Origin of the sequence: Xenorhabdus sp. KJ12.1 (genome assembly GCF_963876495.1) — a bacterium.
Taxonomy (GTDB): Bacteria; Pseudomonadota; Gammaproteobacteria; order Enterobacterales; family Enterobacteriaceae; genus Xenorhabdus; species Xenorhabdus stockiae.
Window position 1 is genome coordinate 1 of record NZ_CAWNQH010000056.1, and the last position, 57671, is coordinate 57671.

Sequence of the window (57671 nt, forward strand, 5' to 3'; positions counted from 1 at the left end):
GCTGTTTGACAGGTAAGCATCGCCACTTTCCTGTAACTGGTGATGGAACAGAATACCTTCCTGTAAAGGGGATAGGGGATAGATATCCTGTACATTGGCGGCACCATCGGGAACAGTGGCAACAATAATATCAATTTCTTCTTGTGACAGCGTCACCAACGGTAGCATATCCGGGGTGATAACCGTGCAACCATCGGGAATACGATTGGCGGGAACAAAAATATCGGAAGTATCCTGTTGTGCGTGTATTGTTTGCGCCATTTCCGAAAGCAATGGAGTTGCAAAAATGCTGCGTACATCCAGTGCGTATCCCCGGCAGCGCAACCGTTCAATCAGGCTGACCGCGATCAACGAATGCCCGCCCAGTTCAAAGAAATGGTCATGACGGCCGACCCGTTCCAGCCCCAGTAACTCCTGCCAGATTTGTGCCAGCGCAATTTCTACATCACCTATCGGCGCTTCATAGTCTCGGGTGATCACCGCTGACGTATCCGGTGCAGGCAGCGCCTTGCGGTCGAACTTACCGTTGGGGGTCAGCGGGAAGGCTTCCAGCATCACAAAGGCACTGGGGATCATATACTCCGCCAAATGTTGAGCCAGTTGCTGGCGTAATTCAGCCGGCATCAGTTCAATTCCAGTTTGTGAACGGAGATAAGCCACCAGCAGGTCTTCACGCTCTATCACCACAGCTTCCTCTACACCGGAACAGCGGACAAGCTGAGCTTCGATCTCACCCGGTTCAATCCGGAAACCACGTAGTTTGATCTGAAAATCGTTACGACCCAGATAGTCAATATTGCCATCCGGTCGCCAGCGCCCTAAATCCCCGGTTTTGTACATTCTGGCATCAGGAAGTGGACTGAAAGGATCGGCCACAAACCGTTCTGCCGTGAGTTCAGGCTGATTCAAGTATCCCCGGGCGACACCCGCCCCCCCAATATAAATCTCGCCAGTGACGCCAAGGGGAACAGGTTGACCATAAGCATCAAGAAGGTAGATTCGGGCATTGGTTATCGGATGACCGATACTGGGAGACGGCAGGGAATGATCTATCACACAAAAAGTCGTGTCAACGGTACATTCTGTGGGACCGTAGACATTGATAAAACGGGATGTTTTTATTTGTTGCAAGCGAGACCATAAGGTAGATGAAATAGCTTCTCCACCGACTAGAACCCGTTTAGGTTGATAATCCGTATCGATACCTAACCCCACATTCAGTAGCCATTGTAGTTGCACGGGTGTGCAATCAAACAGATCCACCGCGTGGTGCGCCAGATAACGCCAAAGTTGCTCTCCATTGGCACGAATAGTCTCAGGGATGATGACCAGTGTATGACCCGCCAACAATTGCAACCAACTTTGTACCGAAGCGTCAAATACGATACTGGCATTCAGGGCGGTGCGACACGGTGGCGTGATATCGATCACCGATTGCAGCCCGGTATACAGATTGATGACATTGCGGTGAGTCACCATAATTCCCTTGGGTTGTCCGGTCGAGCCGGAGGTATAAATGACATAGGCCAGATGCTGTGAAGTGAGCTCCTGCGTTGCAATAACCGGATTAGTTTCCGGCATATTTGCCAGAATGAATGATGGTAGATCATCAAGTTTGACAATCGGTAATGGCAGCTCCCCAGTCATTTCGCCCAGTGTTGTTTGCGTTAGTAACACCACGGGTTCGGAATCAGTCAGCATATAGTTCAGCCGCTCAGGTGGATAAGCCGGGTCAAGGGGCACATACGCGCCGCCGGCTTTGAGGATAGCCAATAATCCGACAACCATGTCCGGGCTACGATCAACACAAACAGCGACACGATCATCCGGTTTTACACCCAGTTTAATTAAATAATGGGCGAGTTGGTTGGCCCGGCGATTGAGCTCGTCATAGCTCAGCTTCTGTTCTTTAAACACTATAGAGATGGCTGTTGGAGTTTGTACCACCTGCTGTTCAAACAGTTCATGGATCAGAGCATTCTGCGGGAAGTCTGTCTGCGTGTTATTGAACTCGACCAGTAACTGCTGACGTTCAGACACCGGCAGAATAGGCAGCTCCTGCACGAGCTGCCGGGGATCAGTGCTCAGCGCATGAATCAACTCGCTGAGCGCTGTGTGCAAGTAATTAACTATTCGTTCAGCATCTATTCCGGTTACAGACTGGGCTACCAGAGAGAAATCTTCCCCTGAATCATCTACCGCGAGGGCTAGGGGATAATTTGTTCTCTCCTCTGATACCAGCAGACGCACGTCTTTCAAAACAGAATTTTCGATAGAATCTGATGAGTTGTGACGATAGTTAAACAAAACATTAAACAGAGGCATGGGAGGGGGGACGTTGCTGCAACGCTGAGCCAAAGCTAACGGAGCCTGTTCATGAGCCAGTAAGACCGCCAGATCTCCTGCGGTCGCCTGTACTACATCCAGCACACTGAGATTTTTCAGGGATATTCTGACCGGCAGGGTGTTGATAAACATCCCCATCACCTGATCAGCCCCGGTTGTACCTTGCAGCCGTCCCGACAGTACCGTGCCGAACACCACGTCATCACGCCCGCTGGTATGGGCCAACACCTGTGCGCAAGCAACATGGAACAGCACACTCGGGCTGATCCCCAGTTGGCGGGCCAGCGCGCGGAGGGTTTGCGACAAAGTTGCTTCCAGCGACAGTTGTGCTTCCGTCACATCTGTACCATCCCCCTGTACATTAAGTAAACCGAAAGGTGCTGTGGGTTCATCGATATCCCCAAGTCGCTGACGAAAATAGTCCTCATGCTCCGAAGCCGGTACGCTCAGCATTTGGGCAATAAAGTTTCGGTACGGCAGTGGCACAGGTAGAGACTCAATTTCTCCTTGTAATAATTGCTGAATCTCACCCATGATCAACTCTAGTGTGACATGGTCACTAACCAGATGATGAAAACTCAGTCCCAGTAACCATTCATGATTGTCAGGATCGTAAACAGTACTGGCAGCGAATAAGGGTGCCTGAGTGATATTTATGGGGATGACAATATGCGCCTGTAATTGTGCCGGGATGTTCTCTGGCGATGTCGGGATAAAAGGAGTCACCGGTAAGCGCGTTTGCCGCCAAACCACTTGTACTGGCTGACTCAGTTCCTGCCAACAGAAGGCGGTACGCAGGATATCATGGCGGTCTATCACCTGTTGCAGAGCCGTAAGGAAAGTCTCCAGACGCGCTTGGGTATCAAAAGCCAGCAGGGCATTCAATAAGTAAGCATCACTGTTTTCCTGTAACTGGTGGTGGAATAAAATACCTTCCTGCAAGGGCGATAGCGGATAGATATCCTGTACATTAGCAGCCCCGCCGGTTACCGTCGCAATGATGGCGTCAATTTCGGTTTGTGACAGCGTCACCAGTGGCAGCATCTCAGGCGTAATGGCTGTGCATCCATCGGGAATGCGGTTGGGTGGGATCAGAACCGGTGGAGTATCTATCCCTGTCTGTATTGCCTGCGCCATATCTGCCAGCAACGGTGTGGCAAAAACGCTGCGTACTTCCAGTAAATATCCACGGTTGCGTAATTGTTCAATCAGACTGACGGCAATCAGCGAGTGCCCGCCCAATTCAAAGAAGTGGTCATGACGACCAACGCGCTCTAATCCCAGTAACTCCTGCCAGATTTCCGATAATGTGATTTCCACATCGCCCACAGGTTCAGCATAGTCACGCGTTATCACCGCAGACAGATCCGGCGCAGGTAGTGCGTTGCGATCAAGTTTACCGTTGGGCGTCAGCGGGAAAGTATCTAAAATGACAAAGGCACTGGGTAGCATATAGTCTGCCAGATGCTGAGTGAGATACTGCCGCAGTTTGGTTGGTATCAATTCAATATCAGGCTGAGTTTGCACGTAAGCAACCAAACGCTTATCCCCGGGAATGTCTTCACGCGCGATAACGATGGATTCATTGATCCCCGGGTATTGATTCAGACGCGCCTCGATTTCATCCAGTTCAATACGGAAACCGCGTAATTTAACCTGAAAATCATTGCGACCAAGATATTCAATATTACCATCCGGCAACCAGCGACCAAGGTCACCGGTTTTATACAGCCGGGCATCCACTTCAGCAGAGAACCAATCAGGCAGGAAACGCTCCCGCGTAAGTTCAGGCCGGTTCAGATAACCCCGGGCTACACCGGCACCACCGATATAGATTTCGCCCACCACCCCAAGCGGAGTAGGTTGGCCAGAAGAGTCAAGAATATAGATTTGGGTGTTAGCAATAGGGCGTCCGATTGGAATGGTATATGCAACATTAGTAGTCGATGTTATTGCATAAGTGGTGGCTATTGTGGTGGTTTCTGTCGGACCATAAGCATTAATCAGATGGGTTGGCCGGGATTCAGATAATTGTACCTGTTGTATTTTTTTCGGATTGAGTACTTCACCGCCGACAAGCAGATAGCGCAATTGCTTGAACAGGGGAGAGAGTATTTCCAGATAAGCGTTGAACAGCCCCACCGTTAACAACATTGCCGTGACTTCACCGCTGATTAATTCGTCACGGAAACGTTCAGGGTTAAGTAATACGGCTTGTGGGATCACATGCAGGCGTCCACCGTTTAACAGGGCTGACCAGATTTCCCATGTTGAGGCATCAAACGCAATATTGGAACAGTGGGCTACGCAATCATTCGGCCCGATATCCGCATAACCCCCATTGATAGCCAGCCGATTAACATTGCGGTGCTCAATCATTACACCTTTTGGTTGCCCGGTTGAACCGGAGGTATAGATCACATAAGCCAGATGGCGTGATGTCAGTCCCAATGCTTGTGCATCCGGGTTATGGCTCGGTTGTGTGACCAATGACAGGGTTTCTAATGAGGTATCCTGAGCATCAATTACGCGTACAGGTACGATATCCGGTAACTTATCGCGCTGGGCGATCTGAGTCAGTAAGATGACCGGGGCGGCATCTTTCAGCATATAGGCTAACCGTTCTGCAGGGTAAGTCGGATCGAGGGGGACATAAGCACCACCCGCTTTCAGGATACCCAGCAGGCAGACGATCAATGCCGGGCTGCGCTCGACACAGATAGCCACCCGATCATCCGGTTGTATACCCAATCCAATCAGATAATGGGCCAGTTGGTTGGCCTGACCGTTAATTTGTTCATAACTCAGCGTTTGCCCTTCACACACGACAGCAATCGCTTCCGGCGTTTGAGCCACTTGCTGTTCAAACAGTTCATGGATGAGGGCATTCTGCGGAAAGTCGGCTTGCGTGGCATTAAAATCCACTAATAATTGTTGTTCCATTGCAGATAACATAGGCAGCGATGAAATCGTCTGATTCACATCAACAACCATTGCGGTTATCACGTTTTTAAAATAACCGGCAATACGAACCACGGTTTCCCGATCGAATAAATCAGTTGCGTATATTAGCGTTCCGATTAAGCCCGAATTTCCGGCTGTTTCAGTTAACGACAGCGTTAAATCACATTGAGCACTGTATTGCGGTTGTTCAATAATAGAAAGTTCAAGGTCGGGCAGTTTCAATTCCTGAGCCGGAGTATTGTCCAATGCCAGCATCACCTGAAAGATGGGGCTGTGACTCAGGCTACGTTCGGGCTGTAACACTTCCACCACCTGCTCAAAAGGCAGATCCTGATGAGCATAAGCCGCCAGTGTCTGTTTACGAACATGGGCCAGCAGTTCCGCTATGGTATGACATTGGCCTGATTCAATACGTAAGGCGAGCGTGTTGACGAAAAAACCAATCAGATTATCCAGTTCGGTGCGGGTACGATTGGCGATGGGAAGGCCGATCACAATATCGTTTTGACCACTCAAGCGGGAGAGAACAACAGCCCACGCCGTGAGAAGAGTCATAAATAATGTGGCTCCCTGATTTTGTCCGAATGTTTTCAGAGCAGTGAGTAATTCCTCATCAAGGTGAACAGGTATCTGACTGCCACTATAGCTCTGCACAGCGGGACGAGGGCGATCCGTAGGCAGTTCCAACAGGGATGGTGCGCCATTAAGCTGGTGATACCAAAAATCTCGCTGTGTGGTCAATTCATCGCTATGTAATGCACTGCGTTGCCAGGCAGCATAGTCGGCGTACTGGATAGGCAGTGGTGGCAAATAAGCCTCATGGTCGGTCAGGGCAGCCTGATAAAATGCCGCCAGTTCACGGATTAAAATACCACTGGACCAGCCATCAGAAATGATGTGATGCTGAGTTAACAACAGGACATGTTCTTCATTATCCAGCTGCAATAGCTGACCCCGGATTAACGGACCCTGAGTAAGATCAAAAGGCGTCCGGGCTTCAGATTCAGCCAGTTCGTCAACACGGGCCGAACGTTCGTCTTCACTCAGAGAGCGTAAATCCATATAACTCATTGAAAAGCCAGTATCCGGAGGGGCTATTTTCTGACAAGGTTGATCATCCACCAATGTAAAGTGGGTGCGCAAACTTTCCTGACGGGCCACAAGGTTATCAAGAGCGGAGATGAGTGCCTGATGTTCAAGTTTCCCCGTAAGACGCAATGCGACAGGGATATGATAGGCCCGGCTTGCGGCTGAATCGAATTGTCCGATAAACCATAATCGTTGTTGGGCAAAGGATAATACTAAAGGTGCATGGCGATCTGTCTTCGTTATCGGCATGTGTAATGAACGAGTTTCATTAGCGGACTGTTTAATTTTTTCTTTAACTTTTTTCTCTAAAACAGCTCGTTTTAACATTTCGATATTGATATTAGCTTTGCTCATTCTTCAGTATCTCCACTTAAAATTGCGATTAATTCTTCTGCGGACATTGCATCGAGGTTTTTCTTGATTAACTCTGAGTCATCTCCCCATACTGAACTCATTTGGGCAGAGAGAATGAGTTCAGACAATTCTGATAATCTGGATGACTGGAAAATTGAAATGATAGGTATCTGGACTAAAAATTCAGTTTGTATACGGGCTATCAATCTTGCGGCTAAAAGTGAGTGTCCGCCGATTTCAAAAAAACTGTCATGCCGCCCGACCCGTTCCAGACTCAGCAATTCCTGCCAGATTTGGGCTAGTCTGTTTTCTACGTCACCCACTGGTTCAACATAGTCACGGGTTATTACCGCTGACAAATCAGGAGCAGGTAGCGCTTTACGGTCGAGTTTACCGTTGGGGGTTAACGGTAAACTATCCAGCATCACAAAAGCGCTGGGTAGCATATAATTGGGCAAACAGAGTTTCAGTTCTTCGCGGAGGTTGGCCGTTTCCAACATAACGTCGGGTTGTGCCACCAAATAAGCTATCAGGCGTTTCTCGCCGTTATCTGCCTCATGGGCAATAACGATGGCTTCTTTGACGCCATCACAGGCCAACAGTTGTGCCCCAATTTCTTCGGGTTCAATCCGAAATCCACGGATCTTGACCTGAAAATCATTACGGCCCAGATATTCGATATTGCCACCCGGAAGCCAACGCCCTAAATCACCGGTTTTGTACATTCTGGCTTCTGGTTCGGGGCTGAATGGATCGACAACAAAGCGCTCGGCGGTGAGATCAGGGCGATTGAGATAACCCCGCGCGACACCGACACCACCGATATAGATTTCACCGCGGACACCAAAGGGAACGGGTTGCTTTTGTTTATCAAGAATATAAATACGGGTATTAGCTATCGGGCGCCCGATCGACAGTTTTTCAGTAGCATCCGGCCAGATACTTCCGTTAAGCTTCATGGATGTGGCAATCACCGTCGTTTCCGTCGGTCCATACGTGTCTATCAAGCAGCAGTGCCCTGTTTCGGGCAGGGATAGCCAGTCGCTCAGATAGTGACGGTCTGCTTTTTCTCCTCCGATAATGACTGAACGCAGAGTCGGGCTGAATTCACTACGTCCAGCCTTTATCTCTTGTCCCCACTGATGCCAGAAAGCGGTGGGCAGTTCAGCTATGCTGACGGCTTGTTCTTTCAGGAAGTGACTAAAAGCGGCATCGGGTATCTGAAGATGAGGTGGACGCAGTATCAAAGTAGCGCCTGTCGCTAGTGTCGGGAAAATCTCTTCCACGGAGGCATCAAAGGCTATCGTAGCAAATTGCAGGACACGATCTGTAGTGTTGAGACCACTTATCTGACACTGAGCATGAATAAAGTTCACCACATTACGATGTTCAACCATCACACCTTTGGGTAGCCCCGTAGAGCCAGAGGTATAGATCACATAGGCAAGATGGTGACTTTGTAATCTCAGTTGCTCTGGTTCAGGGTTAATTACAGGATATTGGGCTACCCGTTCCAGATAATCAGCCTCATCCAATAACCAGATAGGGGTGTCGCTATTGGATACGTGCTCCTGTAAATGTTGCTGGGTAAGCAGTAATCTGGGGGCACAGTCAGATAATACATAAGCCCGTCGCTTATCAGGATGGCTTGGGTCAAGTGGCACATATCCCGCCCCGGCTTTTAAGATACCGAGTATGCCAATAATCATATCCGGGCTGCGTTCTACACACAGGGCGATTCTATCATCCGGCTGGATACCCACTGCAATCAGGGCATAGGCCAGTTGATTGGCCCGCTGGTTCAGCTCACCATAACTGAGTGAACTATTTTCGGTGATCACAGCAATAGCATTTGGTTTATATTGTGCCTGTTGTTCAAATAACGTATGGATAAATGCTGTTGATGGAAAATCTGTTTGTGTGGTATTGAAGTCTTCCAGAAGCTGCTGGCGTTCAGCGTCCGACAGAATGGGTAATTCCCGTACAAGCCTCTGAGAGTGGGTTTGCAGTGCTTCCGTCAGGCCAAGGAGTGCGGTGTGCAGGTAATTGACTATCCGCTCTGGATCAACCGTGTTCGCTGTCTGAGCGATCAGTGTGAAGCCATCTCCTGAATCATCCACCGACAGATCCAGAGGGTAGTTTGTCCGTTCCTCAGCAGCCAACAAGCGAACACCTTCCCAGCCTGACTTTTCTACGAGGGCTGATGGGCTATAACGATAGTTAAACAGGGCACTAAACAAGGGTAAGGGGGGGGGAACACGACTGCACCGTTGAGCCAGTGCCAAAGGAGCCTGCTCATGCTCCAGTAGTTCGGCCAGATTTGTGGCTGTCGCCTGCACTACCTCCCATACATTGAGATTATTCAGGGATATCCTGATCGGCAATGTATTGATAAACATCCCCATAACCCGATCTGCCCCGGCTGAACCGTGCAGCCGTCCCAGCAGTACGGTACCGAACACGACTTCTTCACGATCACTGATATGAGCCAACACCTGGGCAAAAGCGATATGAAACAACACACTAGGGCTGACTCCCAGACGGCGTGACTGTGCGCGAAGAGTCTGAGCCAGCGTATCATTTAGACGCAAACGGGCTTCCACCAAGTTTGCACCACTTCCCTGAATATTCAGCAGGCCAAAAGGTGCTGTGGGTTCATCAATATCGGCAAACCGCTCACGGAAGTAACTTTCATGTACTGAATTCGGTATTTTCAGAATCTGGGCGATAAAGTTACGATAAGGCAGTGGTGCAGGTAGAGATTCTTCCTGACCGTCTAATAACAGAAAAATCTCCTTCATAATAAATTCCAGTGTCATATGATCACTGACCAGATGGTGAAAATTCAGCGTCAGAAGCCATTCGTTACTGTCCGAGTCGAGAGCAATACTGGCGGCAAACAACGGAGCCTGAGTAATATCCAGTCGGGAGATGCTCTGCGGCGGCTGTTGTTGCGCTAGAACAAACGATGTCACAGGCAGTTTTGCTTGCCGCCAAACCACCTGTACTGGCTGGCTCAGTCCATGCCAACAAAACGCTGTGCGCAGAATATCATGGCGGTCTATCACTTGTTGCAGAGCGTTCAGAAAGGTATCCAGACGGGAGCGGGTATCAAAAGCTAACAGCGTGTTTAATAAGTAAGTATCGACGTCTTCCTGCAACTGGTGATGGAATAAAATACCTTCCTGCAAGGGTGACAGTGGGTAGATATCCTGTACATTAGCCACGCCACCCGCCACAGTTGCGACAATCGAATCAATCTCAGTGTGTGACAGCGTTACCAGCGGCAACATATCGGGGGTAATGCGTGTACAACCGTCAGGAATACGGTTGGGTGGGACAAGCATATCCGGCGCACCTTGCCGGGCCTGTATCGCCTGCGCCATCTCCGAAAGCAACGGTGTGGCAAAAATGCTACGCACCTCCAGTAAATATCCCCGGCTGCGTAACTGTTCTATCAGGCTGACGGCAATCAGGGAGTGCCCGCCCAGTTCAAAGAAATGGTCGTGACGTCCGACCCGTTCCAGTCCCAGTAACTCCTGCCAGATTTCCGACAACGCAATTTCTACGTCACCGATCGGTGCTTCATAATCCCGGGTGATCACAGCGTATAAATCCGGTGCGGGCAGGGCCTTGCGGTCGAGCTTGCCGTTAGGGGTCAGCGGGAAGCTATCGAGCATGACAAAGGCGCTGGGGATCATATACTCCGCCAGATGTTGTGCCAGTTGTCGGCGCAGATCAACCGGCACCAGTTCTGTACCCGCTTCAGCACAGAGATAGGCCACCAGACGGGTATTCCCTTCAGCGTCTTCACGGGCTATCACGACGGCCTCCTGTACGCCCGGGCACTGCATCAGGCCTGCTTCAATTTCTCCTAATTCAATACGGAAACCACGTAGTTTCACCTGAAAATCATTCCGGCCGAGGTATTCGAGATTGCCATCCGGCAGCCAACGGGCCAGATCGCCGGTTTTGTACATACGCATCCCGGGTTTATCAGAGAACACGTCAGGCAGGAAACGCTCTGAGGTGAGTTCCGGTCGGTTCAGATAACCACGTGCCACGCCTGCACCGGCAACATAGAGTTCGCCCGCTACGCCCAGAGGGGCAGGCTGACCATAGACATCAAGGACATAGATACGTAAATCGTCAAGGGGCTGACCAATCAAACTGCCTTTCCCTGAATAAACATCCGGTTCGGTCAGTTCACGATAGGTAGCATGTACAGTAATTTCCGTGATGCCATACATATTCACCAGACGCGTCTGCTCGGTGGGATTGCGGTCAACCCACGGCGCGAGGGTATGCAACTCTAACGCTTCACCGCCAAAAATAATGCAACGCAGGGTGTGTTGCGCGTGCGGCATTGCATTCTGCGCGACAATGAGCTGACGGAAGGCGCTGGGAGTCTGGTTCAGAACAGTCACTTGTTCACGGCAAAGCAACTCATAGAACATCTGAGGTGAGCGGGCACATTCAGTCGAAATAACGACCAGGCGCCCACCATAAGCCAGCGCTCCCCATAATTCCCATACGGAGAAATCGAAGGCAAAAGAGTGGAACAGTGTCCAGATATCGTTGTTATCAAACCGGAATCTCGACTGTGTCGCTGCCAGCAGGCGGGTGACATTGGTATGTTCTACCATCACGCCTTTCGGTTGACCGGTGGAGCCGGAGGTATAAATCACATACGCCATATGGCATGGAGTGAGTCCCTGCGCTGCGGCAACCGGATTAGTTTCGGGCTGGTTCGCCAGCGTGGGTAAGAGCTGATCATCAAGTCTGACAATCGGTAATGCAAGCTCCTCAAAGATTTCGCTCAGTGTTGTTTGGAGCAGTAGCACCACGGGGTCGGCATCAGCCAGCATATAAGTTAATCGGTCAGCAGGATAGGCCGGATCAAGGGGTACATAAGCGCCGCCAGCCTTGAGGATAGCCAATATCCCCACGATCATGTCTAAGCTGCGTTCGACACAGATAGCCACCCGATCATCCGGTTTTACGCCCAATTCAATCAGATAATGGGCCAACTGGTTAGCCTGACGATTAAGTTCGCTATAGCTGAGCGTTTTCCCTTCCCACACCACGGCAATCGCTTCTGGCGTTCGGTCAACCTGTTGTTCAAACAGTTCGTGGATCAAGGTATCCTGTGGAAAATCAGCCTGTGTGGCATTGAAATTTTCCAACAATAGCTGGCGTTCAGCCGCAGGCAGAATAGATAAATCAAGCGCAGGCCGCTGGGGTTCGGTCATCAGCGTGTTAACTAATTCACTCAGGGCTGTGTGCAGGTAATTCACCAATCGGCAGGGTTCGGCGCCAGCTACGCTTTGAGCCACCAACGTGAAACCATCCTCTGTATCATCCACTGAAAGGGTGATGGGGTAGTTTGTTCTCTCTACTGATGCCAGCAGGCGTATTCCTTTCCAGACTCGCTTTTCTGCCTCTGCGGGAATGGATGAGCCGTGACGATAGTTGAACAATACACTGAACAGCGGCATCGGAGGGATAACACCACTGCAATTCTGCGCCAATGCCAGCGGAGCTTGTTCATGTTCCAGTAAGTTTGCCAGATTTTTGGCTGTCGCCTGCACAACTTCCAATACACTAAAATTACTCAAGGAGACTCGGATTGGCAGGGTATTAATCAGCATCCCCATCATTTGATCGGCATCGGCTGAGCCGTGTAATCGTCCCAATAGCACTGTGCCGAATACGACTTTTTCTTGTCCGCAGATTTTAGCCAAAACTTGTGCACAAGCGACATGGAACAGCACACTCGCACTGATGCCTAAACGCCGAGCCTGCGCGCGCAGAGTATGAGCCAGTGTTTTATCCAGTGATAAACGGGATTCCGTCACATCAGTGCCATTGCCTTGTACATTAAGCAAACCGAAAGGTGCGGTGGGTTCATCAATGTCCGCAAGTTGTTGACGGAAATAGTCTTCATGTACCGAATCCGGTACGTTAAGGGTCTGGGCAATAAAATTGTGGTACAGCAGTGGCGGAGTTAGCTCAATCGCCTGCCCCTGTACCGTCTGTTTCTGTAATAGCTGTTGAATTTCATCCATGATCAACGTCAGTGTCATATTATCGCAGACCAAATGATGGAAACTCAGTGCCAACAACCATTCCTCAGAGGCGGGATCATAGACAGTACTGGCAGTAAACAACGGAGCCTGAGTGATATCCAATCGGTTGGTGATATTTGCCTGCAATTGTGACGGAATATTTTCTGCCGATATGGGAATAAACGACATCACCGACAGTTTTGCTTCTCGCCAGACTACCTGCATGGGTTTGCACAGTCCCTGCCAGCAGAAAGCTGTCCGCAGAATATCATGGCGGTCTATCACTTGTTGCAAAGCATTCAGAAAGGTATCCAGACGGGAACGGGTATCAAAAGCCAGCAGGCTATTTGACAGATAGGCATCCCCATCTTCCTGTAACTGGTGGTGGAATAAAAGACCTTCCTGCAAGGGCGACAGCGGGTAGATATCCTGTACATTAGCCACCCCCCCCGCCACAGTTGCAACAATCGTGTTAATTTCAGTTTGTGACAGCGTCACCAACGGTAGCATATCCGGGGTAATATGTGTGCAACCATCGGGAATACGATTGGCGGGAACAAAAATATCGGAAGTATCCTGTTGTGCGTGTATTGCTTGCGCCATTTCCGAAAGCAATGGGGTTGCAAAAATGCTGCGTACCTCCAGTGAATATCCCCGACGGCGTAACTGTTCAATTAGGCTGACCGCGATCAACGAATGCCCGCCCAGTTCAAAGAAATGGTCATGACGACCGACCCGTTCCAGTCCCAGTAATTCCTGCCAAATTTCTGTCAGTGCCGTTTCCACCTCACCCACTGGTGCTTCATAGTTTCGGGTAATGACCGTTGACAAGTCCGGTGCGGGCAGCGCCTTACGGTCGAGCTTGCCGTTGGGGGTCAGTGGGAAGATATCTAACATGACAAAGGCATTGGGCAACATATAATCCGCCAGACAACTTTTCAGCTGCTCACGCAGATCGGCTGCTTCCAGCGTAACATCAGGTTGTGGCACAAGGTAAGCCACCAGGCGTTGTTCATCCTTATCCGTCTTATGGGCGATAACCACCGCTTCCCTGACACCTTGACAGGCCACTAATTGTGCTTCAATTTCCCCCGGCTCGATGCGAAATCCCCGGATCTTGACCTGAAAATCATTACGACCCAGATATTCGATATTGCCGTCCGGTAGCCAGCGCCCCAGATCGCCGGTTTTATACATTCTTGCATCCGGTTGGGAACTGAACGGGTCAGCAACAAAGCGCTCAGCAGTCAAGTCAGAACAATTCAGGTAACCCCGTGCTACGCCCTCACCACCGATATAAATTTCACCCGTCACGCCCAGAGGCACCAGTTGTTGTGTTTTATCCAGTAGATAAATTCGACAGTTGGCGATTGGGCGACCAATGGACAGCGTTTCAGCCGCATCGAGTAAGGTGCCACCATTGAGTGACAGAGAGGTTACAATGACAGTCGCTTCCGTTGGGCCGTAGGTGTCTGTCCAGCGACAGTGTTGTGTTTCAGGCAGAGATTGCCAGTCAACAAGAGAGTGAAGGTTAGTTTTTTCCCCGCCGACCGTAATTGAACGCAGGGTTGAACTGAACCCACTGCGACCGGCTTTGATTTCCTGTCCCCACTGATGCCAGAACGCGGTCGGTATATCGACAACGCTGATGGCTTGTTCTTGCAGGAAGTGGCTGAAAGCGGCATCCGGTATCTGAAGGTGATTAGGCCGCAATACTAAGGTAGCACCTGTTGCCAGTGTCGGGAAAATTTCTGCCACGGACGCATCAAAGGCGATTGTGGCAAATTGCAGGACGCGATCTGTTGCATTAAGAGCGGTTATCTGACACTGGGCATGAATAAAGTTCACCACATTACGATGCTCAACCATCACGCCTTTGGGTAGCCCCGTCGAACCCGAGGTATAGATCACATAGGCCAGATGATGACGTTGTAATCCCAGTTGCTCCGGTTCAGGATTAGTGACAGAGTATTGAGCTACCCGTTCCAGATAATCAGCCTCATCCAAGAACCAGACAGGGATATCATGGTTCTGAGCCTGTGCCTGTAAATGCTGTTGGGTGAGAAGTAGTTTAGGTGTACTGTCAGACAGCACGTAAGCCCGTCGCTTATCCGGGTAATTCGGATCAAGCGGTACATACGCCGCACCGGCTTTTAAGATACCCAGAATGCCAATAATCATATCCGGGCTGCGTTCGATACACAGGGCAACCCGATCATCCGGCCGGATACCTGCCGCAATCAGGGCATGAGCCAACTGGTTGGCGCGCTGGTTCAGCTCACCATAACTGAGGGATCTAGGTTCAGAAATGATGGCGATGGCCTCCGGAGCTTGTTGCACCCGGTGCTCAAACAACGTATGGATAAGTGCATTTGACGGAAGGAAGTCAGTTTGTGTGGCATTGAAGACTTCCAGTAACTGTTGACGTTCAGCTACCGGCAGAATGGACAGCGCCCACACAGGCTGACTGGGATTGTTTTGCAGTGCCTCAGTCAACCCACAAAGAGCAGTATACAGATAATTCACCACCCGACGTGGATCGACACTGTTCACTGCCTGAACGACCAGTGCAAAATCGTCCCCAAAATCATCCACCGACAGATCCAGCGGATAGTTTGTCCATTCTTTAGAAGACAACAGACGAACACCTTCCCATCTGGGGTTCTCCGTGGAATCCGACGAACCGTGGGACGAAGTATGACGATAGTTAAGCAGGGCACTGAATAAAGGCTGGGGAGGTGTAACACCGCTGCAACGCTGGGCGAGAGCGAGTGGAAATTGCTCATGTTCCAGCAGGTCAGCCAGATCTTTTGCCGTTGCCCGAACCACTTCAAGTACAGTCTGATTGCTCAGGGAGATTCTGACCGGCAGGGTGTTGATAAACATCCCCATCACCTGATCGGCCCCTGTGGTGCCTTGCAATCGTCCCGACAACACCGTGCCGAAGACCACGTCATCACGTCCGCTGGTGTGGGCCAACACCTGTGCCCACGCGACATGGAACAGCACACTCGGACTGATCCCCAGTTGACGAGCCAGTGCGCGGAGGGTTTGCACCAACGTGATATCCAGACACAATTGGGCTTCCGTCACATCTGTAACATCCCCCTGTACATTGAGCAGGCCGAAGGGGGCGGTGGATTCATCAATCTCGGCGAGCCGCTCGCGGAAGTAATCTTCATGCACTGAAGGCGGTATGTTCAGCATTTGGGCAATAAAGTTGCGGTATGGCAGTGGCGCAGGCAGGGACTCGACTTCTCCTTGTAATAATTGCTGGATTTCATCCATGATCAACTCTAGTGTCACGTGATCACTAACCAGATGATGAAAACTCAGCCCCAGCAGCCACTCGTTACTGGCCGGATCGTGGGCGGTACTGGCGGTAAATAAGGGTGCCTGACTGATATTCATTCGTTGAGCGATGTGCGCTTGTAACTGAGACGGAATATTCTGTACGGACGTGGGGATAAATGATGTCACAAGTAACGGAGCCTGTCGCCAGACCACTTGTACTGGCTGACTCAGCCCCTGCCAACAGAAGGCGGTACGCAGGATATCATGGCGATCGATGACCTGTTGCAGAGCTGCAAGGAAAGCCTCCAGACGCGCTTGGGTATCAAAAGCCAGCAGGGTGTTTAACAGATAGGTATCGTCATTTTCCTGCAACTGGTAGTGGAACAGAATACCGGCCTGTAAAGGTGACAGCGGATAGGTATCCTGCACATTAGCGACCCCGCCGGTTACAGTTGCAATGACGGTGTCAATTTCGCTTTGTGACAGCGTCACCAGTGGCAGCATCTCAGGCGTAATAACTGTGCAGCCCTCGGGAATGCGGTTGGGGGGAACCAGATCCGGAACCCTCGGTACATCCATTCCTGTCTGTATCGCCTGTGCCATCTCTGTCAGCAGCGGTGTAGCAAAGACAGCGGATACGTCTAGTGAATACCCCCGATTACGCAATTGTTCAATCAGGTTAACAGCAATCAAAGAGTGTCCGCCCAGTTTAAAGAAATGGTCATGGCGTCCGACACGATCCACTCCCAGTAAATCCTGCCAGATTTCCACTAACGCAGTTTCCACATCTCCAATTGGTGCAGCATAATCATGGGTGATCACAGCGGATAAGTCCGGAGCGGGTAGCGCCTTACGATCGAGCTTACCGTTAGGAGTTAGTGGGAAAGTATCTAAAATGACAAACGCACAGGGGAGCATATACTCTGCCAAATGGTGTGCCAGTTGTCGGTGCAGATCAACTGGCACCAGTTCCGTACCTGTTTCAGCACAGAGATAAGCCACCAAGCGGGTATCACCTTCCGTATCTTCACGGACAATAACAATCGCATCCTTTACCCCCTGACACTGCATCAGATGTGCTTCGATTTCTCCCGGTTCAATACGGAAGCCTCGCAGTTTGATTTGAAAATCATTACGTCCAAGATATTCGATATTGCCATCCGGCAACCAGCGGCCTAGATCGCCGGTTTTGTACATTCTGGTATCAGGCTGTGAGCTAAAAGGATCGACAACAAAACGTTCTGCCGTCAGTTCAGGCTGGTTCAGATAACCCCGGGCAACGCCAGCCCCCCCGATATAAATCTCGCCGGTTACGCTCAGAGGCACTGGCTGACCATAAGCATCAAGAATATAGATTCGGGTATTGGCTATCGGATGACCGATGCTGGGGTATGGCAGGGAATGATCTACCGAACAAAAGGTCGCATCAACAGTACATTCTGTCGGGCCGTAGACATTAATAAAACGGGGCGTTTCTATTTGTTGTAAGCGCGACCAGACAACAGGTGAAATAGCCTCTCCTCCGATTAAAACCTGTTGGGGCTGATAACCCACATCGGTACCTAACCCCGCATTCAGCAGCCATTGTAGCTGCACAGGTGTGCAGTCAAACAGATCCACCTCGTGATGAGCCAGATAACGCCAAAGCTGCGTTCCATTGGCACGAATAGCCTCCGGAATGATGACCAATGTATGACCGGCAAGCAATTGCAGCCAACTTTGTACTGAAGCGTCAAACACAATACTGGCATTCAGGGCGGTACGACCCGGCGTAGTTAAATTGATCACCGATTGCAACCCCGTACACAGATTGATGACGTTGCAATGAGTCACCATAATCCCCTTGGGGTTTCCGGTGGAGCCGGAGGTGTAAATCACATAGGCCAGATGGTGTGAATTCAGCCCGCGGGTACGGCAATCAGGGTTTGTATCCGGCATGTCATCAAAGGCAGATAAAGCAGGAGTATCCAGCAGCACGGTAGGCAAGTCGTTTTCTAACCTTGCAACTAGCTCGGACTGTGTGAACAGAGCCACAGGGGCGGCTTCATGGAGCATATAGCGCAAGCGGTCCGTGGGATAGCGGGGATCGAGGGGGACGTAAGCTGCCCCAGCCTTGAGAATGCCCAACAACCCCACAATCATTTCCGGGCTACGTTCAACACAAAGCGCAACCCGATCATCGGGCTGTACTCCCAACGCAATCAGATAATGCGCTAGCCGATTGGCCCGACGGTTAAGTTCGTTATAACTGAGGGACTGTTCTTCAAATACTACAGCGGTAGCGTCTGGGGTAAGTGCTGCTTGTTGTTCAAACAACTCGTGGATGAGCGCATCTTGCGGAAATTCAGCTTCGGTATTATTGAACGTGAACAACAGGTTATGCCTCTCTGTCTCAGGTAAGAGAGGAACATGTTTAACCTTTGTATCCAGTGATATCACTGCGGCTTCGATTAACAGTGCCAGCCGGGATTGAAGGGTGATAACTTCTTCATAACTCAGATAATTACTGTCGTAGCTGAATTCAATAGTGAAAGGTTTATTTTCCTTTTCAATCTGGTGGGGTGTGGAGATTGAATATTGGTGAATTGCAATTGAAAGCGGAAACATCACGCCACGATAGGAGCCTTTTAACGTCATGGCTATATTTTCCATACTGACACAGACATTGAATGGCTCAAATGACAGGGCGATATCAAAAAGTTGGCTACGCCCAGTTTTTTGTTTGATTTGTGTATGCTGATTGATCTCAGTAATGGGGAATCGTTGATGTTTATAGCAATGATGCAGCTCAGTCGCTACTTTATGCATAATATCAAGAACAGAATCATCCGCGTGAATGGTCACTCTGATAGGGATGATTGACGAAAACATACCGAGTGTCGATTTTTGTTTTTTATTTTTTCGGTTGTGGACGGGGATGCCTATAACAATCTCTTCTGTACCGTTAATACGAGTAAAATAGCAAGCTAAAATGGCATACATAAAATGAAGGACAGATAATCCATGAGCGGCTGCGATATTTTCTATCTGCTGAGAAAGTGTTTTATCCAGTTGCCAAAAGACGGGTTTAGCAAATTCACTCGTGGCCGGCGTCCTTGAATGCGGCAGTGGAAGCAGGGCTGATGGCAACGTTTCATAGCGCTTCTGCCAGAACTGTAAGTCTCGCATGTATAATTTAGAATTAAGATAGGCTTGATCTTCAGTAATAAAATCAAGATAAGAAGGGGCTATATCAGGCAAATTTTCACCGGTCGCTAAATGCCTGTAGTGTTCTAAAAGCTCCTTGAAGATCAGTTTTAATCCCATACCATCTAATATCAAATGATGACAGCAGAATTGCCAGTACCAACGGTTCTCACCAACCCTAAATAATCCGGTATGCCACAATTCATTATATAAACAAAACGGGCGTATAAAATTAGCGTGCATCTGCTGTTCGGCGCGGAATTCAGCATCAGTTTCCTGTGAAAAATCGTATACCGTTAAGGGAAGCGGGAGAGTCTCAACAAACGTTTGCCGTGGCATCCCGTAAGTCTCAATGAGTTTTAAACGTAAAGCATCATGATGAGAAACGACGGCTTCCAGCGCCTGAATAAATAATAATTCGTCCAGCTCCCCCTCAAGAAGAATTAATATACTGAGGTTGTAATCGGAGGAATTAGGGCGGGTCATTTGGTCTAACCAAATAACTTGTTGAGTAGAGCTTAGTGAGAATTCACCACATGATGGTTTGTGGTTACGTTGTGTATGCATTTTATAGCTCCAGAATCTCATAGATTAATCTGTCAACTAAAAAACCTGATATAATTCTTGCGATTACGAAATAACCCCTGTATTAACAGGCACAGATAGAGCGTTGTATTTTGTATACAAGTGCTTCATTCAGAACAAAAAGGTATCTAGGTTATTTCTTCAAGCGCGAGGATAGTGCTTAACTTGCATATCAGGATGCCAACGTAGGTGGCATTAATAATACGTTATCAAAACTAAACCAATGAACTTAAACAGAAACAAAATAATAAAAAAATTCTTATGTTTATTTTGTTTTACCCATGTATTCCGTAAGTCCAAAAAGGTAAAAGAATGAAGCTTGATCGGCAGTTTAATGTGGCAGGAGTAACGAGTGGTTATAATAATATTAATTAATATTTATAGGGAGTGTTAACGTATTATCAAAGCAGAGGGGGGAACTAAACGGCTGAAGTGTGAACCGACGGAAGGAACATCAACACGATGAATACCACCTTCCCAAGAGGTAAGAAGATGGTTTCACCTGATCGGAGGCTATCTTGCAAATCGTCGGGAGCCAAAGACACAGAAAACTACACCAATCGTTACAATAACCATAAGGAAGCTTACAGATTCACCCAGCAAACTCGCAGCTAAAGCCAGTCCTAAAAAGGGTTGAAGTAATTGAAGCTGACCGACAGCAGCAATTCCTCCTTGTACTAAACCGCGATACCAGAAAATAAACCCGATCAGCATACTGAAGAGTGAAACATACCCAAGGCTTATCCAGGCAGGCATACTGACGTTTTTAAATGTATCCGGTATATATATCAATGTCAGAATCAGCATGATGGGTAATGAGATGAGTAAGGCCCAACATATCACCTGCCAGCCACCCAGTTCCCGGGAAACCTTTGCGCCTTCCGCATAACCAAGCCCGCAGACAATGACAGATGCCAGCATTAATAGATCTCCGGTCAGTGAAGCGCTTGAATCCTGAGTAAATGCGAACCCCACAACCAGTGCACTGCCGATGACAGAAAACACCCAGAAAGCAGGACGGGGACGTTCTCCTCCACGCCATACACCAAAGATGGCTGTTGCCAGAGGCAGTAAACCCAAAAATACAATGGAGTGAGCAGAAGTTATATATTGCAGTGCCAGTGCGGTGAGAAGAGGGAAGCCAACGACCACACCGATAGAAACGATAACCAGAGACGCGATTTGTTCTAACTTAGGGCGCTTTTCTTTTAAAATTAATAAGATGACCAGAGCCAATAAACCGGCAATGGATGCCCGGGCAACAGTCAGAAACACAGGGTCAAAATCCATTACTGCCACTTTTGTTGCAGGTAAAGAGCCACTGAAAATCAATACACCAAGAAAGCCATTAAACCATCCGTTCGTTCTATCCTGTTTCATGGTTAAACTTTTCATGTTTGTTCTGAAACCTCATGTAATTAGATTCTATACCAACTCGACTTCAAGATACGTGTCTATCTCCCCGCACCGCGGGGAAATATAAGAACTCACCTCATATTACCCGTTGTAACTTGGAGTTTATCGAGTATCTAACTGAAGCCTATAAATAAAATACTGACCAACCTGTGATAACGATAAATCATGATATTGCTCACATTCATGACAATCAAATTATTGTCATGAATACATTTCCGTACAAATCGCATATAAATCAGGCGTTATCATGAGAAATGCACTGAAACCGGAGGCTTTTTTTAATGGCACACTCTCGATATAAATTTATAGTTGATAAATTTGCTGCTGATATACGAACGGGCCGTTTGCCTCCCGGAACACGCCTGCCTACTCACCGACAGCTGGCTATCGATGAAAAGATGTCTTTAGTCACAGCAACCCGGGTTTATACTGAACTTGAAGCGATGGGACTCGTGAGTGGGGAGACAGGGAGAGGGACATTTGTCCGGGAAATATCATTACCTGCGGATTTGGGTATAGAACACCATGTAGCTTCAGATATGGTTGATTTAAGTTTTAACTATCCCTCTTTTCCCTCCCAGACAGAATTGTTGCGAAATTCCCTCCGCCAACTGGCGACTTCCGGCGATCTTGAAGCATTACTTCGTTACCAACCACATGGCGGGCGTTTGCATGAACGAACGGTGATAGCGCAATATCTGAAAACAAGGGGATTAAAGAGTATCACGACAGATAATACCCTTATCGTTAGCGGTGCTCAGCATGGTTTAGCCACAACAGTTATGGCTATGTTGAAACCCGGTGATGTAGTTGCAGTAGATACTCTGACTTACCCGGGTTTTAAAGCGCTGGCAAAGACTTATCATCTGGAGCTTGTTTCAGTTCCTGCGGGTAACGAGGGGACTGATCTGGATGCACTGGAAAAGCTATGTCAGCGTCGGCATGTGCGGGCGTTCTATACCATGCCTACATTACACAATCCATTAGGATGGGTGATGAGCCGGCAACATCGGCAACGTCTGGTGGCGCTGGCACGACAATATAACCTGCTGCTGATTGAAGATGGTTCTTATGCTTTTCTTGTCGAGAATGCACCGCCGCCCTTAGCGGAACTGGCTCCTGAATCCACAATCTATGTTTCTGGTTTTTCAAAAAGTATTGCGACCGGATTACGCGTTGGTTTTATTGCTGCTTCGGTAGAAAAGATCCCCGCACTTGAACGGATAATCAGGGTAACAACATGGAATACCCCGGCTTTAATTACCGCCATTACCTGTGAGTGGATCACTAACGGAATGATCACCCAATTAGAAGAAGATAAACGTCATGATGCACAAGCACGTCAACTCATTGTTAAACGCGTCTTTAAAGGGATGAGATATATCAGCCATCCATCATCCTATTTTGTCTGGCTTCCGCTGGATGAGGGGGTAAGGGCAGATCAGGTTACAATGGCTTTAATGAAGGAGCATATATCAGTATCCACAGCCGAGCCGTTTGCTACATCTTCATATGTGCCACATGCAATCCGTCTTGCTATCGGTTCGATAGAACAAAAATCCCTGCAAACGGTACTGGAAAAAGTAAAAAGCATTGTCAGTCTGTATTCGTGTTTATGAAATTCTGCATTTATAGTTTCTGAATGGAAACTAATATTCTGAAAACACGGATATCATCCCCGTGAATTTTTTAACAAACATCAAATATATTTTCCAAATGGAAACTATATTGCTGACAAAAATTGTCACTATCGGCTGTTAAAGTCAGATAAATCCATGTGTCTCAATAGTAAAAATGATACGGAGGGATTTATGAGTTTTAACAGTCGGGTAGCTATTATTACTGGTAGCACAAATGGGATCGGAGAAAAAGTTGCGGACATTTTATATGCAAAAGGGGCCAGTGTTGTCATTGCATCCAAATCTAAGTTTTCAGTTGAAAATAAGGCTAAATCCTTATCACCTGATGGTAGGCGCGCTCTGGGTATTCAGTGTGATGTGTCTGATCCAGCCCAAGTTCGCCGTTTAATTGATAACACAGTGAGTTATTTTGGAAGGCTGGATTTTGCAGTCAATAGTGCCGGAATAACAGGTGAACATAATAAAACCATACCAGAGCAAACACTGGAGAATTGGGATCGGGTTATTTCCACCACATTGAGCAGTGTTTTCTATTGCATGAAATATGAAATACCCAGCGATGCTGAAATCAGGAGGAGGGGCGATAGTTAATTTGTCAGCCGTTAATGGGTTCGTTGGTATTGCTGGCTTATCACCTTACACCGTAGCAAAGCATGGCGTGATTGGTTTAACGAAAACCGCCGCACTGGAATTTGCATGTAAGAATATCCGGGTAAATGCAGTTGCCCCTGGTTATGTTAGTACTCCAAAGGTAAATGAGCTTCCAGAAGAAGTATTACACCGCTTTTCAAACTGCCACCCCATGAAAAGAATGGCTAAAATGGAAGAAGTTGCTGAATTTATTTCATTTCTTTTATCAGGAAAATCCAGCTTTTGCACAAGGGGGATTTATCCTGTTGATGGAGGATATTTATCACAATAGTAGGGCGACTTGAGTAAAAAATTTAGACAGTGGCGGGATGATTTTCTCCTGCCATTTACCGTTAGCTGAATCACAGAAAGAAAAGCGTTATATGAAAACGGATAATCAGAACACTCATGATATTGCGATAACACCTTTTGGAGATGCATTGAGCAGGCTCCAGTGCGTTCTTGTTGCAAGAAGAACGATGGTAAACCCTGAAGGCGTTTCCTGGGCTCAATATGATGTATTACATTTACTCCGGCAATATCAATCCATGAACCCCGGCGTTATTGGCGAAAAGCTCGGTTTTACCCGCTCAAAAACATCGAAGATTTTACGCTCACTTAAAGATAAGGAGCTGGTTAAACAAGAATCGAGTGAGCATGATAAGCGCGAACTGCTCACTAAATTAAGCCCGAAGGGATTGGTATTCTTGCAGCGAACCGAAGCAAGTAAATGCAATATGGCTGATATTGTCACATCGCATATGTCTCAGGGCGAAATTGCTATATTTACAGAGCTATGCCATCGGGCAGCAGATCTTTTATCCGCGAATACACTCATTCGTAACGAATGATTAAATCCTATGAAGCAAAAATCACGTTTCGCTGTAAAAACGGGTTGAAACGTGATAATTGGCTTTGAATTAACACTTAGATGAACAGACACATCAAGATATTATTGACGTATTTTTCTTCATTAATTTTTAATGAGATAGGTTCCTTCCCATATACCTTGAATCCCATTTTTTCATATAAATGAATCGCTGAGACATTCTCTTCAACCACAGCTAATGATAACTTTTTAACGTTACTTTTTTTCAGTAATATTATTAAGTTATCCATTAGCTTTTCGCCAACTTTCAAACCACGATAACCCGGTTTGACATAAAAACCCCAGATAACTCCTTTATGTAAGGTTTTATAGTTGCTATTTTGCTGAAATCCAATCATACCAATTAACTCATTATTTAAATAAGCGCCCAAAATCAAAGAGCCCGTTATTCTGGTGATAAACTCCTGCTCATTTTTAGTTGATTCCTCTTGATACGTTGAACCAAAAGATTCGGGATTGATGTACAAAGATTCAAGCCGAAGTTCTCGGTAATCTTTAACGTCACTTTTTCCTAATACTCTGATAAGTGGTAACGATTCCATACCTGACACCTCAAATAGAAAAGGAAGATATGTGATAAACAAAATTTACCAGTCACGCATCAGAAACAGACCAATGCTATTTCATAATCAGTTGTGAAATTTATAAGACAAATAACTAGACGACCAGTCAGTATTATGATTATGATAAAAGCATTATGAAAAAATCTGCATCAGACACAAGGCAACATATTCTGGATGTTGCCAAATCAATTATCGCTCACAAAGGTTACACTGCCGTTGGGTTGGCCGAACTGGTCACAGCTGCCGGTGTCCCCAAAGGTTCATTTTATTACTATTTCAAATCAAAAGAAGAGTTTGGACAGATCTTGTTGAAGGAATATTTCAATGAATATTTGTCCAGGGCCAGAACGCTTTTATCCTCAACCGAAGGCACCGCTCGTGAGCGTTTGCTCAACTATTTCCGCGTCTGTTCTGAAATACAGACAACAGGCCAGCCTGAAGATAAATGCCTGACGGTTAAATTAGGGGCTGAGGTCTGCGACCTTTCTGAAGGAATGAGAACAATTCTTTGTCGAGGTACTGTCGACATTATCGATCAACTGACACAGTGTATTGAGTCAGGGCAGAGTGATAACTCTATCTCAGCGGATATATCGCCTCGCGTACTAGCTGAATCACTATATCAACTATGGCTGGGGGCATTTCTTGTCGCTAAAGTAGCTAAAGATACCGCTCCATTTGACTCCGCCATAGAGACGACCCAGCGGCTACTATCGTAGTCGCATTTTTTTTTATCTTTTTTGTAGACGACTGGTCAATTATTAAAGGAAATATTATGGCTGACAATAGTATTCGTACCGACCTTTTTTCACCGGTTAAGTTAGGAGAAATCGAGCTTGCTAACCGTATTGTTATGGCGCCATTAACTCGGACTCGTGTTAATGAAGAAGGGGTGCCGAACGAAATGATGGTGACCTATTATACCCAGCGCGCCAGCGCCGGTTTGATCATTTCAGAAGCAACCAATATTTCAGCTCAGGGACGAGGATATGCCATGACCCCCGGCATCTGGACTGAAGAACAGGTAACTGAATGGAAAAAAGTCACTAATGCCGTTCACGCAGTGGGTGGAAAAATAGTGATGCAATTATGGCATGTCGGCCGCTGTTCCCATGTTGATCTGCAACCTAACGGTGAATCGCCTGTAGCTCCCTCTGCTATAAAAGCAGCAGGAAATATTTATACCGTAAAAGGCTTGCAGGAAGCCTCGATGCCACGTGCCCTGAATACGGATGAAATTCCCGGCATTATTGAGCAATACAGGCACGCAGCAGAATGCGCCAAACGAGCAGGATTCGACGGTGTAGAAATTCATTCAGCCAACAATTATCTCTTGGAGCAATTCATACGCGATTCAACCAACCACCGAACCGATCAATACGGTGGATCTATTGAAAACCGGGTTCGTCTGGTTCTGGAAGTGGTAAAAGCTGTTACCGGCGTATGGGGAGATGGTCGGGTTGGCATCCGGTTGTCACCTGTTACAACCGAAGTCGGTGAAACTCCACTTGATAGCAATGTTATGGCGACTTATAGCTATCTGATCCGACAACTAAACCCATTCAAACTGGCTTACCTACATTTTGTGGAAGGAACAACAGGGAAAGACCGTCTGATTCCTGAAGGTGTTGATTTGGATGCTCTACGCTCTCTGTTTGAAGGAGCTTATATCGGTAATAATAATTATGACTTCGAAATGGCCATTTCCCGCCGTTCGGAAGGAAAAGTTGATGCAGTTGCATTTGGACGTCCGTTTATTTCTAACCCTGATCTGGTAAATCGCCTGCGTTATAATATTGAACTGACTGGTCTGGATCGTAATACCCACTACGGTTCTGGAGCAGAAGGCTATATTGACTGGCCGACCGCAAATTATTAGTTAGTTATCTGGCGGCTGGCTTATTTATAAAGTAAAGCCGCCAGATTTTTGCCCGAAAAAGAATACTCAGTAAGTAAATCCTAAATAGAGATAGATACTCAGTACAATACTGGCTGTCACAAGAGCGTAGGGCATCTGTGTACGGATATGTTCGATATGATCACAATCTGTTGCCATTGACGCCACTATCGCATCACCAGAAATGGGTGAAGTCATATCACCGAAAATAGAGCCGGAAATGGCCGCTCCAATCATATATTCCACCGGCATCCCAACCGAAAGGCCAAGTTGCACACCAATCGGGATCATAATCGCAAAAGTTCCCCATGATGTGCCGGTTGCCAGTGACATGATAGCGCTGATGACAAAGATAAAACCTACTGAGAATCCGACAGGGAGTACACCATGTGTGATCTGTGCAATATAAGCCCCCGTATTCAGATCAGCCGAAACTGTTCCCATTAAGAATGCCAGAATCATAATAGAGCTGATTTTCAGCATACTGGCATAACCAATATAAATTTCTTCAAAAAAGGTATTAATGGATAAAATCCGGCGGCCTAAGAACCAAAAGAAAGAAATAACCGTACCAAACATCACCCCCCAATAAACGGATGTTGAGCCACTGCCTTTGCTGAAATCCCCTTCGCCAGTAATATAGAGAGCGACAGGAACCATCAGCACTGTTGACAGAATAGGGATAAAAAAATTCAGAACACTGTTACTGTTAGGGTGCTCAATAACTTCATCAGATTCTGTTTCTTTGCTGTCCAGTGTTGGCGTATTGTGCTGATGCAAAGCATTCTGCTCTGCTTTTTTCATGGGGCCCCAGGAAATATTGGTAAAAATATAAAATAATATGCTGGCAAGTGAGAGCCAGGCCATCAGATTATATCCCAGAGAATGTATAACAATATCAAAAGGCTCACCTGAAATTAGCCCATTGGAAATTTGCACTCCGACTATTCCCATCATGACTGCGCCCCAGCCATTAATCATTGCCAGCGAGCAGACAGAAACACCGGCAGTCTGAATCAGATAGGACATTTTTTCAGGAGGAATGGCATACTTTCTGGCAAGGTTTTTGGTCGATGCACCGGCCACTAATTGGTTGATGGAACTTTCGATAAAAATAAGAGCAGAAATAATAATCGCCAGAAATTGTACGTTTTTCTTACTTTTAATAATTTTAGTTCGGTCAGTTAATAGTTGAACCAAAGCCCGTACACCGCCCGTGACAGTAACCAGCCGCATAATACCGCCAATCATTATCATAAAAATAACCGTTTTGGTATTTCCCGATGACGTAAAAGTATCAATTACTCCCTCGAGCGTACTTTTTATTCCCAAAACAATGTTGTGATCATGTATTACCGTGAACCCAACCAAAATCCCCAGCATCAATGACAACATCACTTGTCGGGTTAGAATGGCTAATATGATGGTGATGACAGGTGTAACAATCGTCCAGATTCCGTAGTCATGCATTTGTATTCTCTGATGTTTTTTGTTGGTTAATGAATAGGGAATGTAAAACATTAATGTATATGGAGCTCTAATATGAAGCCTAGCAATACCGAACAAGAATACCAGCTAATAGATATTTTTTTCTGTTAATTCAATATGATTGTGTAATTTTTTCTAATGACCTATATTAACCCTGAAGAATAATGGTAAGGAAAATTTATACTTTTATCTGACTAATGGGATAGGGGAAAAGAAAAAATGATATCGCAGAAAAGATCGGCTTTTTGGAATATAAATAGAACTCTGGGTATGTGTATAGCAGCACTATTTTTCACAATAATCTCAGCTAAAACTGTAAAAGCCGATATTACCGCCCCAATTGTTTACCTTGATCGCCAAACGCCTTCCGTATCACTTAATATCTGATGATCAATTTCTGATTGGTTTACCGAAGTAATAAAAACTCACCTCGATTTTCTTATTGATTTCAAATTACCGTGTAATTAGTGGCACTTTGAAATCAATTTTTTATCAAATAGTATCAGCTGTGTGATTTTTTATAGCACTGTGTATCGATACAAATCATGATTTAATTAAATACTTCCATAAGTTAATAATAAAAGAGTGATAACCGATTAATCACAATAAGGAGTATTTATGATAAAAATCATAAAAATGGCGACATTAATTATCTCGATAATAATAACCTCAAATTCTTTCGCCAAGAGTGAAACCAGAGCCAGAGATTTCGGCATTCCTTTTTCTGGCACAACTGGGAAATATAATGCAATTACCGATGTTAATGGTGTAACTGTTGGGTATTCAACCATGATCAAAGGTAATGGAAAACTGGAAGTGGGGAAAGGGCCGATAAGAACCGGCGTAACCGCAATATTACCCAGAGGGAAAAAATTCAGCCCAGTATTCTCCAGCATATTTTCTTTAAACGGGAATGGGGAAATGACGGGAAGCCAATGGGTTCAGGAAAGTGGTTTTCTGGAAACACCGATATTAATCACTAATACGCACAGTGTCGGTGTTGTCAGAGACTCAGCTATCAGCTGGCTGGTTGATAACCATCTGGTATCACCACTTAAGGATGATTTATTTTGGTTACTCCCCGTAGTTACAGAAACATGGGATGGGATATTAAATGATATAAATGGTATGCATGTAAAAAAAGAACATGTCTATCACGCATTGGATAGCGCTAAATCAGGAATGATAAAAGAAGGTAATGTCGGTGGTGGAACAGGCATGAACCTCTTTGATTTCAAGGGAGGCACAGGGACTTCATCAAGAGTTTTAGATAAAAAAGACGGCGGATATACTGTCGGGGTACTGGTTCAGGGGAATTTCGGATTCAGAGATGACCTAATTATTGCAGGAATTCCGGTTGGTCAAGAGATAAAGGATCTCATGCCGATATATCATGGAGATAAGAAAAAAATAAAGGATGCAGGTTCTATCATCGCTGTCGTTGCTACAGATGCCCCATTAGCACCTCATCAGTTAGAGAAAATAGCCAAAAGAGTCTCTCTCGGGCTTGCCAAAATAGGTGGCGTGGCCAGAAACACCAGCGGGGAAATATTTATTGCATTCTCCACCGCGAATAACGATGCATTTTCCAGAGAAGATATAAAAACAATTAAAATATTGCCCAATGACAAACTTGATCCTTTATATGAGGCAACTGTTAGTGCTACAGAGGAAGCCATTATTAATGCCATGTTTGCAGCTGAAACTATGGTTGGTAGAAATGGAAATACATCTTATGCCATCCCTAAAGACAGAGTTATAAAGATATTAAAACATCATAACTTACTTAGTCGAAACTGAAACAAAATTATTCAGATCTAATTTCTGTGTTTTTTATTTAAAAACTGCAAAGAATATAAAGGAGTAATAATAATGAAACCATACTTAGAATTACTCTGTTCTCCGGCTATTTGGGCAGAAGGCCCTGTTTGGCTACCAACAGAAGATGCAGTTATTTTCAGTGACGTAAAAGGGAATAGAATGTTTCGCTGGTCAGAAAATGATGGCGTTCATTTATGGCGAAAATATTCGCATTTTACCAACGGTAATACACTGGATAGAGAAGGGAGGATCATCAGCTGCGAACATGGCAGAAGAGGTATTTCCCGCACAGAAAAAGACGGAAGTGTTAACCTATTGGTTGAAAAGATTGACGGTAAAAGATTCAATTCACCCAATGATGTAGTTGTACGTTCTGACGGGACAATTTGGTTTACTGATCCGCCTTACGGAATTATTAACGATAATGAAGGATATAAATCAGAAAGCCAGATTATCGGGTGCTACGTATATTGTTATGATCCTGCTGATAACAGCATTTCTATCGCAGCCAGTGATACTCAACGGCCAAACGGTTTAGCATTTTCTCCTGATGAAAAATATCTGTACATTGCCGATATGTCTATCGTCGATTTTCCGAAAAATGGCAGACATGAACTACGTATCTATCCGGTACGGGATAAAGTATTAGGGATAGGTAAACATTTCGCTACTATCTCTCCGGGGTTTCCGGATGGTTTTTGTATTGATAAATCAGGTAACATTTATTGTAGTTGTGAAAACGGCGTTATCATTTTTGATAAATTTGGTACGAAAATAGATAAGATTGAAGTGCCAGAACGTGTATCAAACTGCACTTTGGGTGGCATTAATGGTGACCAGTTATATATTACAGCTACTACGTCACTATATCGGATATCTGTAACTCAGTTCATTAAAGGATGATGGAAGGGAAGAGTTAAGTTACTCCGAAATAGCAATTGGTAATTTATTTTGAGGGAAAAATGACAACATATAATGTAAATCCCGCAACAAGAACCGGTAACTTATCTCTTCCTGATGCTCGTACGCTTCACTGGTACGAGTGGGGACCAATCACCGGTAAACCACTTATTTTCTGCACCGGCGCTGGAATGAGCGGCTCACTGAGTTTCGGGGAACAAGAGTTGGAAAGATTGAATATCAGATTAATCGTGCCGGATCGCCCCGGTCTGGGGAATTCATCTTTACATTTCCATAAGACTTTAGTGAGTTTTGCCCAAGATGTTGCTGAGATACTGAAGCACTACGGGTTACAAAAGTGCATGGTTTTGGGTTTCTCTCAGGGAGCAGTATTCGCACTGACACTGGCAAAAATCTGTAAAGCGACAGGGCTGGCAATTGTAGCCGGGCAGGATCAGTTTAGTTATCCCGCCACTCAGCAACTGTTAAATCAGGATATTGTTAATATGGTGAAGCAAAGAAATGCCGAACCGGAAATATTAAAGCAGTGGGTTTCTCAGAATATCACTGCCGACTGGCTAATGAATTTTATTATGGCTCACAGTTCAGCAGTGGATTTGTCTTTGTACTCCCAGCCCAATTTTCTACAGGCTTATCGTCAGTGTTTAAATGAAGGTTTTTCCCAAGGGGCAGAAGGGTATGCCCAGGATCTAATGCTTACTTTTGGACAATGGCCTTTTGATCCTGAAGATATTACCTGCCCGGTACATTTATGGTATGGAAAGCAGGATGCCAGCACCGTTCACTCACCAGACTTTGGTGAAATTTTATCAACACGGTTCCCTCATGCAGAACACACTGTTTTCGATAATGAAGGAGGCTCTTTACTCTGGCGTAAATCAAAAGACATTCTTGAAAAACTGGTCTTAACATACGTATAAAATTGAGGCAAGCAGCGCTTTTCGCGCTGCTATACGAATTAACAGATAAGGTAGCAATCTTATGACAGCATTTCAGAGTCACGAAGTCCGCTCGGTATTTGAACATTATCCTCAAGAATATCAGCAACCACTATTGAAAATAAGAGAATTAATATTTGATGTCGCGTCAAAAACAGAAGGGGTTGGCGTGATTACTGAAACTTTGAAATGGGGTCAGCCCAGTTACCTAACTCTTGAGACAAAGGCTGGAACTACAATCCGGCTGGACCGTTTCGGGGATACCCATGTGGCTATCTTTTTTCACTGCCAGACAACATTAATTGATACATTCAGAACACTCTTTCCTGAGTTAATTTATTCAAAAAACCGGGCAATAATTTTAGACCCTTACGCCGATTTACCAGTAAATGAGTTAAGCATATGTATTGAGATGTCACTCACTTATAAACTGAAGAAAAAAAGATAAAAATCAGGAGATACCCGTTGAATAATCAATTCACGGATATAGATTTGTGCGAAGCGCTATCAACTATTTTCGTAGATAATGAAGTTGATTATGAAGAAATTGCTTCTGTCGTAAAATATTTTTCTATTGAACATGCAAAAACTGTCTTTTTCGAATGGGTCGCTCCTGTATGTTACACCAATGGCTTTACTCCCGTACCTTATATATGGACCGTGTTTGAGCGCGAACAGCTTTGGGAAGATATTCAATCTTTTCATAAACAACGGGCTATGGCGGGGATAGTGGGTAAAATAAAAACAAAGATAAAATTATTTTTATTACGTAAGTATTTTGAAGATGATTGGAAAAAATTACAAAGATCACTGACGGTTTTAAGTAATTAACTTATAAAACAAATGGGTAACTTAATATCTTTTGTTAGACTATAGCGCTTACTATAGTCACAAGAAGATTTTTATGATTTATTTTACTTCCGATACTCATTTTTGCCACTCCAGCATCATAAACTTATGCGGGCGACCATTTGAAAGTGCACACCATATGAATAACGCCCTGATACACAACTGGAACGCTTGTGTTACTGATCGGGATGAAATTTATATTTTAGGTGATTTTCTTTATCGTGGAACTGGAGCAGATGCGAATAAAATACTCCGTCGGCTTAACGGTAAAAAATATCTGATCCGCGGTAATCATGATAAGTTTTTGAACGATCCAGACTTTGATATTTCGATGTTTGAATGGGTAAGAGACTACTACGAAATGGATTATCAAAAACAAAAAATTGTGATGTTTCACTACCCAATTCTCGAATGGCAGGGCTATTTTCGTAATGCGATTCATCTTTATGGTCACGTTCACAATGCAGGTAAAGATCCTGACCAATACAAACGATTAAGCATACTCGGACCAAGAGCTATTAACGTTGGTGTTGATGTTAATAATTTTTTTCCCATTAGCATTAACCAAGTACTGAAAAAAGCTCAAGAATAAGTATTGTATACTTTCAAGTTGTTTCTTTGTTGGCTGCACTCGTTCACCCTGGTATAAACATACGATTATCTATGTTGCTAGGGGGTAACGAATATCACAACCGATTAAGACTCAAGCTATTATTTTTAATAAAATCAATAAAGCACCGTAACCGGGGGGAAAGCGTCTGGTTACGGTAATAAACTGCATTAATCGGCTGTCTTTGCTCAAAAGTGATATGAGAAAGTATCTGTTTAAATTCACCGGATTCTCTCATTTCATGAGTCATAAAATCAGACATACATACGATCCCGACTCCTTTTCGGGTCAGATTACATAATACTTCACCACTACTTGCAGCAATTGTTGGGGTAATTTTGATCCCCTTTTTATCACCATGAAGAAGTGGCCATTCGTTGAGATTTTCTGGTGCAGTAAACCCGAGCAGACAGTGCTGTTGTAATTCTTCAACCGTTTTTGGTTCACCAAAACGTTCTAAATAGAGGGGGCTTGCCAGAACTCGCAGTTTACTGTGACCTAACAAGGTCGCGTGCAGAGAGGAATCACTCAGTGTTCCAATGCGAAAGGCAATATCAGTCTGCTTTTCCAGTAGATCCGTTACACCTTCATAATTAGTCAGTTCCAGCGCTATCTGTGGGTATATTTCGTGAAATTGAGCAACCAGTGGTGTAATGACATGTAGTAGAAAAGGGGTCGCTGCATCTACTCGTAACGTTCCGGAAGGAATATCTTTGTGACTCAGCAATACTTCTTCCGCTTCTTGCGCCAGTTTCACCACTTCCCGTGCTTTTTGTAGAAATGCAGCGCCTTCCTCGCTTAACTTTATACGCCGGGTAGTACGGTATAACAAAGTACTGTCCACTTTTTCTTCAAGCCGCAACAACGCTCGGCTGGTGGCAGAAATAGTGAACCCCAGCCATTCAGCCGCTGCGGTTATTGAGCCGCTGTCCACTACAGCAATAAACACCCGCATCTCTTCCAGAGTAATTTTCATTTTCGCATTTCAGTCAAAAGTTTTTCTCATATTAGTCAGTGTTTATGCAAATATCAAACTGACATAATCACCCTCACTTACAGTGATGTCGTGTCAGCAATTACGCTGAGATTAAAGATATGAGGAAATTATGCGAACGAGCACCGCTCTGTTATCACTTTCTGTTGGGGCATTTGCTATCGGGGCCACCGAGTTTTCACCAATGGGTATGTTGCCGGAGATAGCTTCAGATCTGGCAATTTCTATCCCCACCGCCGGTATTCTGGTGATGGTCTATGCAATTGGTGTGATGTTGGGTGCGCCGGTAATGACCTTGTTACTGATTAAACGTTCCCCGAAAGCCGCTCTGATTTTTTTAATGAGCATTTTTACCGTAGGAAATATCTTGTCAGCGTTATCACCTGATTTTTCCCTATTACTTATTGCCCGTTTTGTCACCAGTCTAAATCATGGCGCATTTTTCGGTATAGGCGCCTTGGTAGCAACCCGAGTAGTCGAAAAGGGGAAAGAAGCCAGCGCAATTGCCAGCATGTTTATGGGCTTGACTATCGCTAATCTCGGCGGTGTTCCGGCGATTACGCGCTTATCTCAAGTACTGGGCTGGCGGGAGGCTTTTTTCCTGATCAGTGTATTGGGATTCATTACCATGATTTCTCTGTTATTGGCGCTCCCACGAGGAATGCAGGGACAGCCGCTCAATTTACGCCGTGAACTACAGATTTTATTGAAACCCGTCGTATTGACGACGCTATTTTGTACGGTGCTTGGGGCCAGCGCTATGTTCACTTTCTATACTTATATTGTGCCAATGTTAATGACGCTCTCTCATGTCGCAGAAACACAGGTCAGTATAATGCTGGTGCTGGTTGGTGTGGGGTTTACCGTCGGGAATTATATCGGTGGTATTCTGGCTAACCGTTCCGTATCCAAAACGCTTTATGGATTATTTGCATCACTGTTCCTGATTATGATGTTATTTCCACAAATCGCAAAAGACACGATTACTGGCGGTATCATATTAGTGCTTTGGGGAGCGGCTAGCTTTGGTGTTGTCCCGCCATTACAGCTAAAAGTAATGCAGGTTGCATCTGAAGCTCAGTCATTAGCTTCTTCTGTCAATATTGGCGCATTTAATCTGGGTAATGCCATCGGTGCTGCATTGGGGGCAACTGTTTTATCACTGGGGTTAGGGTATGAAATGGTCAGTTATTCGGGGGGTTTTGTTGCGCTCGTTGGGTTGTTATTACTGCTGATAACAGACCAAAAAACACAATCACTGACATTATCGATTAACAAAAGAAAAGAGTAGTCTGCTATCTGTATACCCGCCTGAATCAGGCGGGTAGTATCATAGAAAAAGTACCATGGAAAAACTACGGAGCAACATGATATCTTCCGGCTATTCCTAACCTATTCAGGGCGTTCATCATAATAGCCAGCCACTCAATTGCCGCAACCTGTTTATCGCTCCATACCGTTGCTGCTTTTTGATAAACATCATCGGGAATATGATCATTTTGTATTTCTGTTATCGCCTCCACTAATAACAGGGCAGCCCGTTCCTTTTCTGTAAAATATTCTGTTTCCTTCCAGGCTGGCAGCACGGCAACTTTATCGATAGATTCGTTCTGTTGTAAGGCATCTCGGGTATGCAACCTGACACAATATGCACACCCATTAATCTGGGATATACGTAATTTTATCAGATGGCAAAATCCTTCACTAATACCGGAAGAGACGGCTGATTTATCGATTTCAGCATTCACTATTTTCAGTTGTTGATAAATATTGGGGAAACTTTGTACTAAAGAAACTCGTGTCATCATGCTTTCCTTTTAGACTGCGATTAGATGAAAATAATCCTAAGATATATAGGTTTCACTTTTTGACACTTTTAAACATTTCTGCTGAAAAAAATTGTTAGTACCTTATTTATCAACACGGCTGTGTGGTTACTTAATCGAATTCAACCATACCACTGATACAGTCAACAACGTCACCAGAAATCCAGATGCCATCTTCATCTGAAGTGATATAAATCCAGCCATCTCGTTCAATACATCGTCCTTGTCTGGCGATATAATTTGCTGGTAATTTCCCATGTGGTATCAACCACTGAGCAAAAGCTGCGTTCAGACTGCCAGTCACCGGATCCTCCTCAGAAATTGAACCACATAAGCCCCTAACTTCCAGACTTACCTGATTTCCTTCAGGATAAATTGCACACAAACCAATCTCATAGTTTTTCAGTGGTGCATAATCAGGTTGTATTTCCAAAAGTTTATCGACAGATTTCAGTAAGATGCCAAGCCAGCCGGGGCCATTATCTATCCACTGACACAATTCAACATCATCAGCAGTAATACCAAGTCCTTTCAGGATAGTAGCAATGATATCATCAGCTACATCACCTGTTCTTGCCAGAGGAGGGGCCATAAATGCCAACCGTCCGTTGAGCTGTTTGATAGTAATTAAACCTGCTTCACATTCCTGAATAATCGTTGTTTTATCTTTCTGATTATTGGCTTTCTGCCATACATAACAAGAACCTAGTGTTGGGTGCCCAGCAAAAGGCAGTTCGCCCGCAGGAGTAAAAATTCTGACTCTGTAATCTGCATCAGGATGAAGCGGTTTAAGTAAGAAAGTGGTTTCACTCAGATTGGTCCACTTAGCAAACTGAGCCATTTGCTGTTCAGTCAGGTTATCGGCACCAACCACTACGGCCAGTGGATTACCCTGTAATTTTTTATCGGAAAAAACATTAACCTGTTCAAATAATAATTTCATTATTCACTCTGTTTTATAATTTAAACCATCAACAAGTGGTTCTCTATTTTTTATAGCGCGGTATAACCTCAATAAAAATACACATTGAGTTACGTATTTTTATGACATTAAAAAATAAGATAAAAAAGACTTGATCTCAAGTTAACCTGAGGTTTTAGAGTATGACACATTAATTAATGGAGATAAATAAGGAGAATGATAATGCCATTGAATATAATTACTGCCTATCGTAAATCAAATGCATTATTTGCCTTTGTTGACAGTAAAGCACCATTATATTTAAGTACTGAGAAGGGTAAAACAGTGGAACAACTTGCTAGGCTATGCAATGTCTATCAGGATAGATTTCACAGCCTATTGAATTACATGAAAAAACTTAATATCTTAATAAAAAAAGAGGATAAGTTTTATCTTACTGAACAATGGGCATCACTCAATGATCAGAATAGCTTTGAAACACTATATATCAAGTTCGAATTAGATCCCGTATTCTGGAATACTTGGTCACAATACAGTTCGTCTTTAAAAAAACCGAATAAAAAATCCGCTTTCGAGCTTACCCATCATGAGTCATTCTTTGACTATCTCAATAATGAAAAGCATAAAGATATTAAAACGACTTTTGATAACTTAATGGGAGAAATGACGAATAAAACAAATAATCATATTATTGATTATATTCCTCTGGATGGTATTAAGACATTTATTGATATCGGAGGGGGTGTTGGTAATTTCGTAAAAAACATAAAAACTCACCATCCACATATTCAGTGTCATGTCATGGATCAATATAATTTCACCAAAAAAGAATCAGAGGAAATTACTTTTATTAATGGTGATTTCTTTTCTGAAATTCCATCCAGCTATGATGCTTATAGCATAAAAAATGTATTGGATGATTGGCCAGATGATCAAGCTATCGATATTTTGAAGAATTGCCATACAGCAATGCGTGATGATTCAGTTTTATATCTTATCGATATAATTAAAGAACCACATGAAGCAACTTCATTTGATTTATACATAGATACCCTTTTGTTAGGAAGAAGGCGGTATCAGTCCGACTTTGAATTTATGGTAAAACAAGCTGGGTTATCTATTAAAAATATCTATAATTTAAATTTTTCCACAGAGAATGGAAATTATTATCTTTTTGAAATTAAAAGATAAATTTACTTTTAATACTGCGCTCCAGCCAGGGAGACAGCTCTGATTAAGTTTTTTTTCATCCCGGAGGGGTAGTAATAAAGATAGTATTACTATGACCTCCGGCGATTAACGATTGGTATTTTTTCGCTTAAATGATAATGTGACTACAATTCAAAACATACAAAGGAGTCATTAGGTGTCATCAATCCAGACAGAGATAATTCCCTTCTAATTAATTTTATTATTAACATACTTGATTAGAAGGGAAAAAGATGAATTACACAAAAATAGATCTTAACACGTGGAATCGTGGAGAGCACTTTGCGTATTATCGCCATAGTGTTAAGTGTGGCTTTAGTCTAACGACGAAAATTGACATTACATCTCTGTGCTTATTCTTAGCAGAAACACATTATAAATTTTATCCCACTATGATTTATCTGCTCACCAAAGTCGTCAATCAATACCCTGAATTCAGGTTAGCGATAAAAGATGAGGAGTTAATTATTTGGGACAGTATTGATCCAATTTATACTGTTTTTCATAAAAAAACCGAAACATTTTCTGTGTTGTGTACGACATTTTCACCTGATTTGCCGCAGTTTATGATAAATTATTGTGCTGATATTGAACGATACGGTGATAACACACGTCTTTATCCACAAACAGAGAAACCGAAAAATCATATTAATATTTCCTCAATCCCGTGGATAGGATTTGATGGTTTCAACCTGAATATATCTGATATCACTGATTATTTCTCCCCGATTTTTACAATGGGGAAATATCAGCAAGAGGGCGGGAAAGTATTGTTACCATTATCGGTGCAAGTACACCACGCAGCCTGTGACGGCTATCATGTCGCTTTATTTATTAAAAAATTGCAGGCATTGTGTAATGATGCTTTGATGTAAAGAAAAAATATCAGGCCACTATTCAGTGGCCTACTTAAAAAATGGGTCTGAGGCTAATTGATTTTCCCTTAATAGTTATTGACTTTTTATCAAAATTAAATCAATTTGCTATTGCCATTACCCCAGTTACTGTGAATTCGTTTTTAAGCTTAATACTTAAAAAAACAACATTAAATTAATATCACCCTATTTTTAACATCTCTGAATTATGAACCCATATTGGAGCAGCATATGCTGATTACCTTAACTGACGTAACCAAGAATAATTATGAAGCAGTTTGCGATTTATCAGTAACTGACGAACAACTCTCTTATGTTGCGGAAAACGTATATTCCATCGTTCAATCAAAATTTAACCCTTCATATCAAACACGTGCTATTTGTCTGAATGGGGAGCCCGTTGGTTTTTTTATGTGGGTGCCCGATGCTGACCGAAGAATAACGATTTGGCGATTTATGATAGATCAAAGCCATCAAAAGAAAAATATTGGGCGCAAAGCACTCGCGTTAGCAATTGATGAAATCGGGCGTACAGATCAGTTAGAGGAAATAGCAATCTCTTATAATCCTAAGAATATCATTGCAAAGAATCTTTATGCCAGCGTTGGTTTCGTCGAAGTTGGTATGGATGAAGAAGTTGGTGAGATGCTAGCAGTTATCAGGATTTAAGTGCAAATATTAAGATTTCAACTAAGATTGGTTCAATCTACACATAAGGGTTCAGTATGAGCAGATTAATTATCACTTTTATTTATTTAATGCTAACTATTTCTGTGCCATCAGTATATGCAAATACAGCTCACGGCAATGCCAATGGCGGCAATGGACTGAATGGGGGAGACAGGGACGGTACAGCAGGATTGCCAGGATGTGATGGTGGAACAAACCCATCGGCAGGTGGAAAATTTTATCTTCCCGGAACACATCAAGAATGTAACCCTAGTGATGAAGATGCTAAAAAGGTTAAAAAGCCCACTAAAGCGTAATGTGCATATAACTGATCGAAAATTTTATTTATCCAATTCGGAGAAAGAAATGAAAATCATTCGCCATATACTGAATAGCCGGTTGGTAGGATATGTTATAGGGGGGATAGGTGCCATTCTTTTTGGAGTCAGTCACATTCTAACATTAGAAGAAGCGGAAAAATTCCGTAATTCACCACAGAAAAAATAGCAATTAAATTTCAAATAGATACTCAATTATTCACATGGGAGACATAGTCTCCCTATTTTCAGCACCTCGGAAACAAAAATATCTAACCTATGATCAACACGATTGAGTTATGGTAATTTTTAATAAATCAACGAGGTTAAATGCCAAAAAATGAAAAAATCGACAAGAAGAACTATTGCAAACACAGTTAGCTTATGTCTTACAATATTTTTCGTCAATAAATCATCATTATCATTGATATATAATGGTGATAGTAATCACTATTATAATGTAGTGTTAATCGTTATGGCATTTTTTGGATTTGAATATGTATGCGATAAATTCATTAAGATCCTTGAGTTTTTTGAAAAAAATAATTGATATAGCGACATATAACAATCTTCATCCGAGGGAGCAGAGATCCTCGGTACCTAAATTACCCCCCTAACTTTTATTTTTTATCTGGACTAATTCTGCTTCTGCGTTATATAAGTTGCCCTTCCTGATACCTTTTAAGGATTTTCAATGAAGAAAACATTGTTATTGCAACAAATGCAGCTCTTCTTACAGGGAAGGCAGAAAGTGACCTTAAAAGAACTGATGCAAGAGTTTCAGTTATCCCGTAGTAGTGCTTTACGTTACATTTCAGCTTTAGAAGAATTGGGCGTTCCTTTATATTCTGAGCGGGGGAGAAATGGTGGATATGTTGTTGCTCCAACATACCGGTTAGCACCAGTCAGATTTAGCGCGGATGAAATTCATGCCATGTTATTTGCGATTTCAGGTATGCATGTTCTGCAATCTACCCCGTTTAATCTGCAATTTCGTAGTATTTCTGAAAAATTAAAGCAAGTCTTGCCTCAGGATGAAAAAGTAAAAGATGAAACATTACGCAAATGTCTGGGGGTGCGAACTGTCAGACAGCTCAATCCAATTAAACATCTTGATATGTTACTCAATCATATTTTTCAACAGGAAAATCTGGAAGTCATATACGGTGATAAAAAAGTTTTTATTTACCCGATTGCGATGTGGTTTGAGTCAGGGCGGTGGTTTTTAGCCGTATTTGATTATGAAGCACAAGATTTACGCGTATTACGCTGCCATGCAATCCAGTCATTTCGCCCGATGACAAGGTCATTAGTTGCTCCCGAAAAAATTCGTTTAACAGATTTTAACCTGTCTAATTTTGAACAATTAAGGCAGAAACAACAGCAACATTATTTTGAAATAACGATAAAAAGTTCAGGTGTTGAGCATTATCATAGCAAATCATTTTCACATATCTCCCTCAAATTAACCGATGATGGTGCACTAATCTCTGGTTATTATCATCAGGAGGAATTGGGTTATCTGCTTGACTATATAAATGGATTTTCCCGACATCTTATTGAGATCAAACCAACAACGTTAAAACAAATATATGTTGATGAAATCAAAATGCGGTTGAACCAGTTGGAATTAGAAGCCACTTAGTTAACCGGAATATGACATGATCTCTGAATATAAACAATGTAAACGAAAAAGCCTCTAATAAGAGGCTCTCTGAAAAGTATTATATTTTCTTACCTTCATAGTAACCCACATAGCCTTTACCACAATGTGATGCTACCGGCTTTATGCCTTGCAAATGATATTGAATTTTTCCATCTGTGAATACGCTTTCAAAAATGTGATTTTTACGTACTTCATACACAACATATACTGTTCCATTTGTACCAGTATAAGTTCTGCCTGAGCTATAACAATCGTTATAGGTAAAATCTTTATTTGCTGCTGATGCAGTTGCAATTCCGCCAGTTAATGCAAGACCAGCTACCAATGCTCCGCCTACCAATAATTTTTTAAACATAATAAAACCTCTAATTTAACATCATAATAACTTTTTATTTAAATTTATCACTTACCAAATATTCTTTGATAAGATGCGCTAAATATAAATCATCATAAGAGGAGTTTACTATTTCAAAAATTGGAAACAGTGTATGTTTTTATATTAAATTTGAGATTGTAATGATTAAAAAATAGCAAATAATATTGATTAATAAAATAACCAAATATAATTATCTATGACAAAATCAAAAAACCCCGTTATATTAACGAGGTTTATTAGCATTCTGATGTGCTATAGCGAAAGGGCTTACCTATGATTTTACACCTTCATATTTACCAACATAAACGTTCATTCCACAAACGTATAATTTTTTAAATCCTTTCAAATGCCATTTGAATCCATCTTCATTGCGCACATCAAGGAAAACAATTCCATCTTTTACTAGGTATTTAGTATATACGCCATTTTTATACTCTATAGGAGATGAGTGGCAATTATTCCAAGGGATATCTGTGCTGTTTGCTGATGCAGTTCCGCCAGTTAATGACATCACAGCGGCTAATGCTCCACCCACGAAGAATTTCTTCAACATAAAACCTTCCTTTAATTTTTTTCAGTTTATTACTTATCAAATCACATTTTATAATACGCGGTAAATGTAAATGACTAACAGAGGATTTTACCATTTCAAAATTTATAAACAGTGTATGTTTTTATTTTAGATTCTAAGTTTGGAATTTTTATGGAGGTTCATTTAAATGAATCAGAAATGGAAATAAAAAATATTTTTTACAACCCCCTTCTAGAAAAAAGGGGGAGGGGGGGGTTGGTAGGGTTTTAATTTCTTACATTAGTACCAATATACACAGCAGCCCAAGCTGGTTTCCCTTTTTTATCTACACAGCTAAAGGGAGGTCCCTGATAAAACCACTCTATATCTCCATACATCGTATTTTGCTGTATAAATCCTTGAGAGAAATTTCTGTTCGGCTTAACAACTACTCGGGTATAGTTCGGCTTTGTTGAAATATATACAGATTCATTTGGACACAGGTTTTCAGCCGCTGCAGTTGCAATCCCACCGAACGATGCTGCTGCTAATGCTCCAACTATTAATAATTTTTTGAACATCAAAACATTCCTTTAATGGTTTTCCAGTTTATGATCTAAGTTTATAATTCATAAAATCACATTTTATAATGAGCGATAAATGTAAGCTATGATCATCGACTTTTACTATTGCAAAATTTAGATACAGTGTGTGTTTTTATATTTTTAATCGTTTAATTGTTAAGTTAATTAATATTTAAAGAATAATACCAAGTGGTTATGATTAATAATAGATCTAAAAAAGCCGTTTTTAAAAACGGCTTTTTTAGATCTATTATTCCTTTTGGTAACTCACCTATTTTCTTCCTTGATAATAAGCTTGATAAGCCGATCTTCCTGTATGATATTCACACTGTCCAATTTTACCTTTAAAATACCATTTAATTCCAAATCTCTCAAAGGTATTTGCAAAGTTATCTGTAGGATTAACGACAAACATCTGATAAAGATTTCCTTCAATATGCTTTGGTACATTATCAACCTGACATTTATTTAATGCCATCGCATTACCACTTAATAAAAAACCTGTTATCAGTGTCGCTGTTACTAACAACTTCTTAATCATAAAATTACTCCTATAATAATATTAAATTTAAGTCGTCGATTAAATTAAAATTGATAATGCACGATAAATCTAAATCATCATTAGATAGAGTAGCAATTTTAAAATTTATACATTGCCTATACCTTTCTTTCTTCATTATAAAACTAATTCTCATTATCATGATTTATAATGCATGATTATAACGCTATTACTAACGATGGGTAATTAAATCATCTATATACTCAACCAGATACATTGACTGATATTTATTCAGCTTGTTTTGTGTTGTTATTTTCCTATTACTTCCTTAACATATTAATGGCTAGACTAAGAAATATTAATTTAGATATTAAGATGTGAGGGGTATTATAAAAATAATGGATACCGTAATAAATTTTATTCATCCCCCAGAACCGATATCACCTGTTATTAATATGCAAAAACTCACTCGTGTTTATCAACACGGGGAAGAAGGGCAGGTCTCTATTCTGAAAGATATTACCGCACAGATTTATGCCGGTCAGAGTTGCGCTATTGTCGGTACGTCAGGTTCGGGTAAAAGCACTTTACTGAATATTCTCGGTTTGCTGGATAAACCCACTTCCGGAGAGTATTTTCTTTGTGGCGTTGATATGTCAGTAGCAGATGCTGATCTGCGTGCCAGAATGCGAAATAAAGAAATCGGTTTTGTATTTCAGAGTTTTCATTTATTAGCCGGAATGACAGCGACAGAAAATGTCGCGTTACCACTGCTTTATCGGGGCATTTCAGCTTCGCAGGCTCATAAAATTGCCAGAGAAAAATTGGGTTTGGTCGGGCTTTCACACAGAGAAAGTCATTACCCGGCAGACTTATCTGGCGGGCAACGGCAGCGTGTCGCACTTGCCAGAGCATTGGTCGGAGAGCCTTCATTGCTGCTGGCTGATGAACCTACCGGTAATTTGGACCCGCAAACAGCAGAAGAAATTTTATCGTTACTTTCCACTCTTCACACCGACAATGCGATGACTCTGGTTGTAATAACCCATGATGCGATGGTAGCGAACCATATGCAGCGCGAATTACGTATGAGTGGTGGTCAATTGCATGAGATCAGAGGAACGACAATGCATGCATGATAAAAGTCAGCCTAGTCATTATGGCATGTCAGTATTTATGATGTGGCGGGAAGCCTGGCGTAATTTAATGGCTACGGGGAAAAGCTCTCTGCTTGCTTTGTCTGGAATTGCGATTGGTTGTGCATCTGTCGTGGCCTTTCTGAATACAGGGCATAACGCGACCCTTGCAGCGCTGAAGATGTTCAGCGGGCTGGATATTAACGTGATCACAACTAATTTCTATTCTTACAATCATGGTATTGATAGTGAAGACATTAAAATAGACGCGCTGAAAACGGCTATTCCGAGTTTATCTTCCGCAGCACCCTGGATCTATTATTCTTCTCCTGTGCGTTATAACGGTAAAACCGAACACTTTACCCTGATAGGCTCCACGGCCGCACTTGAGGAAGTTATGTTATTACAATTGCGGCATGGGCGATTTATCTCCGATTATGATCGTCACTCTCCTTATCTGGTTATGGGTAATGATGTCGCCGTTTCTCTTGTGGGAGATGACACGTCCCAAATACTTGGCAAGCAGATTCAGCTTGGTAATTATCTATATACCGTGATTGGTATTTTTGAAACAAAAGGGCAAAACCCTATTTTTCCTTTTTCTCTGGATTCCGTTGTCGTGGTTCCTCTCGAAACCATGCGTAAAATATCACAACATGCTCAGCTGAATGGCCTGATTACCCGTTCAGCCACAACTTCGACAACAGAAGCGGATGCAGAAAATTTGTCTGCGTTTTTTAAGAATAAGTTTCCCGAGGTTGAAATTAACGTTCGCGTTGCTCAACAATTGTTACAAGGGCAGACGGAGCAGGGTAAAACCTTTACTTTTATGTTGATCGGGTTGGCTGGTATCTCACTGCTAACGGGCGGAATTGCGATCTCTAATGTGATGTTGATGAATGTTTCTGCCCGGCGAAAAGAAATAGGGTTGCGTATGGCTTTGGGGGCAAGAGCACAGGATATCCGACGCCTGTTTTTGTATGAAGCGGCTGTATTGACTTTTACCGGCGCAATACTTGGTACTTTAGTGGGGATTATCGTTGCCTTCCTTTTTGTCCTTTACTCTGGTTGGTCATTTTCTCTGGCTCCGCTATCCATCCCTTTAGGAATAGGAAGTGCCGTTATAGCGGGGCTTATCTCCGGCTTTTATCCCGCTCATAAAGCCTCACAAATGGAACCTGTACAGGCATTACGTGATGATTAAAAATTATTTCATTTATGGTGTTCTGACTCTGTGTCTCTGTTTTTCTCAAGCCGGAGTTTCTGAATCTGATCACAGTCTGGATCGTAAAAATACAGGAGAAGTCATCGGCCTGTCGCTGAGTGATGCAATATCGCTGGGTTTACGGAATAACTATGCCATTCGCAGTGTTTATCTGGATCGTATCGCTCAAAAGTTTGATTTACGGGTAGCAGAAGACCGGTTTACGCCGAAATTGCAACTGAGCGGGCGTTATATTACGGGCAAAAATCAGGCAGAGAATTTCAACAAAACCAGCTTGTCTTCTAACGCCACATTACTCACCCCTCTGGGGACACGTTTCACTCTGTCATGGGCGCGTGAGCACAATAAGTCAGGAATAAGCAGCCTTCACAATGATGGCGCAAGTATTACTATGATACAGCCTCTTTTACGAGGAGCCGGAACAGATGTGAATAATGCTCCGGTTTTACTGGCAAAACTCCGGGAACAAACCAATCGTCTGAATTTAAAATCGACAATTTCCGAGTCCATCACACAAATTATTCTGGCCTATCACGCGTTACTCCGGGCGCAGGAGCAACAGGCGTTGTCTGCCGCTTCCCTTAAACGTATGCAGAAACTGGTAGAGACGAATAAGGAATTGATTGATGCAGGCCGAATGGCTCAGACAGATATCATACAGACACAGGCCGATTTGGCGATGCAGGAACTCTCAGCAAAAGAGGCTGAAAATAATGTTCATGCGGCAAAACTGACACTCCTGAAGCTACTGGCTCTGAGCCTCAAAACGCCTATTCATGCAACAGATACTCTGAAAGGGACTTATGTCAGGCTGGATGTTGAACAATCAATTAAAAAGGCACAAGCTCAACAACCGGGTTATCTTACTCAGCTACTTTCTGCAAAAACCGCCGATATTCAGTTATTGCAGGCCAGAGATAACAAACTCTGGGATTTATCACTGGTTGGCAGAACCTCCCAGTATCGTTCCTCTTCTGCTGACAACCGAAACTGGGAAAATTATGTCGGTATCCAACTGGATATCCCAATCGGGGATATGACAAAACAACAAGCGGAAATTCAGGCCAGAGTTGATGTTCAGAAGCAGGCATTACATCTGGAAGAGGCCAGAATCAATCTGGAGCAGAGAGTAACGAATGCCATCCGTGATACTGAATCACGCTGGCAGGAATATCAGCTAGCTATAAAGGCCAGTTCACTTTCGCAACAAAAACTTGAAATCGAAAAGGAAAAGTTACAGGCGGGGCGATCCAGCAACTTTCAGGTACTGAGTTTTGAAACCGACCTGAGAAATGCGGAAAATGCCCGCCTGAATACGCTTATCCAGTACCTCAATGCTCAGGCTGAACTGGATCAAATTCTGGGTACAACACTGGAAAGCTGGGAGATAACGATTAATGAATAAACACTCAGTTTTTAACTACTCCATGCTTAGGCGTTATCGGTGGGTCATCACGGGTGTGCTGGCGGCTATCGTCTGTTTTTGGGCTTTATTCACTTCAGGGGAGTTGTCCTCAGAAAAATCTCCCGCTCAAGACGCTGTACAGTGGATTGCTATAAATCCCTCTCCGATAGAAAAACGATTGGACTTGGTAGGTAAACTCCAGTCCGGACGCCTTGAAACTATCCCAGCGCCATTTGAGGGGATTATCCAACAAGTTCTGGTTAAAGAAGGACAGCAAGTTTCCCCAAACCAGACTTTAGTCATGCTTGATACCCGGAAAATTGAAATAGAAATTCGACAGGCTCAGGTGGAAATGATTAAAGCCTCATCTGCGGTTGAAGAATTACGGGACTGGGAAAACAGTCAGGAAGTCATCCGAGCCAGAAGGAACGTCGAAAACGCGAACCACATGGTAATGGAACTTAAAAATAATCTGGCAAAAACACAGGCGCTTTTTTCACGGGGAATTGTCCCGAGAATGGAAGTTGAAAACCTTGAACAACAACTTCGTCGGCAACTGACGGAACTTGCTTCAGCGAAGGATGATCTTACATCTACCCGACAAAAAGGTAGTGCCAGTCATGTACAAGTGGCAGAAATGGGACTTAAAAATGCCACAAGCCGTTATCAGGCGTTACAGGAACAATACGCGAATAAGGAAATAAAAGCGCCATTTTCTGGTGTCATCCTCAAGGCACAGCAGGGAGAAAAGGGCAAATCATTCGCAATTCAGACAGGTGTGCGGGTCACAGAAGGAATGCCTTTGCTGGAAATTATGGATACAACCCAGTTTCAGGTATTGGCGCAGGTTGAAGAAGCGGACCTCGTCAAATTAAAGGAAGGGTTACCAGCCAAAATCAGCGGCGAAGGGTTTTCTGGCTATTCTATGGATGGAAAAATTGAAACTATCGCTATGCAAAGCACAAGCAACGATCAGCCCGGAACAGCCGTTTATTATGATGTTGCGATCAAAGTGACATCACCCATAAACACGAATTATCTCATCAGGCCCGGTATGAGCGCTAAAGTCAGTATCGTTATTTATCACAATGAGCAGGGAGTTGTGATACCCGAAAAAGCGCTGTCACGTGACAATGATGGGAATTTGAGCGTAAGCTGGCGCCCGGATTTAAAAAGTCAGGCAACTTCCCGCCAGATAACGGTCGGTGAAGCTATGCCAGAAGGGTTAGAAATTCATGGGCTGGAAAAAGGATTTATTGCATTATCACCCTGAGAAATAAAGCTCAAGTATAAACAGCCCATTATTGGGCTGTAATATATAACACAGATACAGGGATAATCAGTTATCCCACTGAGGGGCTAAACCTTCCGGATCAGCTATACGCTCATTACGCTCAAGGGTAGCTATAGCAGCCATATCTTCTGCATCAAGTTTTAGAGCCGTCGCTTTCAGGTTATTTTTTAAATTTTCACGTTTAGTTGAAGATGGGATCACGCTATAACCTAATTCCATTGCCCATGCCAAACTCACCTGAACGGGGCTCGCCTGATGTTTTGCTGCGATACGTCCGATAACCTCATCCTGAAGCACTTTGCCATACGCAAGGGTCATATAAGAAGTGATATGGATCCCGTGCTCTTTCGCCCAGTCTGTTACATAACGGTTTTGCAAATAGGGGGAAACTTCAATTTGGTTAGTTGCGATATTTTCGGCACCTACCGCATCAATAGCCTGTTGCATCAGAGCAACGGTAAAGTTTGATACGCCGATTTCGCGTGTCAGACCCATTTTTTTTGCTTCCAGTAACGCATTCATTGTTTCTTCAAGACTAACGGCATTATTTGGCGACGGCCAATGAATTAATGTCAGGTCAACATAATCCGTGCCTAATTTAGCAAGACTTTCTTTGAGGCTCGGTATCACTTTCTCTGCGCCCATATTATCAGTCCAGATTTTAGTCGTGATATAGATATCCTCACGGGCTACGCCACTTTCTTTAATAGCCTGACCCACTTCTGCTTCATTCTCATAAATCTGTGCGGTATCAATCGCCCGATACCCCAATTCAATAGCATTTTTTACTGATGCAATAACAACATCATCTTTCAGACGAAAAGTACCTAATCCAAATGCGGGAACAGACATAATCAACCTCGTATAGTATTTGATATTTGTGATTACGGGTTAAATTATCCCTTAAAAAGAAAGTTATTCATAAATTTTTCTCAATTAATTTTTTAATTAGAAAAAATAGAATTTTTTGAAATGCGTCGCAAAAAAAGGATGAAAAGCATAAAGCATCGTAGAGGTGCTTGTATTCGAAAGAGACAACGTTCATGATTGAAATAATCACATTAAGTGATAGTTTTAACATGTTATCGAATTAATTAATAAAATTATCCCATTGCCTTGTAGGGGGTTGCATGTTGTCTCATTTCCTAAAACAGGTCCAGAATTATCCGGAAAAAATCGCTATTTTCACACCTGAAAAAGAGCTCAGTTATCGAACTCTTAAGTTGCATTCAGCGACAATCGCAGGCTCCCTGAGATCTCTCGGAATAACCCATGAAGTGCCTGTTGCCATCTTGTTGCCTCCTGGCATAGAACAAATTACGAGCCAGATTGCTATTCTGATGGCTGGTGGAAGCTGCGTACCTCTTGATCCCAATGTACCTCCGGCACGCTTAAACGATATGCTGGAAGATCTGGCTGTGAAGTGGACGATTACCGATTCTCCAGAGAAATTTTCCCAGTTAAAAACGACATTCGTTTCATTTTCTGATTTGCTTGCAGCAGGAGAGGAGCTAGCTGATACCGATATTGCTTGTCTGGCCCCAACTCATCGAACTCATGTACTTTTTACCTCTGGTACAACCGGTAAACCCAAAGGGGTACAGGTTGAGAGTAAAGGCATCATGCGAGTGATTGTCGATGCGGGATATATAAATATCACTCCGGAAGACCGCATTGCCTGTACCTGCAACTCAACATTCGATATATCATTGTTTGAAGTCTGGGGAACACTGCTCAACGGTGCAACGGCTTTCATTCCTCCCAAAAAAGATGTGCTGGACATAGAATATTTTCAGTCTGAACTGACGAACCAAGAAATTTCTATTGTTTTCGTTGCGGCAACACTTTTTAATCTGATAGCAAAAACATACCCTCAGGCATTCCGTGAAATTCGCTATCTTGTGATAGGGGCAGAAGCGCTCAATGCTCACACGGTGAAACTGGTTTTGGAAGCAGGCGCACCACCCCAGCATATTATTAATGGATATGGCCCAACTGAAAGTACCATATTTGCGCTTTCACACGATATCAAGCTGGAAGATCTAGTGGATGGTAGCGTTCCTATCGGAAGCCCCATAAACCATACCTGTGCATTTGTTTTAGACGATAATATGAAACCTCTGGCACCCGGCAATTTGGGACAACTCTATCTCGGTGGTGAGGGTCTTTCACGAGGTTACTGGAACCGCAGTGAGCTGAATGCTGACCGCTTCGTGCATGTTGCTATTCCCGGATACCCCCAACCAATGCGGCTTTATAAGACAGGCGATCTCAGCTGGCAGCGTGACGATGGTGTCTTTATGTACTCTGGTCGTATGGACAGTCAAGTCAAATTACGTGGTCATCGTATCGAGCTGGAAGAAATAGAAGTTCGTCTTCTGGAAAGTAAAGAAGTCCGATTGACCAAAGTTTGTGCTGTGAAACATGAAGATCACGAAGGTGAAGACGATTTTCTTGCCGCTTTTGTTGTGCCGCTTTCACCGGAAACGTTCGATAAAGAACGGATTATACACGAACTGGAGGAGTATCTTCCTGCATATATGCTGCCTCGTATTTTTGTCATCGAAGATATTCCGACGACACCGCACGGAAAAGCAGACCATCGTAAGTTAATGGCTTTGCTGGAAAAACCAGCACCATCAGAAGAGCGTCCGGCAGGTTTTAATGATACCGAGTATGCAGTATTTCGTATCTGGAGCAAGATCCTAAATCATAGCGAAATCTCCCTTGATGATAATTTCTTTCAGATAGGAGGAAGTTCCTTGCAAGCTGCGCGTCTTGTGATTGAACTTGCTCGCCAATTCAACCAGCATTTTATGGTACAGACCCTTTACGAAGTACCAAACCTTCGACAGCTTGCCAAAATTATTTCACAAGGAAACACGCTTCCTATACTGGATGATGAAGTTAAAGAATGGCTATACGATGGGCAACTTCCTGCAGATATCAAACCATTACCTGAAGCACCTCAAAACTGGGCAGAGCTTGCCAGCCCCACCATTTTTCTGACGGGTGTGACCGGTTTTCTTGGGGCATTTTTCTTACGTGAGCTGCTCACCTTCAAGAAGATAAAAGGGAATATAAAAAATGTAATTTGTCTCGTTCGGGCAAAAGACGACGATACGGCATACCAACGTATTGAAAGTACGCTCTCCAAATACGGATTATGGGAACCCTCGTTTGCAGGACGTATTAAAGCTATCGCGGGCGACCTGTCTCAATCAAAATTAGGGTTAAGTGACAAACTCCATCATGAATTGGCTAATACCTGTGATGTCGTTTTTCATCTGGCAGCGAATGTTAACTATATTCATCCTTATCGCATCCAGCGAGCCTCTAACATTGAGAGCACACTGAACATTCTTCGTTTCGCCACACAAGGTAAAGCCAAAGCGGTGCATTACGCTTCAACGATAGCCGTATTTGGTCCGGTGGGATTATTGAACGCGAGACCCCGGGTTTACGAGAATGATAGCCTTATACCTTATATTGAAGGTCTTAAATACGATATCGGCTACGCACAAAGCAAGTGGGTTGTTGAACAACTGATGTTGCAGGCACGCGAACTAGGTATCCCATTATCTGTCTATCGGCCTGGATTTATCATGGGGGATAGTGTTCGTGGTGTCGGTAACCCTAATGACTTTGTTGCACGCCTGATAATGGGATGTATTGCTATCGGAGCCTGCCCGAAATTACCACTACAGTGGAAAGAATTTGTGCCTGTTGACTATGTCAGTGCTGCGCTTTTAACTATCGCTGCGGATACAAAGAATTTGGGGCAGGTTTACCACCTTGTTCCTCCGGAAAGAGAACAATCCGTTAGTGTTGATAAGTTCTTTCATCTTCTGGAAGAATGTCACGGTTCTCCGCTGCAATCACTTCCTTATAATGAGTGGGTATCGAAACTGACTTCTGATCCTCACTTGCACGACAACGCGCTGTTACCCTTATTGCCGATGCTTTCTGAGCGTGTCTATCAGCAGTTAACACGCTGGGAAGTCAGCGAAAATATGCCAATTTACGACTCCAGAAATACCAGCCTGGCATTGGCTAATGCAGGACATTCGGTGCATTTCACCCCGATGGGGAAAGAGCTACTTTCAAAATATCTTACTTATTATCTTCCCAACTAACATTTTTCTGACGAAGCAGTTAATTATAAACGGGGCTATATAACACAGCCCCGTTCAGCGTTTTAACTATCTTGCCAATATCAGAGATATAAGTCGAATCTGAAAATTGAATTTTAGGTTGGCTCAGCGGTACGTAACAGCTCTGCATAGATGCCATCTTTTTCGACCAACTGTTGATGGGTTCCCCATTCTTTTAACTGACCATCCTTGAGCACCAATATTTGATCCGCATGACGAATAGTAGAGAGACGGTGCGCAATAGAGATGACTGTACGTTCGGATGCCATTTTTGCCAAAGCCAGAGAAATTGCCTTCTCGGTTGTGTTGTCAAGCGCACTGGTTGCTTCATCAAGCAGCAGAATTGGCGGGTTACGCAGGATCGTCCTAGCCAGCGCGAGGCGCTGTTTTTCTCCGCCTGAAAAGCGATAGCCACGTTCACCAACTTTGGTCTGATAACCTTCAGGCAGCGAGATGATTAAATCATGGATTTGTGCAGTACGCGCGGACGCAACAAGATCCTCATCACTAGCCTCTGGGCAGGCAAAACGTAAGTTTTCTGCGATACTCGTATTCATAAGAAATGGCTCTTGCGTGACTACGCCAAGTACGCTGGCAAGTTGTTCAAAGCTCATCTCTCGCAGGTCAATGCCATCAATGGTAATCCGACCTTGGCTCGGATCAACGAGTCGGGCCAGCAGATAACCGAAGGTACTTTTACCTGCACCTGTCGGTCCGACTATAGCTACATGACTCCCTGCCGGGATATCTATTGACACATTGCATAAGCTTGACATATCAGTACTATCGTAACTAAAACTGACGTTTTCAAATCGGACGTGACCACGTGGGCCTTCATTACTTAGGTCTCGAACCTGAGCAGGCTCTACAATATCGGGAGGGGTGTCTAAATATTTAAAAATACGTGTAAATAGCGCCCGTGTCGTGCGCAGTTTAACCGCATTTTCCAGCAAATTTTCTAGGGGCCACAACAATTGTTCCTGTAGCGCGATCAAGGCTACAAGCGTACCGATGGTCACTGGCACACCTTGTCCAATCAGCAAACCGCCCAATAGTAATGTCATCGCTGGCATCGCACCGAGTAGGAGTTCAATCACCGACCATGACCACTCACCGGCAGTATGTGCACGCACTTCTAAATGCAAGGTTTTGGACGATGCTTTTTCAAAACGCTGGATCAGAAAAAAACTGCGTGCCAAAGTACGCGACAGGATAATGCCCGGCGCTGATAGGGTCTCTTGTACGATAGCAGACATATTTGCATGACCATCTTGTTGTTGATGCGTCAGGCGTTCACGCATGAGACCGACTTTGTGGCTGAGCCAGAGTGATGGCGGCAAGACAGCAAAGGAAAACAGTGCGAGTCGCCAGTCCAGTAACAACATCGCAATGGCGGTGGTTACGGTAATGGTGGCACTGCGAATGATTTCGGTCACCGTATTGCTGACGACAGATTGAAGTCCGCCAATATCACTGGCAATACTTGATTGAATTTCACCGGTCCGAGTTCGAGTAAAAAAGGCAAGAGAAAGTGTTTGCAGATGTCCATAGAGCCGTACCCGCAGCCCGTGCATAATGGCTTGACCTATCTGGGTAGATAAGATCATTTGTGCCGCATTAATCACTGCGTTTAGTGCAGTAATCACAATCAAACCTAATGCTAACCAGACAAGAAGCTGTATATTTTGTTGTGGCAGTGCAGTATCAATAATTTCGCGTAATAAAAAGGGCGCGAGAACACCGATACCAGCCCCAATGACGATGAGTAAACCAATAAAAATAATACGCCCTCGCCAAGGCTTAAATAGGGTCAGAATGCGTTGCAAAGAAACATGGCGTGCAGAAAGTTTTTCGTAATCGTTAAAATTATCCATATACTTCATTATCCAAGTTTTCACTCAATTAATAGTGCTTTATCCAAAAGATCTGATGCTCTCTAAGAAGTAGGGTAGCCTATTTCTTTCCGAATTAAGTTTCAGGCGGCTATATATGTAGCCATGTAGCCGAATTTTGACATTCCGTGCAGTCATTTTCTGAACTTTTGCAAGTGATATTCAGATAAAGGATTACTTATTTTCAGGAACAAAACGGGCAATCCGGAAGGGTTTTAATTCCTCCTGTTCAGTTCCATTTATAATCTCTTCTTGTGCCAGACGACATATCAATGGTGCAAGTGTAATTGCCGTATGCATACTGATCATATATAACCCTTGATAATCAGCCACTTTTCCAACAATCGGCATTCCATCATCTGGCATTGGACGTATACCAACGGAAGCCTGTTCTAAACATAAGCTATCACTTCCTATAAAAGACTCCTTTATGAGAGTTAGGGCTTTCTGAGCAATACACATAGCACTATGCTCAGGTTGATCACTTATATAATCTTCTGCTACAAGCAGCCTTGTTTCTGATACCGGTCGCACTTCTAAATCAGGGGTTGAAATAATATGGCGTACAAAAGGGACGTTAGCCTGATGCTGATATTGCGCGATGATAGAAGGGGAGAAAGACAGGCAAGCAGTTTCTCCCAGTGTTTCCATTAAAGAAATGGTACCGACACCCGCTGTAAGCACTACCTGTTCAGCATGGATGGTTTTCTGTGACGTTGTCACGCCAGTAATCAGCTTTCCATTATGGTTAATGGAGCTAACTTCTGTTTCCGGCAGATAAATCACCCCGTTTTTTATGGCTTCCTGCAAAAGAAATTGTGTTGCGTGAATTGGGTCAACTGCACCTTCTTCCGTTGCAAACGCTGCAATATCGGGATAGAAAGAAAGCTGCGGTTCTAGCATCAGAAGTTCATCCTTTGTCAGAGATGTAATCTTAAAACCCGATTTATTATGATCATCAATAAATTGACGGGTTGCATATTCAGTTTCTTGCCAACTGATAGCACCAGACCAATTCACATTTAATTTTCCGTTTGTTTGCTTATCCAGTTCATGCCACTCATTCAGTGCTTGTTGCCTGAGTTTACGGTCAGCACCAGTCTTACCATAAGAAACATTTAGCCATGCGAAGGACTGTTTAGTTACACCGTTACCCAACAGGCCTTTATCAATAAGAGTAATTTTTCTTTTGTCGCCATTAGATAAATAGTGAGTAGACAAATACCATGCCAGTGTTGTACCGACAAAACCTGCACCGACAATAACAATTTTATTCTCTTTCATTGTCATGGCTCACCGATATAATTATGATTGACTTGGCTGAACAGCACTCAATGGCTTGATACTCATTCCTTTAAGCATACTTAACCATGCAAGAACGACAAGCCCCATCTGGATGATAAATAAAAAATGAGGTGGGAATTCGGTGAGTACAATACCACTTAACATCGGACTAAATGCACCGCCAAGAAAACCCAGTGTCTGAGCTGCAAAATAACTCGATTTCATGCCTTCCGGTGCAATATTATCAATCAGCATATACTCACCCGGTGCATAAATTAGCTCGCCTAGTGTGAAAATAACGGCTGCAATTCCCCAAAGGTAAAGGTTTTTGTCCGCAAACATAAATACCGCTATGCCTATAAAGAAAAAGACACTACCTAATGTCATCAGGTTTTTCAGATTTTCCGGACGAATACGCCTGCCCACCGCATACTGTAAAGTCACCACCACCACAGCATTGATTGGTAATACAACACCTATAACGGCTTCAGCTGAGGTGCTATCAGCAACGGTCAGGACATATTGTGAGATCCAGACGGTAAAAGAACCGAATACCAGTGAGCCAAGAAAAGTTGAAAGAATAAACCATACCAGTGCGCGATCTCGTAGCATTACTGCGGGATCCCACTTTTTGGCTGAATTTTGGTTATTTTCAGCGGTTTTGATTCGTTGAACATAGCGCTGGATAAAGACGATAGGAAAAGCAGCGGAAAATGCAGCTAGCCAAAACGGAAAATTGGCACTGTACATCAAAAGCCATGTACCGATCGGTGGACCGATAGTCCAGCCTATATTAACAAAGGTATAGTTCAGCGAAAAAATTTTCGCTTTCGTTGATGGCGACAAGGTATCGGCAAAATAACCTTTCAGTACTGTCGCAAATACCGTATAGGCACAATTTATTAGAGAGAGAAAAACGACAACTAAACCTGCATGATTAACCAAAGGGATTGCAATAAAACCACAGATAAATGCGATAATGGCTAATAACATGTAGTTTTTTTTATCAAATTTGTCGGCCAGAATTCCAAATCCAAGACTAAAGAGTATACCTATAGTCAAAGCAACACTTATCGAAAACCCGACTTGATTAACAGGCATCTGATACTGACGGGACAGATAGATGGCCATAAACGGAATTGTTGCTCCACGTCCTATAGTCAAAAGCAAAGAAGAAATAAGTAACACACTGGTTGATATGTTTGATTTGGAGAACATTGACACGCCCTGAAAATATTTTTTGTTACGCCATTGTTAATAAATGGCTAAGCTACAGTGTTTTTTA

The 57671-nt window shown here is 43.7% G+C and carries 39 protein-coding genes; 23 read left to right on the top strand and 16 right to left on the bottom strand.

Going from position 1 to position 57671, the window contains the following annotated elements:
• The 3 genes from AACS92_RS04710 to AACS92_RS04720 form a co-directional block, all read right to left on the bottom strand.
• The coding region (locus AACS92_RS04710; protein ID WP_099110186.1) for a non-ribosomal peptide synthetase at nucleotides 1–6753 on the bottom strand (6753 nt) is incomplete at its 3' end.
• A complete protein-coding gene (locus tag AACS92_RS04715) occupies nucleotides 6750–19868 on the bottom strand; it encodes a non-ribosomal peptide synthetase (RefSeq protein WP_193756932.1) in 13119 nt (4372 codons plus the stop codon). The genes AACS92_RS04715 and AACS92_RS04710, both read right to left, overlap by 4 nt.
• Nucleotides 19869–20399: 531 nt before the next feature.
• A complete protein-coding gene (locus tag AACS92_RS04720; RefSeq protein ID WP_169926567.1) occupies nucleotides 20400–21281 on the bottom strand; it encodes a DMT family transporter in 882 nt (293 codons plus the stop codon).
• Nucleotides 21282–21583: 302 nt separating this feature from the next.
• Between AACS92_RS04720 and AACS92_RS04725 the strand changes: the two genes are divergently transcribed.
• The 4 genes from AACS92_RS04725 to AACS92_RS04740 all read left to right on the top strand — a co-directional run bounded on the left by AACS92_RS04725 (nucleotide 21584) and on the right by AACS92_RS04740 (nucleotide 24423).
• Nucleotides 21584–22921, top strand: coding sequence for an aminotransferase-like domain-containing protein (locus AACS92_RS04725; RefSeq protein WP_099110188.1), 1338 nt, complete (start codon nucleotides 21584–21586; stop codon nucleotides 22919–22921).
• Between the two features lie 192 nt (nucleotides 22922–23113).
• Complete coding sequence (locus AACS92_RS04730; RefSeq protein WP_255398493.1) at nucleotides 23114–23533, top strand: SDR family NAD(P)-dependent oxidoreductase; 420 nt, start codon at nucleotides 23114–23116, stop codon at nucleotides 23531–23533.
• A gap of 1 nt (nucleotide 23534) precedes the next feature.
• Nucleotides 23535–23864, top strand: a complete 330-nt coding sequence (locus tag AACS92_RS04735; RefSeq protein WP_255398494.1) for an SDR family NAD(P)-dependent oxidoreductase — start codon at nucleotides 23535–23537, stop codon at nucleotides 23862–23864.
• Between the two features lie 91 nt (nucleotides 23865–23955).
• Nucleotides 23956–24423: a MarR family winged helix-turn-helix transcriptional regulator gene (locus tag AACS92_RS04740; RefSeq protein ID WP_099110277.1), complete on the top strand. Its 468-nt coding sequence runs from the start codon at nucleotides 23956–23958 to the stop codon at nucleotides 24421–24423.
• 76 nt (nucleotides 24424–24499) lie between these two features.
• On the opposite strand, the gene AACS92_RS04745 is transcribed toward AACS92_RS04740, so the two are convergent.
• Nucleotides 24500–25003, bottom strand: coding sequence for a GNAT family N-acetyltransferase (locus AACS92_RS04745; protein ID WP_099110189.1), 504 nt, complete (start codon nucleotides 25001–25003; stop codon nucleotides 24500–24502).
• Nucleotides 25004–25158: 155 nt separating this feature from the next.
• On the opposite strand from AACS92_RS04745, the gene AACS92_RS04750 reads away from it, so the two are divergent.
• Nucleotides 25159–25743 (top strand): TetR/AcrR family transcriptional regulator, encoded by a 585-nt coding sequence (locus tag AACS92_RS04750; RefSeq protein ID WP_099110190.1) that lies wholly within the window; start codon nucleotides 25159–25161, stop codon nucleotides 25741–25743.
• A gap of 56 nt (nucleotides 25744–25799) precedes the next feature.
• Nucleotides 25800–26903, top strand: a complete 1104-nt coding sequence (locus AACS92_RS04755) for an alkene reductase (RefSeq protein WP_099110191.1) — start codon at nucleotides 25800–25802, stop codon at nucleotides 26901–26903.
• 66 nt (nucleotides 26904–26969) lie between these two features.
• Here AACS92_RS04755 and AACS92_RS04760 read toward each other — a convergent pair whose 3' ends face one another.
• The gene (locus AACS92_RS04760; protein WP_099110192.1) at nucleotides 26970–28391 is read right to left on the bottom strand and encodes a Na+/H+ antiporter NhaC family protein; all 1422 of its coding nucleotides are present in this window, start codon (nucleotides 28389–28391) and stop codon (nucleotides 26970–26972) included.
• A 636-nt stretch (nucleotides 28392–29027) separates the two neighbouring features.
• Between AACS92_RS04760 and AACS92_RS04765 the strand changes: the two genes are divergently transcribed.
• The 6 genes from AACS92_RS04765 (at nucleotide 29028) to AACS92_RS04790 (ending at nucleotide 33530) form a co-directional block, all read left to right on the top strand.
• Complete coding sequence (locus tag AACS92_RS04765) at nucleotides 29028–30209, top strand: DmpA family aminopeptidase (RefSeq protein WP_099110193.1); 1182 nt, start codon at nucleotides 29028–29030, stop codon at nucleotides 30207–30209.
• A 72-nt stretch (nucleotides 30210–30281) separates the two neighbouring features.
• Complete coding sequence (locus AACS92_RS04770; protein WP_099110194.1) at nucleotides 30282–31133, top strand: SMP-30/gluconolactonase/LRE family protein; 852 nt, start codon at nucleotides 30282–30284, stop codon at nucleotides 31131–31133.
• A 59-nt stretch (nucleotides 31134–31192) separates the two neighbouring features.
• Nucleotides 31193–32071, top strand: a complete 879-nt coding sequence (locus AACS92_RS04775; RefSeq protein ID WP_099110195.1) for an alpha/beta fold hydrolase — start codon at nucleotides 31193–31195, stop codon at nucleotides 32069–32071.
• Between the two features lie 61 nt (nucleotides 32072–32132).
• On the top strand, nucleotides 32133–32537 hold the full coding sequence (locus AACS92_RS04780; RefSeq protein ID WP_099110196.1) for a DUF1801 domain-containing protein: 405 nt from the start codon (nucleotides 32133–32135) through the stop codon (nucleotides 32535–32537).
• A 17-nt stretch (nucleotides 32538–32554) separates the two neighbouring features.
• The gene (locus AACS92_RS04785; RefSeq protein WP_099110197.1) at nucleotides 32555–32920 is read left to right on the top strand and encodes a DUF7079 family protein; all 366 of its coding nucleotides are present in this window, start codon (nucleotides 32555–32557) and stop codon (nucleotides 32918–32920) included.
• 73 nt (nucleotides 32921–32993) lie between these two features.
• Nucleotides 32994–33530, top strand: coding sequence for a metallophosphoesterase (locus AACS92_RS04790; RefSeq protein ID WP_099110198.1), 537 nt, complete (start codon nucleotides 32994–32996; stop codon nucleotides 33528–33530).
• Nucleotides 33531–33624: 94 nt separating this feature from the next.
• On the opposite strand, the gene AACS92_RS04795 is transcribed toward AACS92_RS04790, so the two are convergent.
• On the bottom strand, nucleotides 33625–34524 hold the full coding sequence (locus AACS92_RS04795; protein WP_099110199.1) for a LysR substrate-binding domain-containing protein: 900 nt from the start codon (nucleotides 34522–34524) through the stop codon (nucleotides 33625–33627).
• Nucleotides 34525–34654: 130 nt separating this feature from the next.
• Between AACS92_RS04795 and AACS92_RS04800 the strand changes: the two genes are divergently transcribed.
• Nucleotides 34655–35833 (top strand): MFS transporter, encoded by a 1179-nt coding sequence (locus AACS92_RS04800; protein WP_099110200.1) that lies wholly within the window; start codon nucleotides 34655–34657, stop codon nucleotides 35831–35833.
• Between the two features lie 64 nt (nucleotides 35834–35897).
• On the opposite strand, the gene AACS92_RS04805 is transcribed toward AACS92_RS04800, so the two are convergent.
• On the bottom strand, nucleotides 35898–36350 hold the full coding sequence (locus tag AACS92_RS04805) for a carboxymuconolactone decarboxylase family protein (protein WP_241537947.1): 453 nt from the start codon (nucleotides 36348–36350) through the stop codon (nucleotides 35898–35900).
• Between the two features lie 130 nt (nucleotides 36351–36480).
• On the bottom strand, nucleotides 36481–37311 hold the full coding sequence (locus tag AACS92_RS04810; RefSeq protein WP_099110202.1) for a PhzF family phenazine biosynthesis protein: 831 nt from the start codon (nucleotides 37309–37311) through the stop codon (nucleotides 36481–36483).
• Between the two features lie 201 nt (nucleotides 37312–37512).
• Here AACS92_RS04810 and AACS92_RS04815 point away from each other — a divergent pair, with 201 nt between their 5' ends.
• The 5 genes from AACS92_RS04815 to AACS92_RS04835 all read left to right on the top strand — a co-directional run bounded on the left by AACS92_RS04815 (nucleotide 37513) and on the right by AACS92_RS04835 (nucleotide 42005).
• On the top strand, nucleotides 37513–38481 hold the full coding sequence (locus tag AACS92_RS04815) for a methyltransferase (RefSeq protein WP_193756933.1): 969 nt from the start codon (nucleotides 37513–37515) through the stop codon (nucleotides 38479–38481).
• Nucleotides 38482–38732: 251 nt separating this feature from the next.
• A complete protein-coding gene (gene catA, locus AACS92_RS04820; protein ID WP_099110204.1) occupies nucleotides 38733–39374 on the top strand; it encodes a type A chloramphenicol O-acetyltransferase in 642 nt (213 codons plus the stop codon).
• A 231-nt stretch (nucleotides 39375–39605) separates the two neighbouring features.
• Complete coding sequence (locus tag AACS92_RS04825; RefSeq protein WP_099110205.1) at nucleotides 39606–40043, top strand: GNAT family N-acetyltransferase; 438 nt, start codon at nucleotides 39606–39608, stop codon at nucleotides 40041–40043.
• 56 nt (nucleotides 40044–40099) lie between these two features.
• Nucleotides 40100–40360: a hypothetical protein gene (locus tag AACS92_RS04830; RefSeq protein WP_141554500.1), complete on the top strand. Its 261-nt coding sequence runs from the start codon at nucleotides 40100–40102 to the stop codon at nucleotides 40358–40360.
• A gap of 694 nt (nucleotides 40361–41054) precedes the next feature.
• Nucleotides 41055–42005 (top strand): helix-turn-helix transcriptional regulator, encoded by a 951-nt coding sequence (locus AACS92_RS04835; RefSeq protein ID WP_099110207.1) that lies wholly within the window; start codon nucleotides 41055–41057, stop codon nucleotides 42003–42005.
• Nucleotides 42006–42084: 79 nt separating this feature from the next.
• Here AACS92_RS04835 and AACS92_RS04840 read toward each other — a convergent pair whose 3' ends face one another.
• The 4 genes from AACS92_RS04840 to AACS92_RS04855 all read right to left on the bottom strand — a co-directional run bounded on the left by AACS92_RS04840 (nucleotide 42085) and on the right by AACS92_RS04855 (nucleotide 44038).
• Entirely contained in the window at nucleotides 42085–42381 is a 297-nt protein-coding gene (locus tag AACS92_RS04840; protein ID WP_099110208.1) for a hypothetical protein, read from the bottom strand.
• A 292-nt stretch (nucleotides 42382–42673) separates the two neighbouring features.
• Nucleotides 42674–42955 (bottom strand): hypothetical protein, encoded by a 282-nt coding sequence (locus tag AACS92_RS04845; RefSeq protein ID WP_099110209.1) that lies wholly within the window; start codon nucleotides 42953–42955, stop codon nucleotides 42674–42676.
• Between the two features lie 245 nt (nucleotides 42956–43200).
• The gene (locus AACS92_RS04850) at nucleotides 43201–43494 is read right to left on the bottom strand and encodes a hypothetical protein (RefSeq protein ID WP_099110210.1); all 294 of its coding nucleotides are present in this window, start codon (nucleotides 43492–43494) and stop codon (nucleotides 43201–43203) included.
• A 274-nt stretch (nucleotides 43495–43768) separates the two neighbouring features.
• Complete coding sequence (locus AACS92_RS04855) at nucleotides 43769–44038, bottom strand: LCI fold-containing protein (RefSeq protein WP_099110211.1); 270 nt, start codon at nucleotides 44036–44038, stop codon at nucleotides 43769–43771.
• A 356-nt stretch (nucleotides 44039–44394) separates the two neighbouring features.
• Between AACS92_RS04855 and AACS92_RS04860 the strand changes: the two genes are divergently transcribed.
• Genes AACS92_RS04860 through AACS92_RS04875 form a run of 4 tightly spaced genes read left to right on the top strand, consistent with a single transcriptional unit; the run spans nucleotide 44395 to nucleotide 49035 of the window.
• Complete coding sequence (locus AACS92_RS04860) at nucleotides 44395–45135, top strand: ABC transporter ATP-binding protein (RefSeq protein WP_099110212.1); 741 nt, start codon at nucleotides 44395–44397, stop codon at nucleotides 45133–45135.
• The gene (locus AACS92_RS04865) at nucleotides 45128–46336 is read left to right on the top strand and encodes an ABC transporter permease (protein ID WP_099110213.1); all 1209 of its coding nucleotides are present in this window, start codon (nucleotides 45128–45130) and stop codon (nucleotides 46334–46336) included. Before AACS92_RS04860 ends, AACS92_RS04865 begins: the two co-directional genes overlap by 8 nt.
• Nucleotides 46329–47762: a TolC family protein gene (locus AACS92_RS04870; RefSeq protein ID WP_099110214.1), complete on the top strand. Its 1434-nt coding sequence runs from the start codon at nucleotides 46329–46331 to the stop codon at nucleotides 47760–47762. Before AACS92_RS04865 ends, AACS92_RS04870 begins: the two co-directional genes overlap by 8 nt.
• Nucleotides 47755–49035 carry an HlyD family secretion protein gene (locus AACS92_RS04875; protein WP_099110215.1) on the top strand — a complete coding sequence of 427 codons (1281 nt, stop codon included), beginning with the start codon at nucleotides 47755–47757 and terminating at the stop codon, nucleotides 49033–49035. Before AACS92_RS04870 ends, AACS92_RS04875 begins: the two co-directional genes overlap by 8 nt.
• Before the next feature lie 66 nt (nucleotides 49036–49101).
• Here AACS92_RS04875 and dkgB read toward each other — a convergent pair whose 3' ends face one another.
• Nucleotides 49102–49908 (bottom strand): 2,5-didehydrogluconate reductase DkgB, encoded by an 807-nt coding sequence (gene dkgB, locus AACS92_RS04880; protein ID WP_099110216.1) that lies wholly within the window; start codon nucleotides 49906–49908, stop codon nucleotides 49102–49104.
• 278 nt (nucleotides 49909–50186) lie between these two features.
• Here dkgB and AACS92_RS04885 point away from each other — a divergent pair, with 278 nt between their 5' ends.
• On the top strand, nucleotides 50187–53192 hold the full coding sequence (locus AACS92_RS04885) for a non-ribosomal peptide synthetase (RefSeq protein WP_099110217.1): 3006 nt from the start codon (nucleotides 50187–50189) through the stop codon (nucleotides 53190–53192).
• 113 nt (nucleotides 53193–53305) lie between these two features.
• Here the strand turns inward: AACS92_RS04885 and AACS92_RS04890 are convergent, their stop codons facing one another.
• The 3 genes from AACS92_RS04890 to ydeE all read right to left on the bottom strand — a co-directional run bounded on the left by AACS92_RS04890 (nucleotide 53306) and on the right by ydeE (nucleotide 57604).
• Complete coding sequence (locus AACS92_RS04890; RefSeq protein ID WP_206602247.1) at nucleotides 53306–55084, bottom strand: ABC transporter ATP-binding protein; 1779 nt, start codon at nucleotides 55082–55084, stop codon at nucleotides 53306–53308.
• A gap of 192 nt (nucleotides 55085–55276) precedes the next feature.
• Entirely contained in the window at nucleotides 55277–56386 is a 1110-nt protein-coding gene (locus AACS92_RS04895) for an NAD(P)/FAD-dependent oxidoreductase (protein WP_193756934.1), read from the bottom strand.
• A 21-nt stretch (nucleotides 56387–56407) separates the two neighbouring features.
• Nucleotides 56408–57604 carry an efflux MFS transporter YdeE gene (gene ydeE / locus AACS92_RS04900; protein WP_099110220.1) on the bottom strand — a complete coding sequence of 399 codons (1197 nt, stop codon included), beginning with the start codon at nucleotides 57602–57604 and terminating at the stop codon, nucleotides 56408–56410.
• Nucleotides 57605–57671 lie beyond the last annotated feature (67 nt).

Coding starts and splice junctions, on each gene's coding strand:
- AACS92_RS04870 (WP_099110214.1), top strand. CDS start 46,329: ATGATTAAAAATTATTTCATTTATGGTGTTCTGACTCTGTGTCTCTGT.
- AACS92_RS04895 (WP_193756934.1), bottom strand. CDS start 56,386: ATGAAAGAGAATAAAATTGTTATTGTCGGTGCAGGTTTTGTCGGTACA.
- AACS92_RS04815 (WP_193756933.1), top strand. CDS start 37,513: ATGCCATTGAATATAATTACTGCCTATCGTAAATCAAATGCATTATTT.
- AACS92_RS04770 (WP_099110194.1), top strand. CDS start 30,282: ATGAAACCATACTTAGAATTACTCTGTTCTCCGGCTATTTGGGCAGAA.
- AACS92_RS04840 (WP_099110208.1), bottom strand. CDS start 42,381: ATGTTTAAAAAATTATTGGTAGGCGGAGCATTGGTAGCTGGTCTTGCA.
- AACS92_RS04860 (WP_099110212.1), top strand. CDS start 44,395: ATGGATACCGTAATAAATTTTATTCATCCCCCAGAACCGATATCACCT.
- dkgB (WP_099110216.1), bottom strand. CDS start 49,908: ATGTCTGTTCCCGCATTTGGATTAGGTACTTTTCGTCTGAAAGATGAT.
- AACS92_RS04775 (WP_099110195.1), top strand. CDS start 31,193: ATGACAACATATAATGTAAATCCCGCAACAAGAACCGGTAACTTATCT.
- AACS92_RS04825 (WP_099110205.1), top strand. CDS start 39,606: ATGCTGATTACCTTAACTGACGTAACCAAGAATAATTATGAAGCAGTT.
- catA (WP_099110204.1), top strand. CDS start 38,733: ATGAATTACACAAAAATAGATCTTAACACGTGGAATCGTGGAGAGCAC.
- AACS92_RS04875 (WP_099110215.1), top strand. CDS start 47,755: ATGAATAAACACTCAGTTTTTAACTACTCCATGCTTAGGCGTTATCGG.
- AACS92_RS04745 (WP_099110189.1), bottom strand. CDS start 25,003: ATGGAATCGTTACCACTTATCAGAGTATTAGGAAAAAGTGACGTTAAA.
- AACS92_RS04805 (WP_241537947.1), bottom strand. CDS start 36,350: ATGATGACACGAGTTTCTTTAGTACAAAGTTTCCCCAATATTTATCAA.
- ydeE (WP_099110220.1), bottom strand. CDS start 57,604: ATGTTCTCCAAATCAAACATATCAACCAGTGTGTTACTTATTTCTTCT.
- AACS92_RS04800 (WP_099110200.1), top strand. CDS start 34,655: ATGCGAACGAGCACCGCTCTGTTATCACTTTCTGTTGGGGCATTTGCT.
- AACS92_RS04780 (WP_099110196.1), top strand. CDS start 32,133: ATGACAGCATTTCAGAGTCACGAAGTCCGCTCGGTATTTGAACATTAT.
- AACS92_RS04720 (WP_169926567.1), bottom strand. CDS start 21,281: ATGAAAAGTTTAACCATGAAACAGGATAGAACGAACGGATGGTTTAAT.
- AACS92_RS04795 (WP_099110199.1), bottom strand. CDS start 34,524: ATGAAAATTACTCTGGAAGAGATGCGGGTGTTTATTGCTGTAGTGGAC.
- AACS92_RS04830 (WP_141554500.1), top strand. CDS start 40,100: ATGAGCAGATTAATTATCACTTTTATTTATTTAATGCTAACTATTTCT.
- AACS92_RS04810 (WP_099110202.1), bottom strand. CDS start 37,311: ATGAAATTATTATTTGAACAGGTTAATGTTTTTTCCGATAAAAAATTA.
- AACS92_RS04725 (WP_099110188.1), top strand. CDS start 21,584: ATGGCACACTCTCGATATAAATTTATAGTTGATAAATTTGCTGCTGAT.
- AACS92_RS04885 (WP_099110217.1), top strand. CDS start 50,187: ATGTTGTCTCATTTCCTAAAACAGGTCCAGAATTATCCGGAAAAAATC.
- AACS92_RS04790 (WP_099110198.1), top strand. CDS start 32,994: ATGATTTATTTTACTTCCGATACTCATTTTTGCCACTCCAGCATCATA.
- AACS92_RS04850 (WP_099110210.1), bottom strand. CDS start 43,494: ATGTTCAAAAAATTATTAATAGTTGGAGCATTAGCAGCAGCATCGTTC.
- AACS92_RS04765 (WP_099110193.1), top strand. CDS start 29,028: ATGATAAAAATCATAAAAATGGCGACATTAATTATCTCGATAATAATA.
- AACS92_RS04835 (WP_099110207.1), top strand. CDS start 41,055: ATGAAGAAAACATTGTTATTGCAACAAATGCAGCTCTTCTTACAGGGA.
- AACS92_RS04865 (WP_099110213.1), top strand. CDS start 45,128: ATGCATGATAAAAGTCAGCCTAGTCATTATGGCATGTCAGTATTTATG.
- AACS92_RS04750 (WP_099110190.1), top strand. CDS start 25,159: ATGAAAAAATCTGCATCAGACACAAGGCAACATATTCTGGATGTTGCC.
- AACS92_RS04760 (WP_099110192.1), bottom strand. CDS start 28,391: ATGCATGACTACGGAATCTGGACGATTGTTACACCTGTCATCACCATC.
- AACS92_RS04715 (WP_193756932.1), bottom strand. CDS start 19,868: ATGCATACACAACGTAACCACAAACCATCATGTGGTGAATTCTCACTA.
- AACS92_RS04845 (WP_099110209.1), bottom strand. CDS start 42,955: ATGTTGAAGAAATTCTTCGTGGGTGGAGCATTAGCCGCTGTGATGTCA.
- AACS92_RS04855 (WP_099110211.1), bottom strand. CDS start 44,038: ATGATTAAGAAGTTGTTAGTAACAGCGACACTGATAACAGGTTTTTTA.
- AACS92_RS04755 (WP_099110191.1), top strand. CDS start 25,800: ATGGCTGACAATAGTATTCGTACCGACCTTTTTTCACCGGTTAAGTTA.
- AACS92_RS04730 (WP_255398493.1), top strand. CDS start 23,114: ATGAGTTTTAACAGTCGGGTAGCTATTATTACTGGTAGCACAAATGGG.
- AACS92_RS04890 (WP_206602247.1), bottom strand. CDS start 55,084: ATGGATAATTTTAACGATTACGAAAAACTTTCTGCACGCCATGTTTCT.
- AACS92_RS04740 (WP_099110277.1), top strand. CDS start 23,956: ATGAAAACGGATAATCAGAACACTCATGATATTGCGATAACACCTTTT.